The sequence below is a fragment of the Ureibacillus xyleni genome (assembly GCF_900217795.1).
GTDB lineage: Bacteria > Bacillota > Bacilli > Bacillales_A > Planococcaceae > Ureibacillus > Ureibacillus xyleni.
This window is the reverse complement of record NZ_OBMQ01000020.1, coordinates 1-52,991: the sequence shown is the minus strand read 5'-3', so window position 1 is coordinate 52,991 and position 52,991 is coordinate 1. Positions and strand designations below refer to the sequence as shown.

At 36.0% G+C, this 52,991-nt stretch carries 54 protein-coding genes and 2 rRNA genes; 4 read left to right on the top strand and 52 right to left on the bottom strand.

The annotated features are described in order from the left end of the window. Window positions 1-60: ribosomal RNA gene (locus tag CRO00_RS19290) — 16S ribosomal RNA — on the bottom strand; the annotation flags it as partial. 447 nt (window positions 61-507) lie between these two features. After that, window positions 508-2,007: a lysine--tRNA ligase gene (gene lysS, locus CRO00_RS19285; RefSeq protein ID WP_202615713.1), complete on the bottom strand. Its 1,500-nt coding sequence runs from the start codon at window positions 2,005-2,007 to the stop codon at window positions 508-510. Between the two features lie 215 nt (window positions 2,008-2,222). On the opposite strand from lysS, the gene CRO00_RS19280 reads away from it, so the two are divergent. Continuing rightward, the gene (locus CRO00_RS19280) at window positions 2,223-2,693 is read left to right on the top strand and encodes a DinB family protein (RefSeq protein WP_097075306.1); all 471 of its coding nucleotides are present in this window, start codon (window positions 2,223-2,225) and stop codon (window positions 2,691-2,693) included. A 47-nt stretch (window positions 2,694-2,740) separates the two neighbouring features. Here CRO00_RS19280 and dusB read toward each other — a convergent pair whose 3' ends face one another. From dusB to CRO00_RS19180, 20 genes are all read right to left on the bottom strand, one after another. Further along, on the bottom strand, window positions 2,741-3,748 hold the full coding sequence (dusB, locus tag CRO00_RS19275) for a tRNA dihydrouridine synthase DusB (RefSeq protein WP_097075305.1): 1,008 nt from the start codon (window positions 3,746-3,748) through the stop codon (window positions 2,741-2,743). Between the two features lie 40 nt (window positions 3,749-3,788). Next, complete coding sequence (gene folK / locus CRO00_RS19270) at window positions 3,789-4,313, bottom strand: 2-amino-4-hydroxy-6-hydroxymethyldihydropteridine diphosphokinase (RefSeq protein WP_097075304.1); 525 nt, start codon at window positions 4,311-4,313, stop codon at window positions 3,789-3,791. Continuing rightward, window positions 4,306-4,677, bottom strand: coding sequence for a dihydroneopterin aldolase (gene folB, locus CRO00_RS19265; protein WP_097075303.1), 372 nt, complete (start codon window positions 4,675-4,677; stop codon window positions 4,306-4,308). Before folB ends, folK begins: the two co-directional genes overlap by 8 nt. Before the next feature lie 12 nt (window positions 4,678-4,689). After that, window positions 4,690-5,553: a dihydropteroate synthase gene (gene folP, locus CRO00_RS19260; protein WP_097075302.1), complete on the bottom strand. Its 864-nt coding sequence runs from the start codon at window positions 5,551-5,553 to the stop codon at window positions 4,690-4,692. Between the two features lie 3 nt (window positions 5,554-5,556). Then, window positions 5,557-6,405 (bottom strand): aminotransferase class IV, encoded by an 849-nt coding sequence (locus tag CRO00_RS19255; protein WP_097075301.1) that lies wholly within the window; start codon window positions 6,403-6,405, stop codon window positions 5,557-5,559. A gap of 152 nt (window positions 6,406-6,557) precedes the next feature. Then, window positions 6,558-7,487: a cysteine synthase A gene (cysK, locus tag CRO00_RS19250; protein ID WP_097075300.1), complete on the bottom strand. Its 930-nt coding sequence runs from the start codon at window positions 7,485-7,487 to the stop codon at window positions 6,558-6,560. Between the two features lie 123 nt (window positions 7,488-7,610). Further along, complete coding sequence (locus CRO00_RS19245) at window positions 7,611-8,564, bottom strand: peptidyl-prolyl cis-trans isomerase (protein ID WP_097075299.1); 954 nt, start codon at window positions 8,562-8,564, stop codon at window positions 7,611-7,613. Then, window positions 8,545-9,429, bottom strand: a complete 885-nt coding sequence (gene hslO / locus CRO00_RS19240) for an Hsp33 family molecular chaperone HslO (protein WP_097075298.1) — start codon at window positions 9,427-9,429, stop codon at window positions 8,545-8,547. Before hslO ends, CRO00_RS19245 begins: the two co-directional genes overlap by 20 nt. Window positions 9,430-9,449: 20 nt before the next feature. Further along, complete coding sequence (locus CRO00_RS19235) at window positions 9,450-10,217, bottom strand: type III pantothenate kinase (protein ID WP_097075297.1); 768 nt, start codon at window positions 10,215-10,217, stop codon at window positions 9,450-9,452. Between the two features lie 205 nt (window positions 10,218-10,422). Further along, on the bottom strand, window positions 10,423-12,480 hold the full coding sequence (ftsH, locus tag CRO00_RS19230; protein ID WP_097075296.1) for an ATP-dependent zinc metalloprotease FtsH: 2,058 nt from the start codon (window positions 12,478-12,480) through the stop codon (window positions 10,423-10,425). 128 nt (window positions 12,481-12,608) lie between these two features. Beyond that, window positions 12,609-13,151, bottom strand: coding sequence for a hypoxanthine phosphoribosyltransferase (hpt, locus tag CRO00_RS19225; protein WP_097075295.1), 543 nt, complete (start codon window positions 13,149-13,151; stop codon window positions 12,609-12,611). A gap of 139 nt (window positions 13,152-13,290) precedes the next feature. Further along, the gene (gene tilS, locus CRO00_RS19220) at window positions 13,291-14,688 is read right to left on the bottom strand and encodes a tRNA lysidine(34) synthetase TilS (RefSeq protein WP_097075294.1); all 1,398 of its coding nucleotides are present in this window, start codon (window positions 14,686-14,688) and stop codon (window positions 13,291-13,293) included. A 26-nt stretch (window positions 14,689-14,714) separates the two neighbouring features. Further along, window positions 14,715-17,111: a SpoIIE family protein phosphatase gene (locus CRO00_RS19215; protein WP_097075293.1), complete on the bottom strand. Its 2,397-nt coding sequence runs from the start codon at window positions 17,109-17,111 to the stop codon at window positions 14,715-14,717. Between the two features lie 674 nt (window positions 17,112-17,785). Next, window positions 17,786-18,214 (bottom strand): S1 domain-containing RNA-binding protein, encoded by a 429-nt coding sequence (locus CRO00_RS19210; RefSeq protein WP_097075292.1) that lies wholly within the window; start codon window positions 18,212-18,214, stop codon window positions 17,786-17,788. 187 nt (window positions 18,215-18,401) lie between these two features. Next, the gene (locus tag CRO00_RS19205; protein WP_097075291.1) at window positions 18,402-18,812 is read right to left on the bottom strand and encodes an FtsB family cell division protein; all 411 of its coding nucleotides are present in this window, start codon (window positions 18,810-18,812) and stop codon (window positions 18,402-18,404) included. 49 nt (window positions 18,813-18,861) lie between these two features. Continuing rightward, entirely contained in the window at window positions 18,862-19,359 is a 498-nt protein-coding gene (yabQ, locus tag CRO00_RS20660; protein WP_097075290.1) for a spore cortex biosynthesis protein YabQ, read from the bottom strand. Continuing rightward, entirely contained in the window at window positions 19,356-19,655 is a 300-nt protein-coding gene (gene yabP, locus CRO00_RS19195; RefSeq protein WP_097075289.1) for a sporulation protein YabP, read from the bottom strand. Before yabP ends, yabQ begins: the two co-directional genes overlap by 4 nt. Before the next feature lie 168 nt (window positions 19,656-19,823). Next, window positions 19,824-20,114, bottom strand: coding sequence for an RNA-binding S4 domain-containing protein (locus CRO00_RS19190; protein ID WP_097075288.1), 291 nt, complete (start codon window positions 20,112-20,114; stop codon window positions 19,824-19,826). Between the two features lie 3 nt (window positions 20,115-20,117). Then, window positions 20,118-21,584 carry a bifunctional methyltransferase/pyrophosphohydrolase YabN gene (gene yabN / locus CRO00_RS19185; protein ID WP_097075287.1) on the bottom strand — a complete coding sequence of 489 codons (1,467 nt, stop codon included), beginning with the start codon at window positions 21,582-21,584 and terminating at the stop codon, window positions 20,118-20,120. Window positions 21,585-21,588: 4 nt separating this feature from the next. Further along, on the bottom strand, window positions 21,589-23,193 hold the full coding sequence (locus tag CRO00_RS19180; RefSeq protein ID WP_097075286.1) for a putative polysaccharide biosynthesis protein: 1,605 nt from the start codon (window positions 23,191-23,193) through the stop codon (window positions 21,589-21,591). A gap of 153 nt (window positions 23,194-23,346) precedes the next feature. On the opposite strand from CRO00_RS19180, the gene CRO00_RS19175 reads away from it, so the two are divergent. Then, complete coding sequence (locus CRO00_RS19175) at window positions 23,347-23,982, top strand: LysE family translocator (protein ID WP_097075285.1); 636 nt, start codon at window positions 23,347-23,349, stop codon at window positions 23,980-23,982. A gap of 149 nt (window positions 23,983-24,131) precedes the next feature. On the opposite strand, the gene spoVT is transcribed toward CRO00_RS19175, so the two are convergent. The 4 genes from spoVT to pth form a co-directional block, all read right to left on the bottom strand. Further along, window positions 24,132-24,668: a stage V sporulation protein T gene (spoVT, locus tag CRO00_RS19170; protein ID WP_097075284.1), complete on the bottom strand. Its 537-nt coding sequence runs from the start codon at window positions 24,666-24,668 to the stop codon at window positions 24,132-24,134. Between the two features lie 160 nt (window positions 24,669-24,828). After that, window positions 24,829-28,350 (bottom strand): transcription-repair coupling factor, encoded by a 3,522-nt coding sequence (gene mfd / locus CRO00_RS19165; RefSeq protein ID WP_097075283.1) that lies wholly within the window; start codon window positions 28,348-28,350, stop codon window positions 24,829-24,831. A gap of 200 nt (window positions 28,351-28,550) precedes the next feature. Further along, entirely contained in the window at window positions 28,551-28,778 is a 228-nt protein-coding gene (locus CRO00_RS19160; protein WP_097075282.1) for an anti-sigma-F factor Fin, read from the bottom strand. A 93-nt stretch (window positions 28,779-28,871) separates the two neighbouring features. Next, on the bottom strand, window positions 28,872-29,435 hold the full coding sequence (gene pth / locus CRO00_RS19155) for an aminoacyl-tRNA hydrolase (protein WP_097075281.1): 564 nt from the start codon (window positions 29,433-29,435) through the stop codon (window positions 28,872-28,874). A 198-nt stretch (window positions 29,436-29,633) separates the two neighbouring features. Here pth and CRO00_RS19150 point away from each other — a divergent pair, with 198 nt between their 5' ends. Further along, window positions 29,634-30,821, top strand: a complete 1,188-nt coding sequence (locus CRO00_RS19150; protein WP_097075280.1) for an amidohydrolase — start codon at window positions 29,634-29,636, stop codon at window positions 30,819-30,821. Between the two features lie 63 nt (window positions 30,822-30,884). On the opposite strand, the gene CRO00_RS19145 is transcribed toward CRO00_RS19150, so the two are convergent. From CRO00_RS19145 to metG, 14 genes are all read right to left on the bottom strand, one after another. Beyond that, on the bottom strand, window positions 30,885-31,514 hold the full coding sequence (locus CRO00_RS19145) for a 50S ribosomal protein L25/general stress protein Ctc (protein WP_097075279.1): 630 nt from the start codon (window positions 31,512-31,514) through the stop codon (window positions 30,885-30,887). Window positions 31,515-31,708: 194 nt separating this feature from the next. Next, window positions 31,709-32,665 carry a ribose-phosphate diphosphokinase gene (locus CRO00_RS19140; protein ID WP_097075278.1) on the bottom strand — a complete coding sequence of 319 codons (957 nt, stop codon included), beginning with the start codon at window positions 32,663-32,665 and terminating at the stop codon, window positions 31,709-31,711. Between the two features lie 32 nt (window positions 32,666-32,697). Then, complete coding sequence (glmU, locus tag CRO00_RS19135; RefSeq protein WP_097075277.1) at window positions 32,698-34,062, bottom strand: bifunctional UDP-N-acetylglucosamine diphosphorylase/glucosamine-1-phosphate N-acetyltransferase GlmU; 1,365 nt, start codon at window positions 34,060-34,062, stop codon at window positions 32,698-32,700. Window positions 34,063-34,262: 200 nt separating this feature from the next. Continuing rightward, window positions 34,263-34,553: a septation regulator SpoVG gene (gene spoVG / locus CRO00_RS19130; protein ID WP_097075276.1), complete on the bottom strand. Its 291-nt coding sequence runs from the start codon at window positions 34,551-34,553 to the stop codon at window positions 34,263-34,265. A 182-nt stretch (window positions 34,554-34,735) separates the two neighbouring features. Further along, window positions 34,736-35,110 carry a RidA family protein gene (locus CRO00_RS19125; RefSeq protein ID WP_097075275.1) on the bottom strand — a complete coding sequence of 125 codons (375 nt, stop codon included), beginning with the start codon at window positions 35,108-35,110 and terminating at the stop codon, window positions 34,736-34,738. Then, entirely contained in the window at window positions 35,111-35,938 is an 828-nt protein-coding gene (gene purR, locus CRO00_RS19120) for a pur operon repressor (protein WP_097075274.1), read from the bottom strand. Between the two features lie 90 nt (window positions 35,939-36,028). Further along, window positions 36,029-36,895: a 4-(cytidine 5'-diphospho)-2-C-methyl-D-erythritol kinase gene (gene ispE / locus CRO00_RS19115; RefSeq protein WP_097075273.1), complete on the bottom strand. Its 867-nt coding sequence runs from the start codon at window positions 36,893-36,895 to the stop codon at window positions 36,029-36,031. Window positions 36,896-37,075: 180 nt separating this feature from the next. Further along, window positions 37,076-37,270, bottom strand: a complete 195-nt coding sequence (locus CRO00_RS19110) for a small, acid-soluble spore protein, alpha/beta type (protein WP_097075272.1) — start codon at window positions 37,268-37,270, stop codon at window positions 37,076-37,078. 115 nt (window positions 37,271-37,385) lie between these two features. Further along, the gene (gene veg / locus CRO00_RS19105; RefSeq protein WP_097075271.1) at window positions 37,386-37,646 is read right to left on the bottom strand and encodes a biofilm formation stimulator Veg; all 261 of its coding nucleotides are present in this window, start codon (window positions 37,644-37,646) and stop codon (window positions 37,386-37,388) included. A 150-nt stretch (window positions 37,647-37,796) separates the two neighbouring features. Next, window positions 37,797-38,684 (bottom strand): 16S rRNA (adenine(1518)-N(6)/adenine(1519)-N(6))-dimethyltransferase RsmA, encoded by an 888-nt coding sequence (rsmA, locus tag CRO00_RS19100; protein ID WP_097075270.1) that lies wholly within the window; start codon window positions 38,682-38,684, stop codon window positions 37,797-37,799. Beyond that, the gene (gene rnmV / locus CRO00_RS19095; RefSeq protein ID WP_097075269.1) at window positions 38,677-39,243 is read right to left on the bottom strand and encodes a ribonuclease M5; all 567 of its coding nucleotides are present in this window, start codon (window positions 39,241-39,243) and stop codon (window positions 38,677-38,679) included. The genes rsmA and rnmV overlap by 8 nt, the downstream gene beginning before the upstream one ends. A 223-nt stretch (window positions 39,244-39,466) precedes the next feature. After that, a complete protein-coding gene (locus CRO00_RS19090; protein WP_097075268.1) occupies window positions 39,467-40,672 on the bottom strand; it encodes a G5 and 3D domain-containing protein in 1,206 nt (401 codons plus the stop codon). A 133-nt stretch (window positions 40,673-40,805) separates the two neighbouring features. After that, a complete protein-coding gene (locus CRO00_RS19085; RefSeq protein ID WP_097075267.1) occupies window positions 40,806-41,576 on the bottom strand; it encodes a TatD family hydrolase in 771 nt (256 codons plus the stop codon). 247 nt (window positions 41,577-41,823) lie between these two features. Next, window positions 41,824-43,788 (bottom strand): methionine--tRNA ligase, encoded by a 1,965-nt coding sequence (gene metG / locus CRO00_RS19080; protein WP_097075266.1) that lies wholly within the window; start codon window positions 43,786-43,788, stop codon window positions 41,824-41,826. 365 nt (window positions 43,789-44,153) lie between these two features. On the opposite strand from metG, the gene CRO00_RS19075 reads away from it, so the two are divergent. Beyond that, window positions 44,154-44,432: an AbrB/MazE/SpoVT family DNA-binding domain-containing protein gene (locus CRO00_RS19075; protein ID WP_097075265.1), complete on the top strand. Its 279-nt coding sequence runs from the start codon at window positions 44,154-44,156 to the stop codon at window positions 44,430-44,432. 57 nt (window positions 44,433-44,489) lie between these two features. Here CRO00_RS19075 and rsmI read toward each other — a convergent pair whose 3' ends face one another. From rsmI to rrf, 12 genes are all read right to left on the bottom strand, one after another. After that, on the bottom strand, window positions 44,490-45,365 hold the full coding sequence (rsmI, locus tag CRO00_RS19070) for a 16S rRNA (cytidine(1402)-2'-O)-methyltransferase (protein ID WP_097075264.1): 876 nt from the start codon (window positions 45,363-45,365) through the stop codon (window positions 44,490-44,492). Further along, complete coding sequence (locus tag CRO00_RS19065) at window positions 45,346-45,621, bottom strand: GIY-YIG nuclease family protein (protein WP_097075263.1); 276 nt, start codon at window positions 45,619-45,621, stop codon at window positions 45,346-45,348. The genes rsmI and CRO00_RS19065 overlap by 20 nt, the downstream gene beginning before the upstream one ends. Continuing rightward, window positions 45,605-46,354 (bottom strand): tRNA1(Val) (adenine(37)-N6)-methyltransferase, encoded by a 750-nt coding sequence (locus tag CRO00_RS19060; RefSeq protein ID WP_097075262.1) that lies wholly within the window; start codon window positions 46,352-46,354, stop codon window positions 45,605-45,607. The genes CRO00_RS19065 and CRO00_RS19060 overlap by 17 nt, the downstream gene beginning before the upstream one ends. Before the next feature lie 60 nt (window positions 46,355-46,414). Beyond that, window positions 46,415-46,780, bottom strand: coding sequence for a DNA replication initiation control protein YabA (gene yabA, locus CRO00_RS19055; RefSeq protein WP_097075261.1), 366 nt, complete (start codon window positions 46,778-46,780; stop codon window positions 46,415-46,417). A 28-nt stretch (window positions 46,781-46,808) separates the two neighbouring features. Continuing rightward, window positions 46,809-47,624: a PSP1 domain-containing protein gene (locus CRO00_RS19050; RefSeq protein WP_097075260.1), complete on the bottom strand. Its 816-nt coding sequence runs from the start codon at window positions 47,622-47,624 to the stop codon at window positions 46,809-46,811. After that, complete coding sequence (gene holB / locus CRO00_RS19045) at window positions 47,617-48,621, bottom strand: DNA polymerase III subunit delta' (RefSeq protein ID WP_097075259.1); 1,005 nt, start codon at window positions 48,619-48,621, stop codon at window positions 47,617-47,619. Before holB ends, CRO00_RS19050 begins: the two co-directional genes overlap by 8 nt. Before the next feature lie 125 nt (window positions 48,622-48,746). Continuing rightward, a complete protein-coding gene (locus CRO00_RS19040; RefSeq protein ID WP_097075258.1) occupies window positions 48,747-49,187 on the bottom strand; it encodes a YaaR family protein in 441 nt (146 codons plus the stop codon). A 17-nt stretch (window positions 49,188-49,204) separates the two neighbouring features. Continuing rightward, the gene (locus CRO00_RS19035) at window positions 49,205-49,534 is read right to left on the bottom strand and encodes a cyclic-di-AMP receptor (protein ID WP_097075257.1); all 330 of its coding nucleotides are present in this window, start codon (window positions 49,532-49,534) and stop codon (window positions 49,205-49,207) included. 124 nt (window positions 49,535-49,658) lie between these two features. Then, window positions 49,659-50,294 carry a dTMP kinase gene (tmk, locus tag CRO00_RS19030; RefSeq protein WP_097075256.1) on the bottom strand — a complete coding sequence of 212 codons (636 nt, stop codon included), beginning with the start codon at window positions 50,292-50,294 and terminating at the stop codon, window positions 49,659-49,661. Window positions 50,295-50,308: 14 nt separating this feature from the next. After that, window positions 50,309-51,736, bottom strand: coding sequence for an aminotransferase class I/II-fold pyridoxal phosphate-dependent enzyme (locus CRO00_RS19025; RefSeq protein WP_097075255.1), 1,428 nt, complete (start codon window positions 51,734-51,736; stop codon window positions 50,309-50,311). A 109-nt stretch (window positions 51,737-51,845) separates the two neighbouring features. Beyond that, window positions 51,846-52,466: an HAD-IIIA family hydrolase gene (locus CRO00_RS19020; protein WP_097075254.1), complete on the bottom strand. Its 621-nt coding sequence runs from the start codon at window positions 52,464-52,466 to the stop codon at window positions 51,846-51,848. A 258-nt stretch (window positions 52,467-52,724) separates the two neighbouring features. After that, a 5S ribosomal RNA gene (rrf, locus tag CRO00_RS19015) occupies window positions 52,725-52,840 on the bottom strand. Window positions 52,841-52,991 lie beyond the last annotated feature (151 nt).

The following is a 52,991-nucleotide window of genomic DNA, read 5'->3' as shown; positions in this document are numbered from 1 at the left end:
TTGCATGTATTAGGCACGCCGCCAGCGTTCGTCCTGAGCCAGGATCAAACTCTCCATAAAAGAATTTGATAAAGCTCAAATTTGCTGGCATCAAAATTGATGTCAAAATGTTTCTCAAATTAATGAGAAATTATATTCATTAACGTTTTGTTGTTCAGTTTTCAAGGTTCATGCAATCACTTATTCAAGCGACTTTTATATACTAACAAACTTTATATTAGTTGTCAACTCTTTATTTTACTTGTGACAACTTTTTAATAATAACACAATCTCATAGATGCGTCAACTACAATTCAAATCAACTTTGATTGTATGTATTTTTGCGACATCAGTTACTATATCACCTATTTAAAAATAACACAAGAGATTTTTTAAAATGAATATACTTTTTCAACCCACATTCTATGAGCCTATAATCCAAAGTCAATTTATAAACGAAAACAGAAGCTGACTTTTTAATAAAAATCAGCTTCCGTTTGTTCATACTTGGTTTAATTATTTATTCAATTAGTCACGGTGACGCATAGTTGGGAATAATAAGATATCACGAATTGATTGCGCATTCGTTAAAAGCATAACTAAGCGGTCAATACCAATACCTAATCCACCTGTTGGAGGCATACCATACTCTAATGCTTCAATGAAGTCATTATCCATATCGTGTGCTTCGTCATTACCTGCTGCTTTTTCAGCAAGTTGCGCTTCAAAACGTTCTCTTTGATCAATTGGGTCGTTTAATTCAGTAAACGCATTTGCATGTTCACGACGTACGATAAATAACTCAAAACGATCTGTAAAACGTTCATCATCCGGATTTTTCTTAGCAAGTGGAGAGATTTCAACTGGGTGACCATATACAAATGTTGGTTGAACTAATGTTTCTTCAATCTTTTGTTCAAAGAATTCATTAATAATGTGACCAACTTCATGAGCTTCTTTAATTTCAACTCCATGTTCTTTCGCTAAACTTCTTGCTTGTTCTACTGTCATAGGTTGCCAGAAGTCAACTCCTGTAGCTTCTTTCACAGCATCTACCATGTGAACGCGTTTCCAACCTGGAGCAAGATTAATTTGATCTTCACCATATTGAATTGTTGTTGTTCCTAATACTTCTTGTGCAACATGTGAAATAAGGTTTTCTGTTAATGCCATAATGTCACGGTAATCCGCGTAAGCCTCATATAATTCAATCATCGTAAATTCAGGGTTATGACGAGTGGAAATCCCTTCGTTACGGAATACACGGCCGATTTCATATACTTTTTCGAGTCCACCAACGATTAAACGTTTCAAATGCAATTCAATCGCAATACGCATGTATAGTTCCATATCTAATGCATTGTGGTGTGTAATAAATGGACGCGCTGCAGCACCACCAGCAATAGTATGTAACATCGGTGTTTCAACTTCTAAGTAACCATTGCTATCTAAATAGTTACGAATTGAACGGATAATTTTTGAACGCGTAATAAACGTTTCTTTGCTATCCGCATTTGTCATTAAGTCTAAGTAACGTTGTCGATAACGTTGTTCAACATCTTGTAAACCATGGAATTTCTCTGGCATTGGACGAAGAGATTTTGTTAGGAAGGTAAATACTTCTGCTTTAACTGAAAGCTCACCTACATTTGTAACAAAAAGGTTTCCACGAATTCCGACGATATCACCTAAATCGGCTTGGTTAAATAATTCGTAAGCATCATCACCAACATGGTCTTTACGTACATAAATTTGAATTTGGCCACCTAAGTCTTGAATGTGAGCAAATCCAGCTTTACCTTTTCCACGTTTTGTCATGATACGTCCAGCAATGACTACCTCTTGAGGTGTTTCTTCTAATTGTTCCTTAGTTAGCTCTCCAAATTGTTCACGTATTTGCGAGGATAAATGTGTACGTTCAAAGCGGCTACCAAATGGATCTAAACCACGTTCACGAATATTAGTCATCTTTTGGCGTCTCACCAAAAGTTGGTCGTTTAATTCTTCAATGTTTGACACGATGTTCACTCCTTAAATTTTCCGAGTATGTAGCTCTATTTTTGTCCATAATGTACCTATTGTACACAATTTTCATCATCTATTCATCTGTTTCGTTTGAATTTCAATTCTTTTGTAATAGTTTTATAATTCTGATAGTCACAAACCTGATTCAATTATGCCTAGTTCGCATTAAAATTATGCTACTATTTCTATATTGAAAGAGAAGAGAGGGGAATTAAATTATGTATCGTAAAGTAGAAGATTTTATAAACGATTGGGAACATAATAGCACTGGAACTATCTCCATTTTCGAAGCGATTACAGAGGAAAAAAAGCAACAGGCAATAGTAGAAGACCATAATACACTTGAGTGGTTAAGCTGGCATTTAACAACAGCTCCTGTATTCTTCCTTGGTCAAATTGGACTTTCACTAAATTTAAATCCAACAAACACACCAGCTACTATTGACGAGATTATATCAACTTATAAAACTATGAAAGAAAATGTTAGTAAAGATGTAGGTGAGAAAATTTCAGATGAAGAGCTAGTCAACACGATTGATATGCTAGGTCAGGCAACAGCGGTTGGTGCAGTATTACGAATGATGATTGACCACCAAACACATCACCGCGCACAAATGCAAGTATTACTACGGCAAGCAGGATTACCTGTCCCGGGAGTAATGGGGCCAACAAAAGAGGTTTCAAGATAATAAAAGTAAAAAGGCATCCACTCAAATGAAGGATGCCTTTTGTGTTTTTAAATAGCTTCTACTTGCTCTTCCAGTTGGTCAGCCACACTATTGATAAGTGCACGTAATTCGCTTGCAGTTTCCATTTGATTGATTGCATTGCGTACAATACCGTTCCCACGAATACCTTTCAAATACCATGAAGCATGTTTACGCATTTCACGAACTGCTACACTTTCTCCTTTTAATTGCATTAAACGTTCAAAGTGAAGAAGGCAGACATCCATTTTTTCACGTACGGATGGTTCAGGTTTTAGTACGCCTGTTTCTAAATATTGTACAGTGCGATAAATCATCCACGGGTTTCCTAGTGCTGCGCGTCCAATCATTACTGCGTCAACGCCAACTTCATCTATCATACGCTTAGCATCTTGTGGTGTTTCAACATCACCGTTTCCGATGAACGGAATATGGATGTGTTTCTTTACTTCTTTTAGAACATCCCAATTTGCTTTACCCTCATACATTTGAACACGCGTACGTCCATGCATCGCAATGGCAGAAGCGCCGGCACGTTCAGCTGCTTGAGCATTTTCAATAGCAAAAATATGCTCTTCATCCCAACCAATACGCATTTTTACACTAACAGGTTTATCCACTGCATCAACTACCGCAGAAACCATTTCGTAAATTTTATTGGGGTCTAAAAGCCACTTTGCTCCAGCTTCACATTTAATAATTTTATTTACTGGGCAACCCATGTTGATGTCGATAATATCTGCATTTGTATTTTTATCTACATATTTAGCAGCCTCTACTAACGTTTCTTTATCTCCACCGAATATTTGTAATGAAAGTGGGTTCTCCCGCTCATCAATATAAAGCATATCTAATGTTTTTTGGTTGCGCATGACTAAGCCCTTATCGCTTATCATTTCAGCATATACTAAACCTGCTCCAAACTCTTTAACAGTAAGACGGAATGCAGAGTTACATACACCTGCCATTGGTGCTAAGACGACACGGTTATCCATGACGATATCACCTATTTGAAACGGTTTTTCCGTTGTATTCATATGTTCTCCTCCTTCAAAAGGGTTTCTATATCGATTCCTCTTAAGGTCTAAATTGTATAAATTCTTCTACACTTTTAGTATTATTCCACTTTTTAATGCCCTCTTGATCAATATCCATTTGACATAACGAATTTTGAGCTTGAAGTAAATAGCCTTCTAAAGGTGGAATTGCAATTTCTAAAAGTGGGACTAAAACAAATGCTCTTTCAAACATTCGTGCATGGGGAACGATTAAATTCTCCGCTTCAATATTGTCTTGATTAAAGAGCAAAATGTCAAGGTCAATAATTCTGGGACCCCATCTAATTTCCCGTACTCGCCCCAATTCATTCTCTACAGATTGGCATATATCTAGCATGTCAAAAGCAGATTTGTCACTCTCAACATAGAGTACAATATTTAAAAATGAAGGTTGATCCACATATCCTACTGGTGCCGTTTCATAAATAGATGACACATTTTTTACACATACATCATCCATTTCATGAAGCATTCGTACTGCAAGCTTTAAATTATGCTCCCTGTCGCCAATATTGGTGCCAAGGGAAAGGTAAATTTTATTCATAAAACCGCCCTCTTACTATTTCTACGGCCACTTCTTTATAATGTCCTGCAATTGGCGGGTCTGGTTTTATTACTTCAACACGGCACCCAAAAACTTGTCCGTTGTAGTCTGATAAAATACGTGTAGCAATTGTTTCCGCTACCGCTTCAATTAGTTTATAGGGCTGTCCTTCAATAATTTCTTTACATATGTTATAAACACCAACATAACTTACAGTATCCTGAAGGTCATCTGTTTTTCCAGCCTTTTGAATATCTACGGCTAACGACACAGATGCTCGGAATCTTTGTCCTAGTACTGTCTCTTCTTTTAAAACACCATGATAGCCAAAAAACTGCATGTCTCTTAAATGTATATAGTCCATTGTGTTCTCCTTTTAATGTCTTGAAGGTAGCTCTTCATTTACTTTAAACTTACCCATTAGTGCGTCAATCATTTTCACTGTTCGGGCTACTTCTTTCACATCATGAACACGCACAATATGGCATCCTTTCATGACACCAAATGCACATGTCGCAGCAGTTCCTTCTACCCGCTCATCCAATGGTAAGTTCAATATCGTTCCAATCATACGTTTACGAGAAGTGGCGAGTAATACTGGATAACCTATTTCAACAAGCTCGTCTAAACGCTGCATCGTTTCAATACTTTGTTGTAGGTTTTTTACAAAGCCAATCCCTGGATCTAAAATAATATGATAATCTGGTACTCCCGCATTTTTTACTAAATTAACGCTTTCTTGTATATCTAGCATATAGTCTTCAAAATAATTTATATAGTCTTCATCTTTTCGATTGTGCATTAAGGTAATTGGTACATTTAGTTCTGAAGCTACCTTTGCAATTTCAGGGTCTGCCTTTGCTCCCCAAATATCGTTAATCATATGCGCACCAGCTTCAACTGCTGCACGAGCAACGGCTGATTTGTAAGTATCAATTGAAATGATGACAGGTACTTCTTTTAAAATCGCTTGTATAACAGGTACAACACGAGCAATTTCCTCATCATCGGATATACGTGTATAACCTGGTCGAGTAGATTCCCCGCCAATATCGATTATTTTCGCCCCATTTGCAACCATTTCTTTTGCATGCGCAACGGCCGCATCAATGGAATTAAATTTCCCGCCATCTGAAAATGAATCGGGCGTTACGTTTAGAATCCCCATTATAATCGTTTCTTTTCTATAATCTAGTTCAATATTATTAATGACTAGTGGTGTAGAGTACTTCGTTAACATCCCTTATCCTCTTTTCATTATTTGAATTATTTCATCTATATATGATTGATGTAGCCTTTGATAAATAGGTCCATCTTCTCCTAAAAATCTTGTTCTACCAACTTTTGATATCGGTACAAGTTCCTCGATAGAATTTGTAACGAAACATTCGTAGGCATTTATCAGTTCGTGTTGGAAAAAGATATCTTCTACCACCCGGATACCTAACCGCTTCGCTGCATGAATTACCCATTGTCTTGTAATGCCCGGAACAATACCCGTTGAAAGAGAAGGTGTAAAAAGTATATCATCTCTTACCCAGAAGATATTAGAAGTAATTCCTTCTGCGATATGCCCTTTTGTGTTAAGGAAAAAACCTTCCGTTGTTTCAAGGTTTTGAACTTCAAAACTCGCTAATATATTGTTACCAAAATGATGGGATTTAAAGCGAATTGGTTGTTCTGGTGAATTTCGAGTTGTCTTTAGCCAAATTGCATTCTTTTCTGTACCACGAGTTCGTTGCCTAAGAGATCTTCGAAAAATTATCACATTAGGTTTTTTATATTCAGGTGACAACATCTCATTTGCCCTACCTGCCGAAACATTTAGACGAAAAATACAATCCTCTCGTGAAGCAGCTGTCCATAATTCTTCAATGACATTCTGAATATCTTTTATTGTATAGGGCATAGGTATTCGGTAAATATTTAATGCATTGCATAAGCGGTGAAAATGTTCTTCCAGTAATAGCACTTGGCCATTGTATGTACGAAAATGTTCATAGAAACCGATTCCATGTAAATATCCATGATCAAAGGGCGAGATAAATAACTCCTTTTCATCTAAATACTTTCCATTGAACCAACAAAGCATTAGTTAACCCCTTTCTATTAGTATACTTTATAAAATAGAATATCAATTTTAATTGAATAACGCATCAAACGATACAAAGTGGCTTGAGTAAAAAAACAGATAATAAAAAAGACATCACCTATAAAGGCAATGTCGATGAATAAAATTTCGGATTAGTCTTCGAAGTTGTATAAAGCAGTAGATAAGTAGCGTTCACCATTTGAAGGAACGATTGCTAATACATTAGAACCTTTTCCAAGACGTTTTGCAGTTTCGATTGCTGCATGGATTGCTGCACCAGAAGAAATACCAACTAAAATTCCTTCTTCGCTACCTACTTTACGAGCAACTTCAAAAGCAGTTTCGTTTTCTACTGTGAATACTGAGTTGTAGATTTCTGTGTTTAATACACCTGGTACGAACCCTGCACCAATACCTTGTATTTTATGTGAACCTGGGTTACCACCAGATAATACTGGAGAATCTTTTGGCTCTACAGCGATGATTTCAATTTCAGGGTATTTTTGACGTAAAACTTCACCAGCACCTGTAATTGTACCACCAGTTCCGATACCCGCTACAAATGCATCTAATTGAACACCTTCAAATGCTTCAACGATTTCAGGACCAGTTGTTAAACGGTGAATTTCAGCGTTTGCTTGGTTTTCAAATTGTTGTGGTAAGAAGTAACCATTTTCTTCTGCTAAACTTTTAGCTTTTGCAATAGCACCTTTCATTCCTTCTGGACCAGGTGTTAGAACTAATTCCGCACCATAAGCACGAAGTAACTTGCGGCGTTCAATACTCATCGTTTCAGGCATAACTAGAATTGCACGGTAGCCTTTCGCAGCAGCAACCATTGCTAAACCAATACCTGTGTTACCTGAAGTTGGTTCAATAATAGTTCCACCTGGTTTTAATGTACCGTCTTTTTCTGCAGCTTCGATCATTGCAAGAGCAATACGGTCTTTTACAGAGCTACCTGGGTTGAAGAATTCTAATTTTACCCAAACTGTTCCTTCATTTTCAGAAGTTACGTGGTTAAGTTTCACGATAGGAGTGCGTCCAACTAATTCAGTAACTGAGTTTGCTAATTTACTCATTTTTATCATCCTCTCTTAAATACCTACTAAATTTATAGGTTTTACCTATTTAGTATATTACCAACATTTGTGTCTTGAGTCAATGGTTAAGCACAAAATATTGTGAAAACTTTAGACTTAAACTTATGAGGATTCTCCATAAAACCAACTCGCATCAAATTCTTTCCAAAATGCTTCTGGTGTAATGGAAGCGGGTAATTGTTCCATTGATAACACCCGTTGAATGTGCCCTTTCACCTCATCATAGGTAAAGGATTTTCCTTCGTTAATTTCCTCTACTTTTACGATTCCATAACGGCCGTCATTCATTACAAAGGGATCACTAATCTCATTCTCTTTTAGCTTTTGTACTGCATCTTGAATACTTTTATCCACATTCGCTTGGGCTGTTGTTATATATCCTATACCTCCACCCAAACTTGCTGAAGTTGTATCAAGGGAACGTTCCCTAGCTAAAATAGAAAATTCGGACCCATCATTAAGTTCCTTTAAGACACTGTCCGCATCATCCTTTGACTCAACAATAATAATGCTTGTTTTATATGTAGTAGGGATATTGTAAAGAGATTGATTCTCTTCATAGTATTTAACGATTTCTTCAGTATCTGTAATAATGTCTTTTGTTAAGACCTTTTCTAAAATTAATTGTGCTCGCACCTTTTGCCGTAGTTGTTCTTCTGTTAACTGTTGAATCGTTGTATCAGTGGTATCTTGAGCTGTTCGAATTAGAGCGATTTCAAGATCAATTTCTTCATCAGACACTTTAATCTTATATTCTTCTGCTGCTTTTTCCATAACTGATTCATTCACTAAGTTTTGTAGTGTTTCTTTCCCATAACGATTTTCCATTGCAGCCATCCATTGCTGCTTTGTAATTTCTTTATCATCAACGGTAGCGACTATTTCATCGCCACCGTTATCTTTTTCGTTAGGCCATACCCACAAAACAAACCAAAATAAGTTTCCCGCCAAAAGTATTGTCAGCAATGTTAGTACAGGTTTTGTTTTTAATCTTCTTTGAGTAAGAGGCGTTTTGTTGTGCGATTGATTTGATATATTATTGCGCTTTGATTTCATTGATAAAACCTTCAAGCTCTTGCTTATCATAATGATAAGTTTCTAAGCAGAAATGGCATTGTGCTTCTGCTTGTCCATCCTCATCAATCATTTCTTGGATTTCTTGTACTCCTAAACTAATTATCGCTGCACCAAAACGCTCTTTAGAACATTGACATTTAAACTCAACATCCATTGAATCTAAAATTTGAACATTTTCTTTTCCTAGTACCACTTCTAGTATTTGTTCTGGTGTTAAACCTTTTTCAATCATCTTTGAAACAGGTTCAATTGTAGAAAGATGCTGTTCAATTTGTGTAATTGTTTCTTCTCCACAACCTGGCATTAGTTGGAGAATGAATCCCCCTGCTGCTAAAACTGTATTGTCCGGATTAACTAGGACACCTAAACCTACAGAAGAAGGAACTTGTTCTGAAACTGCAAAGTAATACGTAAAGTCTTCCGCAATTTCCCCGGAAACTATTGGTGTTTGGCCAGAGAACATGTCACGCATACCCAAATCTTTAACTACTGTAATTGTTCCCTCTGCTCCTACTGCGCGGCGAACATCAAGTTTTCCTATCGAGTTTAATTCAAAGTGAACTTGTGGGTTGGTGACATAACCCCGCACTTCTCCTTTTGCATTAGCATCGATTAACATTGGACCAATTGGACCATTTCCCTCTATTTTTACAGTTAATTTATTTTCACCTTTTAACATTGCACCCATGATTACACTTGCTGTCATTGAACGACCTAACGCAGCAGTTGCTGTTGGCCATGTATTATGTCGGCGTTGTGCTTCTCCTACCGTTTCAGTAGTACGTGCAGCAAATGCACGAACATTCCCATTAAACCCTAAACCTCTAACTAAGTAATCACTCATGTTGTTTATCCTCATTTCTTTTATTGATTTCTTTTAAAAATGATATATAGCCCTTTTAACGTAAGTAGTGGATCAACTATATCTATCATCTTTGTTTCATTGGCAATTAAATTTGCCAAATCGCCAGTTGCAATAACAAAAGCATCTTCAATTGATGTTTGTTTCATTCGACTAACGATCCCTTCCACTTGTCCTACAAAACCGTAGATGACACCTGCCTGCATTGCAGAAATCGTATTTTTACCGATAATGGTTGTAGGTCGGTTAATTTCAATACGTGGTAATTTTGCTGTTTTCGAAAAAAGGGCTTCTGTTGAAATCGTTATCCCTGGGGCAATTGCTCCTCCTAAATAATCTCCCTTTTCACTTATATAGCAATACGTATTAGCAGTTCCAAAATCTACTACAATAAGTGGTTTCCCACCGTATTCATCGACAGCTGCCACTGCATTTACGATTCGATCAGCGCCAACTTCCCTTGGATTTTCATATTTAATATTTAATCCGTTTTTCACTCCTGGTCCAACAACAAGTGGTTTGACATGAAAATATTTTCGGCACATTTCCTCTAGTGCATACATAATTGGCGGCACAACTGATGAAATAATAATACCCTTTATTTCTTCAAAGGAGATTCCTACATGGTTGAATAACATTTTTAACTGCATTGCATATTCATCTTCTGTTTTTCTTCTATTTGTTTCAATACTAAAGTTATATGCAAGTTTATCGTTTCTATATATACCTATGGCAATATTGGAATTCCCAACATTGAGGACAAGGACCATTCATTCACACCCATTTCCAAATCCGTTTGTAAAAAATAATACCATAATAACGGAAACATAATACAGCAGTATGTCTATCGTTTCTAACGAGATGGTTTCATCTTATTATTCCAGAATGATGGTTGGTTTTATAAAATCTTAAGATAGAATAAATAAAAAACTGAATGAGATGCGATTAGCATACTCATTCAGCAGAAATTTAAGTCTATTTATTACGGTCTTCTTGAATTCCGTCACGATTTTCAGGTGTACGGTTTTCTCTTGGCAAATCAGATGTTGAAGGATCTGGTGTTTGACCAACGATTTGTTTATCTAAACTTGTAGTACCAGAAATCTCAACAACAACATCATTTGATTCAGAACTTTTTACAGTATCATTTGTAGATTCGATCACAATACGCTCATCATCTACTTTTGAGTAGTCTACACGGTCTGGAAGTTTACCGTGATCTCTTAGGTGCTCAATTTGTTGTGCATCTAAGGTTTCCACTTCAAGTAATGTTTCTGCAATTAAAGTTAATAAATCACGTTTTTCCGTTAAAATTTGTTTTGTACGCTCATATTGATCGACGATAATTGATTGCATTTCTTTATCAATTTCGTATGCAATTGAATCAGAATAGTTTTGTTCAGAGTTAAAGTCACGTCCAAGGAATACATTACCACCTTGGCTTGAACCAAATTGCATTGGTCCTAACTTATCACTCATCCCGTATTCTGTAACCATCGAACGCGCGATTCCAGTAGCACGTTGGAAGTCGTTATGTGCTCCAGTCGATACTTCACCAAACGTAATATCTTCTGCAACACGACCACCAAGTAACCCTGCAATTTTATCTAATAACTCTGGTTTTGTCATGAAGTAACGATCTTCTTTTGGAAGCATTACGGCATAACCACCAGCTTGCCCACGTGGTACAATTGTAACTTTGTGTACTTTTTCTGCTTGGTCTAAAGTTAGCCCTACGACAACGTGACCTGCTTCGTGGAAAGCAACGATTTTGCGTTCTTTTTCTGAAATAACACGACTTGATTTAGCTGGACCGGCAATTACTCTGTCTGTTGCTTCATCAATATCAGCCATGTCGATTTTTCTTTTATTACGACGAGTTGCTACTAGAGCTGCCTCGTTAAGTAAGTTTTCAAGATCCGCACCAGAGAAACCTGGTGTACGTTGAGCAATAGCTTTTAAATCTACATCATCACGTAATGGTTTATTACGAGCGTGTACTTTTAAGATTGCTTCACGTCCTTTAACATCGGGGCGACCAACCGTAATTTGACGGTCGAAACGTCCTGGGCGAAGTAATGCTGGGTCAAGAATGTCTGGTCGGTTTGTTGCTGCAATAATGATAATACCCTCATTTACACCGAAACCATCCATTTCAACAAGTAATTGGTTTAATGTTTGCTCACGTTCGTCGTGACCACCACCAAGACCTGCTCCACGTTGACGACCAACTGCATCAATTTCATCGATAAAGATAATACATGGTGCATTTTTCTTCGCATTCTCAAATAAATCACGAACACGACTTGCCCCGACCCCTACGAACATCTCTACGAAGTCAGAACCTGAGATTGAGAAGAATGGTACGCCTGCTTCACCAGCAACAGCTCGCGCAAGTAATGTTTTACCTGTTCCAGGAGGTCCTACTAGTAAAATACCTTTTGGAATACGAGCACCCATGTCTGTAAATTTACGATGATCTTTTAGGAAGTCGACTACCTCAACAAGCTCTTGCTTTTCTTCATCAGCACCAGCTACGTCTACAAATCGAACTTTTTTCTTTTCAGAGTCGTATAACTTCGCTTTACTTTTACCGAAGTTCATCACTTTATTACCGCCACCTTGAGATTGACTCAATAGGAAGAAGAATAAAATGATAATAATGATGAATGGGATAATCCCTGTAAAGAACTGTACCCAACCACTCGTTTCAGGTGCTTTTAAAAATTTAATGTCCGGATTACCATTAACTGCATTCGTAATCTTTTCCATTAAAGCCGGATTATCTCGAGGGATATTTACTAAGAAAGTATGGCCTTGTTCATACCCCGCTAACGCGCCTTCTACCACATATACTTGTGCATCCGGCTGAATATTTGCATATTCAACTTTTCCAGCTTCTAAGGCTTCTAAAAACTCATGATAAGTTAATTCTTCTGAAGGTGCGTTACCCCCATTAAAAGTACCGAAAATACCGATTATTACTAGAAAAATTAATAAATAAAATATGGTGTATCGAAATATTCGATTCATCCCCAGCCTCCTCACAACATAACAGAAAAACTATAAGTAAAATCTTAACATATCATGATTTAATGATACAACGAAAAGCACCGGTAAAATGTGTTGTAAACATTATTTGTCGAAATGTTTACAAAATCTTAGAATGAATATACTTCCTTCTTCAAAATACCGATGTACGGTAAATTACGATATCTTTCTGCATAATCTAATCCATAACCAACTACAAATCCATCTGGCACTTCAAAACCAACAACATCTGCTTTTAAATCAACTTTTCGACCTGATGGCTTATCTAAAAGCGTAACGATTTTAATTGTTTTTGCTTTACGATATTTGAACAAATCTACTAAATAGCTTAATGTTAAACCACTATCGATAATATCTTCAATTATAATGACGTCGCGACCTTCAACACTAGTATTTAAGTCTTTTAAAATTTTTACCTCTCCAGATGATACTGTAGCATTACCATAGCTCGAAACATCCATAAAATCGATTTCAACATATGATTCAAAACGCTTCATTAAATCTGTCATAAATGGCATAGCGCCTTTTAAAACACCAATCGCTAATGGAAACTGATCTTTATACTCTTCTGTTAATTGTGCACCAAGTTCAGCGACTCTTTCTTGGATTTGTTCTTCTGTAATCATAATTTTTTCAATGTCATTTTGAATCATAAATAGTTCCTCCTTGAGTTGTTACAACACATGACCATTATTGTCATTATAATCAATTTTAAGTTATTCTTAATAAAATTTGTTCATCTAATTCGAAGTTTAATCGTTTTAATTACATGTAATGATGTAGATTATTGGTTTATGATTTTTTACACTCGATACACAAAATAAAATCATCGGTCGGTCGCTTAGTTTTAGAAAAGAACTTATTAACTCGCACACCTAATATAGCTATTACATCATCGTTTGCATCTACTAAAATAGGCCAAGTATCTCTTTCGTGTAAGGGGATTTTCTCGTCAATAAGTATCCTCGATAAGCGTTTTTGGGCATCCATCCCTTTTATAGAAATTCGATCCCCATCTTTTCTCGGTCTAATTCGAAACGGGAGATGAAAGTCCTTTGAGTTGAAGTAATAGAAATTAGTCATTTCTTTTGGTTCAAAAGAGGCTTCTCCTATGTATAATCGAAACCTTGAGGTATGCGTCCATTCATTTAATGAAACCTCTTGCAAAAGCTTCGTTTCATCCGTGTCATTACTTTGCTTTTTAAAAACGACTTCATCATATTTACGAACTGCAATATTACCCTCTGGTAAGTAAACTAATGCACTACCATTTGTATTTTTAATTAAGTTCAAAATAGATAAAACTAATGTCTTACTTTGGGTAGTATTAACATTATTGTAAAGATAGTTTAATAGTATTAAAATCATTCTTCTTTGTAAAGCGACTGCTTCATTTTGAAATAACGGAATTTTTAGTAAGAATGAATCATTTTGCTTTTCAATTACGTGAGGAAATCTTTCTAATGCAAGACCATTTAAAAAGTCATCATCTTGTTGTAAATTTTCAGCTAAGTAAACTGCATTGCTCGATACATGTGGATTTTCTCTTTTTAATAATGGCACTACATGGTGTCTATACCGATTCCGAGTGTAATCATCCTTCTCATTACTCGCATCTTCCCTATATGAACCTTCCAACTCCATTAAGTATTTCCAAATTTCTTCCTTTGTTACTGCTAAGAAAGGTCGTATTAATATACCAGAAGAAAATATCCGTTGTGCATACATGCCTTTCAATCCATTAACAGCGCCAGATTTAGTTAACGCCATTAGCAATGATTCTAACTGATCGTCTGCATGATGAGCTGTCACTAGTTTATTTATATGATATGTTTGCATCGTTTTTTCGAAAAAGGAGTAACGTTCTCTTCGACAAATTGCTTGTGAGTTTCCACCTTCTTCTTGAAGATATTGAGGAATTGGAATCGAGGTACTAAAAGTAGGTACTCCATGCTCTTTACAAAACTTTTCTACAAAAACACGATCTTCTGCAGAAGTACTTCCTCTAAGCATATGGTCTACGTGCGCCACAAATAATTGAATTTCAAAAATATGTTGGAACTTAATAAAAAAATGTAATAAGCCCATTGAATCAATACCACCAGAACAGGCAATGAGAAGACGGTCTCCATTAGCTATAAGTTGATGTTCGATTATATAATTTTTTACTTTGGTTTCAAAAGACACCATCTTCTCACCTCGCTTTTATATCTATTCTAAGAAATTTTTGTGTTTGGTGGACTAAATACCGCCCATTTTGGTACAACGTGAGCCACATTTAGTAAAATGACCGTACAATCGTCATCAACCTCATACATATTACTAAACTGCTCCATTACATCATAAAGTATTACTTCGATTGGCATTTCTTCACGGATTCGGGATTTCAACAAACTAATAAAGTATTGCTCCTGTTCTTCCCAATCATAATTTCCTGAGAAGACACCATCCGATACCATCACTACATAATCTTCAGCTAATAGATTTACTTTTTCTGTTTCGATGGAGAACACAGGCATAAAACCAACTGGCGCCGCCGCACCATCCACTTTTAGGAGACGTTCTCCGCGCAAAATATATGTCGACATACTTCCAGCCTTCCAAGACCAAAGAGCACCTTTTTGTAAATCTACTAGAGCAAAATCAATCGTTGCATACATATCAACTTCTCGATTTAATGACATCACATAGTGGAGAGTATGCATAGCAGTTTCTGGATTCATATTGTATGTTAAACATTCTCTCATTAAACGTACCAATCGTCTGCTTTCTCTTTGGGCTTCTCTATTTTGCCCCATTCCATCTGACAGCATAACAGCAACTAGACCGGGATGGATATGGAATACTGCATGACTATCCCCTGATACCCAAGCAGAATTTTTCGCTCTGCTGTATATATCATACTCTATTTCATAGCGAACTGCAGAACGGAAACGCACTTGAATATGGGAGAAAGGCGCTTTTTGGGTAGAGATTTTCTCCACTTGGAATGGCTCTGAAAATACGTCATACAAAATTGGCAAAATGATTCTCTCACAAAGTAAATATTGATCATCATACGTATCATTTTTATTAGCCAATGAACAAATAATCACACGTTCACCCATAGTGTTATTAATTACATCAATTTGAAAACATTGAACATGTGCACGTTTAAACTCATATTCTAATTCCTCTTCAATCGTTTTAAACGATAATGTTTCCTCCTTCATATCTTCCATCAATTTGTTTAAATGATTACTTAAGTCTCTTAATTGAAGCGCAATCATTTTTTTACCATGGTAAAATTGGCCGTTCATTTTATCATTGTATAGTTGATAATCTAATTCCTCTAGTAATTTCGCAGGTTTAATACATTTCAACTTGATTCGTTCCTCTAATAACGCCTGTTCTCCTTCCCTCGAATTTGTCTTTGCAACAAACCAATGATGAATCATCTCGTCCATATGATTATTTCTTTCGCCCCAGCAGTGATCATAGCGGAAACAACTCATACATGTTGCACTCGGTTCTATTTTTCTTATTTCATTAACACTTTCTGTTGATGTAAAACGATCAAACACCAACTCCTTCATAAACAAGACGAAATTTTGAAAAGTTTCAATTTTTTCCGTTGTATGTTCAGTGAGCCACTGTTGTCTTTGTAATAGCACCTCATCACGTTTAGGGTGTATTACATCGTGCAAAAATGTAAACATCCTTTGAGGCAAAATAAAAAATACAAGACCTGCTACAAGTATTGAAACAAAGTACACGGTATCAATCGGTAACGTTGCGTCATAAAAGAAGAAAAAAATACTTGGTGCTAAACTAGCAAGAACTACCCCAAATCGTCCTAACCTGCTAAATAGTCCTGCAACTACTCCGGTCATTGCATAAACTGAAATCATTCCCGTAAAGGATAATTTAGCAACCCCTACTAATGCGCCTACGATTGTAGCGACCATCGCTGCAATTGGGACTCCACCAGCAAGTGCTGCTATACAAATTGCTAAATGTAGCATAAAAGGAAATAAACCAAAATAGGATACTACTACAGATTGTACACCTGTTAATACCATCGCTAATATAACTAGACCTGCACCTACTCGTTCATAGCTCCAACCGACCGCCCAAAAGCGATGAGGTGGTACAAAAAAGAGACGCACAAAAATCGTCATAAAAAAGGCTAGCACAACTTCATAATATATATAAAGTTGAACAATAAATGGTGGTAACCCTAAATGAGCAATCCCTTGCCAAAGAAACTGTCCGAAGAAAATTGCCGTAGCCACACCAACTGCGGTTGGTAATTTTAAAAATCGGAATCGGGTAATTAGTTCATACAAAATAATTTGTAAACATAAAATGAACACTTGTCCTAAGCTTAAGGTCAGTGCCCCGATTATTCCTCCTAATAAAACTGACCATTTTTTATTTTCATAACGTTGTTTTACAATCGCCCAAAGAGGAAGTAAAAACGGAACCGCCGCCTCGAACATTACTGCTCTTGATAGAAACAACGCTAGTAGGAAAAAAAACAAATGTATAAAAAAGCTAACCTTTTTAATAGAAAATCGTGCTGTCACCCCTTGCAAATGTGTCTTTTCCTCCAACATTTCGATATTTGCCATTTATATCATCCCCTTTACTAATTGCATTTTGAGTAATTATATAAAAGGTTTCTTGTAAAATTTGTCTAGTGGTGAAATAGTATAATAAAAATCTTTCGACGTATTTTTTGGTAAGATTACATAAAGGGAATTCGTTGTCGGAATTTATTGGGGGATCAAGAATATCTTGTGTTTCTCCGCATCTTGATATTGAATAGGACAACCTTGGCTAGTTACTTAAAATTCGAGGAACCCAAGACTTTGGTTTTTTCACACATTTGGGGCGTGGTTCTTGCTATATATACTATATTTATTATTAAACCTTTTAATATATAAACTATATCTCGTTTAAAATTGGAGGATTTTGTGTGTTAAATAATTTACGAACTTTAGCATTGTTATGTTCGATAGGCTCGATTCTAGTCGTTCTAGGGATCATATTAAAAATCTCCCCTATACTTCAACTTATACTGTTAACCGTAGGATTCGTTATTTGTTGTATTTGTATTGTGACCTTATTGAAAACAATGTTACGAGAAAAAAGTAAATAAATGCAAAAAAAGCGGGAATTTTATTAGAAAATGACCTTTAAAACCCTCCCACTTTTAGGACAAAAAAAGACTGTTTGTGATCTAACTACACAAACAGTCTTCCATCTATATTACACTTTTTCTACGCTTAAAACAGACAGCAAACTACCCTCTTCTAGCTCCACGGCCACCGCGTTTTGACTCAGTTGCACGTTTTAATGTTGCAAGACGTTCGTCACTATCTTTTAAGAATCGTGCCATTTTTTGTTCGAAATTTTCTTTCGTTTGTCGATCATTTCTGTCATTAGAACGATTATTATCGCGACGTGGACGATGTGGACGTTCAGGTCTTTCTGGTTGAGGCTTTGCTTTTCGGATTGATAAACCGATTTTACCATCCGCTTCAACATTCATCACTTTTACTTCAACGACATCGCCAACTTTAAGATGTTCGTTGATGTCTTTCACATAGTTATCTGCGACTTCACTAATGTGAACTAGACCCGTTTTGCCATCTGGCAGCTCAACGAATGCTCCAAAATTTGTGATTCCTGTTACTTTACCTTGTACTTTGCTGCCTACTTCAATTGACATAAAAAAAATGCTCCTCCTTAAAATTTAAGCGGCTTAATAGCCAGTATTAAAAATTTTTGTGTAACGTTTTAAATGCACGTTATTCTTTTATTATAGCCAACAAAAAAAGAGTGTCAACAAGACAACTCTTTTTCTATCGGACTTCAAACACTTTTCTCAAAACTATAATACCTATAAAAAAGGCCTTTTATTCGTTACCTTTTGACTCACCTTCATCCGGGATTGTGAAAATAATTTCCCCGTCTTCTGATAAGAAAAACTCTTTTCGTGCTAGCTTTGCTATATATTCATCGTCCTCTAGCTTAGCAATTTGTAAATTTAATAGCTCTTGTCTTTCTTTTACTTCTTCTAATTGAGCTAAAACTTCTTCTTTTTGCTGTTCTTTTTGGGCTAATCTCTCATTTTGGTGGATATTTGTTTTAATTAAAAAGAATAAAGTGGCAAAAGCAATAATCCCAAACACAAACATCCTTCTACGAAAACGGATTTTTTTTTGTTTTGAATAATTTGCTTTATACTCAGATGATCGGACATAGTCATTTTCAAGCGTTCGAACGTTATTTTGTTGTGTCTTAATCTGATCTTGACGCTTTGCCATATCCGCCACCTCCATTCTAATCAATAACAATCCCTATTATACTTACATTTCAACGTTTTTTGAAGAGAATCCTTCTTAATCGGGAATATATTTTTAGCAAATATTTCTTCTTAATTATAATATAGATTTTGCGAAAAGGTGTGAATAAAAACATAATTATACGAAGGAGTAGCCTAATTGTACCTATGATTACGGAATAAATAAATTTAATAATTGCTAATATAGGCCTAATTGTTAATAAGACGAACACTCGTCCAACGAAGCGGAAATACCGTTGAAAAACAGATTCATATAAAAAAATACCAAGAATTTGCGCTAACGGATCAACTAAACGCCATTCTCCACCCTTTACAATGAATAAAATATAAAACGTTAGGCCCCCTAAGAGTACCCAAACGATCAGCTCTACTCCATATCCTATTTTTCTTAAAAACGATCCCGGGCTTAAGGTGCTTAGCAGATAGCGTGTACTATCTACTATTGCACCTACAAATAAGCCACTTATGATCATAATTAAAATACTAACAACTTGTTCATTAATGGTCATCCAAATAATTTATGGAGGAAGCCTTTTGATAAACCATTATCTTCGTCGTCGTACTGTAGCGCCTTAACATTTCCTTCCAACGTTAGTAATCCTTTATCGACGTCTAAATGGACAATGCGTAGCTCCTCTCCACGGATTAGCAAATGACCTTGGGCAGTTCTTACATAGAATTCTTCTTGGTCAAATCGCTCAATTTCCTTAACAGAAGTCATGTCCATTCTTTTTCGATTTCGCACTGTCACAAGATGGTCCCCAGATGTAATTGTGTAACGATTACTTTCTTGATGTAGTGTCATATCGTTCCTCCTTCATTGTTATTGTGTTTGTTCTGTTCACTTTATGCGGGAAATGAAAGAAGCATGACAACAAATTTGTTGCCATGCCCTAGAAATTTAATATTTTTTCTTCTCACTGTGAAATCTATAGACTTGGTTTAAATTTATACTTTTATTTATATAAAAAGCTTACTCTTCATCGTCTATAAACTGTGGTTCAATTTTTTCTAATCTTTCTTCTTTAAGAATCGTAAACATTTTGCTAGCTTCTTCTTTGCGCACATTTTCTTTTAAATCTTCTACGCGGGCAGTTACAACTTTTTGACCAAAACGAATTGCCAGCTCATCTCCTACTTTTACAGTGCTACTAGCTTTTGCTACTTTACTATTTATAGTAATTCGTCCTTGATCTGCTACTTCTTTTGCTAATGTACGTCTTTTAATAAGTCGTGAAACCTTTAGAAATTTATCTAATCGCATTAATTATTTCCCCTTTTTCTCTAATGCTTTTGCTTCATTCCAGAATGAGTCGAGTTGTTCTAACGTAAAATCTGTAAATGGTTTTCCGCTTTCTATTACTTTTTGCTCGACATAATGAAATCTACGAGCAAACTTTTCATTGGCATGAACCATTGCTTCTTCAGGTGAAACTTTATAGAAACGTGCCAGATTCACGAGCGTAAATAACACATCACCAAACTCATCTAATCGAGCTTTGCTTGTACCCTTTGTTATTTCCTCTTTAAATTCCTGCCATTCTTCAGCAAACTTTTCCCATGCACCTTCTGGATCTGGCCAATCAAAACCTACTGAAGCTGCCTTTTTTTGATAGTTATAAGACGTTTGTAAAGAGGAACTTGCACGATATTCACTTTTTAACATTGAACCTGTTTGTTCCCCTTTTTCTGCGCGTTTAATGTCCTCCCAATTTGCAACAACTTCATCGGCATTTTCAACATTGACGTCACCAAAAACGTGAGGATGACGGCGAATCATTTTTTCACTAACAGATGCTAATACCTCTTCTAAATTGAAATAGCCTTGATCTTCACCGATTTGGGCATGTAAGAATACTTGCAATAATACATCCCCAAGTTCTTCTACCATTGCATAGTCATCTTCTGCATCAATTGCTGCTAAAAATTCATGAGCTTCCTCAATCAAATATTTTTTCAGACTTTCATGGGTTTGTTTTTGATCCCACGGGCAGCCATTTGGACCACGTAATGTGGCGATAATTTTTCTAAACGTAACCCAATCTCGGAGTGCATCAAAATCATCTTGCACTGGTGGAACGTAAATCGTTGTTAAGTTATTAATTTCAACGGCCTGATCAAGTTCATATAAAGGCACCGTTGTTAAGTTCTCAAAAGAAGATCCTGCCGCAGTTACAATAGTTACTGGATAGTCATCTCGGTATTTCTCCATCAAGGTTAATTTTACTTCAGATGCACTAAAAGCATCATATACTTGAGCAATCAATAGGTGCCCACGCATATTTACGTCATGAATGGAAAAGCTGGTTCCATCCAGCAGTTGAAAGCCGTCAATTGGGTCAATTTTTAGCGCTCCAAAAATTGGGTCTAAAAAACTTTGACCACCTTCAATTTTCAAATCTACTTTTCCCTCTTTCATAGCTGCAATTAGTAATTGTACAGTTTGTTCTGCAACTAATGGATGACCAGGTACTGCATACATAAGCGGTTCGTTTTGGGAGGCTTTAATTAAATTATCGCAAATTTCTTCATACACAGGTTGGAACGTATCATGCTTTTCATAGATTTTATCAAAGCTTTCAAACATCATGCCCTCCTGTTGTAATTCCTTTATAACAGGATGGTCCATTGTTCGAACGTAAATTTTTTTTGCTGATTTTAATTTTTTATACACACCTATTTGCAGCTGATCCAATTCTGCTGCTCCAAGACCTATAACAGTTAATTCATGCATAATGTCACCTACTTTTTTTATTTAACCATATTTGATAAGCGGCCATTTTTCGCCCAAATGGCAACATAAACCACTCTTTTTCTGCTAACATTTTTGTTTTTGCAACAATCGTTAAAAAAACAAATGCTCCCAAAATTATTAAACATCCACCAAAGATAACCGCTTCTAATCTACCCGATAAGAAAGTATTGGAGATTTGTAATAGTTTATCCATAACGTACACAGCTAGAGACATGATTGTGCTTGCAAGAAATAATTTTATGTAAAATTCCTTTTTTGCTAATTTTGTATGAGTAATTTTTTTCAAATAAATAATTAGCAAACCAGCACTTAAGAACAACCCCATATCACTTGCAATCGCTGCTCCAAGGACCCCTACTTTAGAAATGAGCAAATGATTTCCTATAAATTTTACTAATATAGCTACTATTAAAATGATTGCAGGAACTTTTAACCGATTCATTCCCTGCAGAATTGCTGTGAAGGTTAAAATAATTGATAAAGGTACAATTTGTAAAACGTAAATACTCAAAACATTCGTCAAAGCATTTGTTTCGAAAAGCATTTCATTTACATAAGGCATCACAAGTATTAATCCAATAGAAGCCGCTACGCCTAATAGAATTGAAACCCGATAAGTTAACTGAATAAAAGGGATTGGTCCCCTTCCATTTATTTTTTTAGATTGATATGCAACAAGTGGAACAATGGCTAACGATAATGATGAGGCAATCGTAACACCCATTTGTACAAGGGGCTGGCCTCTATCAAATATTCCTTTTGTCTCCATCGCTTGTAGTTTTCCCATACCGCTTTCCAACAACATCGAAAATACAGTGAAAGAATCAATTAATTGATAGCATAATAAAAGCAAACTACTCATACTTACACTTAAACTTAAAATGGTAACTTCTTTTAAAATTGGCCATTTAGCGAACTTCTTTTTTGCTTTTGACCTTTTTCGACTACTTTTAGTGAAATAAAGTAATAAAAGAACTCCAGCAATTTGTCCGACTACCGTTCCAAATACTGCAACATTGCCCGCAGCATAAAGAGATTTAGATGTTGTCATGATGACAATTGCCCCCGCTAAAATGACACAAACGCGTATAAATTGTTCGAACACTTGAGCATAAGCTACAGGAGCCATCTCACCTTTAGCTTGGAATGTTCCTTTCATAAGCGCAAGGATAGGCATAAACAATGTTACAAAAGCACCTGTTCTAAGAAGTGGCGCTAATTGTTCATCTCCCATTAACCATGCTAAGGAATAAGAGCCAAAAAACAGAAGACAGAAAAAAACGAGTGATAAAAACGTTAAATACATGTAAACCGTTCGCGTAATGATAGTTTTTCTTTCTAAGGCGTGCACACTTGATTCTGCGTCTGCTAACATTTTCGAAATCGCTACTGCAAAACCACCTGATGTCCACACAACAAAAAAGGAAATGAAAGGATACACTTGTTGATAGATATAAAAACCTTGATCTCCAACTAAATTTTGAAAAGGTACACGATATACAGCACTTAAAGCTTTAACCATTAGTGCGGCTAATGTGAGGAATAACGCACCTTTCATATACCCCTTCATGCCAAAGTTATTTCCCATTCCAGTTCCTCTTTCTTCCTAAAACTACAAAATAGTATACCAAAGAATTACATACGCTGCTAAAAGTCATACTAACCGTTTTAACGTGTGCAATTATGGTATTGAGTTTCGGTAATTAAAAAGACTACAATATTTTAAAGGAGGAGTGTACAAATGTTGGGAATCATAAATTTCGAGGTATTTTTAATTGCGGCCATTTTGCTGAATTTAACACCCGGTACAGATACAATGTACATTGTAAGTCGGAGTATTTCTCAAGGTAGAACTGCAGGAGTTTATTCAGCTCTTGGTATTACTGCTGGGGTAGTAGTACACACATTTCTTGCTGCATTTGGTCTTTCAGTAATTTTAATGCAATCTGCTTTGTTATTTAATTTAATCAAAATTGTAGGTGCTATCTATTTAGCTTACTTAGGTATTAAGATGCTCATTTCAAAAAATGACCCAAGCGAACAGCAATCATTACCTAAACAAAGCAATAAAAAGATATTCCTACAAGGTATGATTACAAACGTCACAAACCCTAAAGTTGCTCTATTTTTCTTAGCTTTTCTTCCGCAATTTATTCAGACAAATTCGCAAGTTTTCTCACCAATTCCTTTTATTATTTTAGGACTTACTTTTACTTTAACAGGGGGAATATGGTGTTTAATCACCGCTTATCTAACTTCAATGTCTACTAGAAAGCTAAGAGGTAACGCTAAATTCTCAACAATCTTAAATAAATTAACCGGAATTGTTTTCATTGCAATGGGTATTAAATTATTACAAACAAAACCTTCTGCTTAAAATAGCTTGAACATCTACAAATTAGTCGTGCATGCCGTCAAAAAGGTTTGCACGGCTTTTTATTTGTGTAATATGCCTTGATAGGTTTAATTCGCACTTTAAATTTTATTCATAAAAAAACGCCTCCTTTATAGAGACGCTTTCATCCGTTAGTTTTCCATTTGCTTTGCTAAGAAGTTCGCTGCAGTTTCAGCTGCTTTAGATTCAACATCTGTAATGAAGTGAACTTTCGATAATAAATAGACAGCTCCAATTGCATCGCCATTTGAAATGATTGGCGCTACACAATAAGATTTCACTTGCTCAAACTGTCCTGGAACTAATTCAATCGTTGTTTCCGTTTTCTCAGTAACGACTGAACGCTGTTTCATAAAGTCTTCCGCAAAAACGGAAAGACGACGATTCGTGTACTCTTTCTTCGATAATCCAGCAACTGCAATCATTTCGTCTCTGTCACTAATTAAAGCTGGAGTTCCAACCGTTTCATATAGTGACTCAACATACTCTTTTGCAAACTCACTAAGATCATTTATCGGGGAATATTTTTTTAAGATAACTTCCCCTTCTCTATCAGTATAAATTTCTAATGGGTCACCTTCACGAATTCGCATTGTTCTGCGAATTTCTTTAGGAATAACTACTCGACCTAAATCATCAATACGACGGACAATTCCTGTTGCTTTCATCTAGTTGCCTCTCTTTCGTCATCAATTTTCGATTCACATTGATAGTATGGATAATATTTGGTCAATGTATGCAAAAAGTGTATGCAGAGGATTAAATTATAGCTAAAAAACTAGAAATTATTATACTTACGATAGTATTTCCTTAGGTCGAATATTTTCATTACACTATTTTTTCCTTTTTTGCTTTCGCTATTATTTCCATCATCTCTTCTAGCACATCAAATGAATGATATTTTCCACACTTTTTCTCATCGATTGTAAGCGTTAGTTTGTTTCCATCCATCGAGAACCCCACAGCACGATCAAATTTCATGGAATCGGCCACAATTTTACTGCCATCCACACTTGCTGTACCTTCTTCTGTTAAGTGAATAGAAATTATTTTTTGTTTTTCCTTTATTGCTGACACTCCTGCTTCCATTGCCCAAACTTTGATTCGAGCGATACGCAATAATCTCTCTGTTTCATCTGGTAAATCCCCGAAACGGTCATGTAGTTCGTCAATAATTTCAGAATAATCATCTACACGATCCATTGATTTTATACGTTTATACATTTGAATTTTTTGATAGCCATCCGGAATATATTTATCCGGGATGTAAGCATCTGTGTGTAAAATAATTTCAATTTCTGGTTTCTCTTCTTTTTTCACACCTGTTTGACGTTCTGCAATTGCTTCTTCTAACATTTGAGAGTATAAGTCAAATCCAACAGAATCGATAAATCCGTGTTGTTGAGCGCCAAGTAAATTCCCTGCACCGCGAATTGATAAATCACGCATCGCAATTTTAAAACCAGAACCTAACTCTGTAAATTCCTTAATAGCTTGGAGTCTTTGCTCGGCCACATCCGTTAACACTTTATCACGTTGATACATGAAGTAAGCATAAGCAATACGATTTGAACGTCCCACTCGTCCGCGCAATTGATACAATTGAGACAAGCCCATGCGATCGGCATCATGGACGATTAACGTGTTCACGTTAGGCATGTCTACACCCGTTTCGATAATGGTCGTTGTCACTAACACATCATATTCGCCGTCTAAGAAGCTTAAAATAATTGATTCTAGCTGCGTTTCTGTCATTTTACCGTGCGCATAGCCAACTCGTGCTTCAGGAACAAGCATTTGGATTTCTTCTACTTTTCTTGTCATATCTTCAACACGATTGTACAAATAAAACGTTTGCCCGCCTCTAGCCATCTCTCGTTCAATAGCTTCCCGAATAAGTGCATCATTGTACTCCATTACGTAGGTTTGTACTGGGAAACGATTTTGTGGTGGCGTTTCAATAACCGATAAATCTCGAACACCTACCATTGACATGTGCAACGTTCTTGGAATTGGTGTAGCAGTTAACGTTAACACATCCACATTTGTTTTTAACTGTTTAATTTTCTCCTTATGGGTTACACCAAAGCGTTGTTCTTCATCGACAATTAATAAACCTAAATCTTTGAATACAACATCTTTTGATAAAATACGGTGCGTTCCTATAACAATATCAACCGTTCCCTCACTTAACCCTTTTAATGTTTCCGTTTGTTGTTTTTTCGATCTGAATCGACTAAGCAACCCTACACTAATTGCATATTCCTCAAAACGTTCTTGTATTGACTCATAATGCTGTTGAGCTAAGATTGTCGTTGGAACAAGAAATGCTACCTGTTTTCCATCCATGATTGCTTTAAAAGCAGCACGGATTGCTACTTCAGTTTTACCGTAACCAACATCCCCACAGACAAGTCGGTCCATTGGTCGTTCGCGTTCCATATCTCGTTTTACTTCCATAATCGAACGAAGCTGATCTTCTGTCTCTTCATAAGGGAAGGAATTTTCAAAGTTACGCTGTTCATCCGTATCCGGTGAGAAGGCATATCCTTTTTCCGCTTCACGTTTTGCATAAAGTTTAATTAAATCATCCGCAATGTCATTAACAGCTGATGAAACTTTTGCTTTCGCCTTTTTCCATTCTGCACCGCCAAGTTTATGAAGCTTTGGCTCTTTTCCTTCAGAAGCTACATACTTTTGGATTAAATCAATTTGATCAACAGAAACATACAACTTATCATCTGCACGATAGCGAATATGAAGATAATCTTTATGAGTACCATTCACTTCTAATGTTTCGATGCCTATATATTTACCAATCCCATGGTGGATATGTACTACATAGTCACCCGGTTTTATTTCCGTATAGCTTTTAATGCGTTCAGCATTAGACATTTTTTCATTTCGACGTGGTTTTCTTTTCGGTTGTTGTTTAAATAACTCGTCATCGGTCACTACAGCAATTCGTTGAAGCGGTAATTCAAACCCTGTAGATAATACACCATCTACTAAGTAAACTCCTGCACCTTGTGGGGAGCCTAGTAAACTATGAATGTCGTATTCTTCAAGCGTACTTTGCATTTTCTTTAACCGTTCTTTACCATCTGCAACAAAAAGGACCGTAAACTTTTCTTGATTCCAACGTTCAATTTCGTTTTGTAATAAAGATATTTGACCGTGGAATTGCTGCATTGGCTTACATGAAAAATTCGTTGTCTTTTTAAAAGTGATTCCAGAAAACGTTCGGGCAAATAGCGCAAAGAACAGTTTTTGTTGTTCAATCATTGATAATACTTCTTTAAAAGAGAAGGAGGATTTCACATCATGAACCATTTTTCCTTCTTCAATTAAAGAAATAAACCATTCTTCTTCTTCTTTTTCCCATGCATCCATTACTTCTTGAATACGACCTAGTTCGTCAAAAAGGACAATTCCATCTTTTGCGAAATAATCTCCTAAGTAAGTGATTTCCTCATATAATAGGGATCCATACTTTGTTACATGGTTTGGAATATTCCCTTGCTTGAGCATTTCAATATCGTACTGAATATTTTGGTATAGCGCTTCCTGAACTTCTTGTTTTTTTACCTTTTTCAGTGTTCGACTTAATGCAGTTTCTAAGCGTTCTGCTAACTCTGCTCGTTGTTTTGTTGTTAATAACAATTCACTAGCAGGTAAAATTTGTACGGCATCCAGTTTTTCAATGGAACGTTGATCATCTGCAGAAAATGTTCGTATAGAATCAACTAATGTATCAAATAATTCAATACGAATAGGTGACTCTGCATATGGTGGATAAATGTCTAGTATCCCTCCACGCAATGCAAACTCACCTGGTGTTGTGACCATTTGACTTCTTGTATAACCCATCGTTACTAACTGTAGTAACCAATCCTCTATTTCAATGTCTGAATCAACGGAAGCTTCTAAATAATATTGTTTCCACTGGTCAACAGGAGTCATAACTTTCCGCATACCTGCGATTGGAATGACAAAAATCCCAAGCTCCTTTTTTGTTAAATGGTTTAGAGTAGCAATACGACTTGCTCTCAATTCTGGTGATGCAATCGTCATATCTGCTGCAATAAACTCATCGGCAGGATAATAATGAACAACATCTTCCCCAACTAAGGAAGATAAATCATCCACTAACTTTTGAGCCTGTAAAAGGTTGGGCGATAGTACATATAGAGACTTTTTAAATTGTTTAAAAATCGTGCTAATTAAGACAGGTCTTGCACTTCCCGTTAACCCTGTAATTAGTTGTGAATCATATGCTTGTTCACTAATTTGCTGTATGAAAGTATTTATATGTTTATTTTGCGAGAATAATTGGTGTAAAACTTCCATTCTTAAAACCCCCTTCCACGAATAAACAAATATATGTAAAAATGCTCATAAAGTTACATATGAAATGAACTCATGCTTTATTAATAAACTTTATCCGCGAATATTTTGAAACAGGAAATTGGAAGAAGCCTTGATTCCTTGGAGAACCAAAGCATCTTCCTTTCCTTTTCATTGGCTAGAACTACTTTAGATTTTTGTTTTTACTGAAGCCAATTTTTTAATGCATAGTAATCAGGAAATTGTCTTAAAGAATCTTCACACTGCTCACAGATACAATGCACTGTTGTCTGACCGTGCTGATCTTTTTCAATATAATCGTCGACTTCTCCAACTTCGAATAAATGCAACTTTCGAATTGTTTCATCTGCGTCAAAAGGTAATGTACCAATCTCTGTTTCACAATGGCGGCAACGATAACGAACAGGCATTATAACCTTCCTCCTTTAAGTGTGTAAAAAAGCTTTACCTACTCAAAGTATTGACCTGTTTTTCCTAAATTATGCACAGAACAACTTCTGTCACTAGTTAGCGTTGAACTCATTCATCACTTCAAGAAACTTTTTCGTTAAAGAAGTTTCCACAGCTGCAACCGTTTTATCAATTGCTTGTTCAATAACTGGACCTTCTTCTTTTGGAAACTTCGATAACACATAATCGGGAACCTTCATACCTGCTGGAGGTCTACTAATTCCTACACGGACACGGTTAAATTCTTGGGTTCCTAAATGTTGGATTAACGATTTAATCCCATTATGGCCGCCAGCACTTCCTTTTTGTCGTAATCGAAGTTTTCCTGTTTCTAAATCTAAATCATCATAAATAACAATAATATCTTCAATATTTATATCAAAGTAATCCATAATAGGACGAACACATTCACCTGATAAGTTCATATATGTGAGTGGCTTAAGTAACATTACCTTGCCTTCTGGTCGGTGTACTGTTGCATACATTCCATTAAATTTCATTTGGTTTAATGGGGCATCCCACTTTTTTGAAAGTGCATCTATACATTCAAATCCAATATTATGACGGGTATATTCGTATTGTTTCCCTGGATTACCTAACCCAATGATCAATTTCATAGTTCTCATCCTTTTATTATCTAATCGTGCTTATTTTAACATATGGAGTGAAGGAATTGTAAAAACTATACTTTTTAAATCAATCTTGTCAGTTCAGCTTAGTATTAGCATTGACCATAAAATTTATTTTATCATTAGTAAATGGGAAACCTAAATATTACAGCTAGATAGTGAAATCAGCTAAAAGGAAGTGGAAGCTTGAAAGAAAAACTAATGTCAATGTTAGAAGCTCGTAATGATGAGATAATTGAAATTCGACGACATCTACACCAATACCCTGAAATCTCTTTTAAAGAGGAAAGAACTGCGCATTATATTATTGATTTTTATAAAAACAAAGATGTTGAAATACAAACGAATGTCGGAAACGGTTATGGTATTGTTGTCACAATTAATGGAGGAAAACCTGGCAAAAAAATTGGTCTTCGTGCTGATTTTGATGCGCTTCCAATTTCTGAGGAAACAGACGTACCATTTAAATCAAAAAAAGATGGCGTAATGCATGCTTGTGGACATGACGGTCATACTGCTTATCTACTTGTATTAGCGGATTGCTTAATTCAATTAAAAGAGGACATTCCCGGTACGATAAAAATAATTCACCAACATGCTGAAGAAGTTCCACCAGGTGGAGCAAAAAGTATTGTTGAATCGGGAGTACTTGATGACCTTGACAATGTATTTGGCATTCACCTTCTACCAATGGGCCCAGCAGGAGTCGTTGGTTACCATCCGGGTTACTCATTTACTGGGAGAGCCTATTTTAAATTGAGGGTTCAAGGTAGAGGCGGCCATGGCTCTTCACCACATCTGGCAAATGATGCGATTGTCGCAGGTGCACATTTTGTTACTGCCGCGCAAACAATTGTTAGCAGACGATTAAGTCCCTTTGATACCGGCGTGATTACAATTGGTTCATTTGATGGAAAAGGTACATTTAATATTATTAAAGATAGTGTGGAGTTAGAGGGTGATGTCCGATACATGACAGAAGAGACAAAGAGCACTATTGAAAAAGAAGTAAGAAGACTTGTAAAAGGTCTTGAGGAAGAGTTTGGAGTAACATGTGAGCTCAAGTATGAAAATGATTATCCGCCTTTATATAATAATCCTGAATTAACAAATATAGTAGCGATGATTCTTAAAGATGTAAAAGATCAGCACATTACAGAAGTAAAAGAGTTTCCAGCAATGTCTCCATCAGAAGACTTTGCTTACTATGCTGAGAAGTTCCCATCCTGTTTCTTTTACATCGCTTGTTCACCAAAAGGAGTAGAAGAGCCTTATTTCAATCATCATCCTAAATTTGATATTGATGAGGATTCGCTTCTAGTTGCAGCAAAAGCTGTGGGGTATGTAGTTTGTGGATATTATAATTTAGATTAAGATTTCCTAAAAAAACAAAGTAAAGGGGCATTCAATTTTGATGCCCCTTCTTGCTATGCTACTTTACGCTTGTGATTCAGGAGTTTCGGTCCCTTTTATATCTTGATTTCCATCGTCACCTTGTCCAGCAGTGTCGTCATTAATCACTACAGGTGGTGTAACAGTTGCTAATATATCTTCATCGGCACTGATTACATCATATGAAATATTATTTCGAATATCTGCAATAGATAATGAGTCTCCAATACCTAAATTTGATACATCAATTTCAATCGACTCAGGTATTGCTGTTGGTTTTACTTTAATTGTAATTTCGCGAACAGGTTGTGTCAGCACTCCACCTTCATGCACACCATTTGCTTCTCCCACAATGCTAATAGGAACCGCTACTTCTATATCTTCTGCCATGTTAATCGATAAAAAATCAGCATGCTTCACAGTTCCTTTCAGTGCACATCTTTGAACTTCATTAATTACAGCATTCACTTGTTTTCCTTCAATATCAATTTTAAATATGCTGGAACGCCCATATCTTTGAACTGCTTTCGCCGTCTCCTTGTAGTCTAAAATAACAGGTATTGCATCCACATTATAACCATATATAACGGCTGGCAATTTCCCCTGATTTCGAAGTTGTGTTAGTGATGAACGAGGACCTGGTTGTCTTCTTTCAGCTTGTAATATAATATCCATATTTTTATTCCCTCCAGAAATTGATGACATTGGTTAGTATAGGTTTATTTATTTGATACTAAACGATGGGAGGAGAAAAATATGCCCTACACTTGTACTCGCCCTCTTTGGTCATTCATCTCCATAGGGAAGCGGTTTCCTAAACAAATTAAAAAAAGCAAAGTCAAATTTACTTCGACTTTGCCTTAAATTTATTAATCAAATAAAGTACTTACTGATTTGTTTTCATAAACGCGAGAAATTGCCTCAGCCATTAGGTTAGCTACAGAAAGTTGTTTAATTTTCGGAGACAATTTTTCTTCTGCTAACTGAATTGTATTTGTTACAACTAATTCTTTAATAGCAGAGTTCTCAATGCGCTCAATTGCTGGACCTGATAATACTGGGTGAGAACAGCATGCATACACATCTTTAGCGCCCGCTTCCATTAATGCATTCGCACCAATTGTAATTGTGCCAGCAGTATCAATAATATCATCAATTAAAATACATACTTTTCCTTCTACATTCCCTACGATATTCATAACCTCTGCCACGTTTGGCTTTGGACGACGTTTGTCAATAATTGCAATCGGTGCTTTCAAACGTTCAGCCATTTTACGTGCACGAGTTACACCACCATGGTCAGGAGAAACAACTACAACATCTTCGCCTGCCAATTTATTATTGAAGTACTCAGATAATAAAGGTACAGCCATTAAGTGGTCGATTAAAATATCAAAGAAGCCTTGAATTTGTGGAGCGTGTAAGTCTAAAACGATTACACGTGTAGCACCAGCCGTTTCTAAGAGATTAGCTACTAGTTTCGCTGTAATTGGTTCACGAGCTTTTGCTTTACGGTCTTGACGTGCATAGCCATAGTAAGGCATAACAACGTTTACTGTACGAGCAGATGCACGTTTTACAGCATCAACCATAATTAATAATTCCATTAAGTGTTCATTTACTGGAGCAGAAGTTGATTGAACGATAAATACGTCACAACCACGGATACTTTCTTCAATACTGATTTGGATTTCACCATCGCTAAAATGTTTAACAGATGATTTACCAAGCTCAACACCCATTACTTCAGCGATTTCTTGAGCTAATGGATAGTTAGAGTTTAATGAAAAGATTTTTAATTTTGAACCTGCGTAATGATACGGCATGATGGCCTCCTAAAAGTTTTTACGAATTTATTTTATTTTAGTTTTTTAGCATAGTCTAGTTTGTTTTCTTGTCTAGCACGAGCGATAGCAAGTGAATCTTCCGGTACTTCTTTTGTAATCGTTGAGCCAGCTGCAACAAAAGACCCCGCCCCAATTTTCACTGGTGCGACTAAATTTGAGTTACATCCTACAAAAACATTATCTTCAATTACAGTTTTATATTTGTTTTTACCATCATAATTCACCGTAATTGAACCACAACCAATATTCACATTGCTTCCTACTTCAGCATCACCAATGTAGCTTAAGTGGGAAACTTTTGAATGGTCCCCTAAAGTGCTTTTCTTAACTTCTACAAAATTGCCTATTTTCACGTAATTACCTAGTTCAGCATCTGGACGTAAATGTGCAAATGGTCCAACCGATGTATCTTCTCCTACTATACTATTAGTGGCAACAGAATTTTGTACTGTTGAACGATCACCAATTTGACAATTTACAATATGACTATTTGGCCCAATGATGCAATCTTCGCCAATAATCGATTTACCTTCAATGATTGTACCCGGTTGAATTACAGTATCGCTTCCAATAATCGTGTCAGCACTTATATGAGTCGTCAGAGGGTTTACAATTGTTACCCCATTACGCATATGCATTTCGTTAATACGAGCGCGCATGATACCTTCCGCTTGTGATAAAGCTACACGATCATTAACACCTAATGTTTCCTCAAAATTTTCGCATTGGTAAGCCGAAACAATTTCACCTTGTTTTTGCAAGATTTCAATTACATCTGGTAAATAATATTCGCCTTGAGCATTTTCGTTGTTCACGAGTTTTAACGCATCAAATAAAGCTTTGTTATCAAAACAATAAGTACCTGTATTGATTTCTGTCACTAATTGCTGCTCAGTTGTCGCATCTTTTTGTTCAACAATTTGTTCAACTTGACCAGTATCATTTCTTATAATACGGCCATAACCAGTTGGATTGTCAGCAACTGCTGTTAAAATAGTGGCTTTTGCATTTTGAGTTTGATGGTGTTCAAATAATGCTTTAAATGTTTCAGTACGTATTAAAGGTGTATCACCACAAACAACAAGTGTTGTTCCTTCTAATTCACCTAAAATCGTCTCTGCTTGTTTTACTGCATGTGCCGTTCCCAGTTGTTCAGCTTGAAGAACATACTCTGACTTTTCACCAAGTTGTTCTTTTACTTTTTCAGCTCCGTGACCAACGATTGTAACAATACGATTTACATCTAAAGTTTGAATATTGTCAACAACATGTTCAACCATTGGCTTCCCGCAAACTGGATGGAGCACTTTATATAATTTGGACTTCATGCGAGTTCCTTGACCTGCAGCCAAAATGACCGCAAAAATGTTAGTCATTCTAAGTCCTCCATTTTGCTCATATTCTCTTTAGACTATATAGTAATTTTGCGGTTTTTTCAAGGTATGCAAGCTTGACAAATCAATGACATCCCCCTTTGGTAATTTTTAGTCCCTTATTCATCCTATTAAAATAAATTCATAATATGAGAATACAAAAAGAGCCTCCTCTAAAAGAGTGGCTCTTCTAATTATTAGTATTAAGCATTTGCTTCTTCAAGTTGTAAAGTATCTTCTTCACTTGATGCATGATAAGCAGCAGGTACAACCTCTTGAAGTTTATTTCGTGTTTCAGAGTTAATTGGGTGCGCTATATCGCGGAACTCTCCATCTGGTGTTCTTTTACTTGGCATTGCAACAAACAAACCATTATTTCCATCAATCACTCGAATATCATGTACGACGAATTCATCATCTAGTGTGATGGAAGCAATAGCACGCATGCGTCCATCAGTTTGAACACGTCGTAGTCTAACGTCAGTAACTTCCATTCTCTCAACTCCTCTCTTCTAGGATGCCTTTTAAAAACTATAATTCTACAAAAATTTTAAAAGTCCTTCTTTCATTATAAAATATTTAAAAAAATTAGAAAGTTTTTTATTTTTAGTTTTTAATAAATATGGAAATTTGATGGAAAAAAAGACGGACTCTAGAAGAATCCGTCTTTCTTGTTTTATTCGACTACAGCAATTACTTCAATTTCAACTTTCACATCTTTTGGTAATCTCGCTACTTCTACTGCAGAACGAGCTGGTTTATGATCCCCAAAATGACTTGCATATGTTTCATTCATAGCTGCAAAATCATTCATATCCCCTAAAAATACTGTAGTTTTTACTACTTTATCTAGAGAGCTTCCTGCTGCAGCTAACACAGCTTTTAAGTTTTCAAATACTTGGTTCGTTTGTGCAACAATATCCCCTTCAACAAGTTCTCCTGATGCTGTTAAAGGAATTTGACCTGAACTGTAGAACATGCCATTTACGACAATTCCTTGTGCATATGGTCCAATTGCAGCTGGTGCGTTTGTAGTTGATACTGGTTTCATTTAGTTTCTCTCCTTTAAATAATAATTCCCTTCGCTTAGAGCAATCGTACGGTCTTTTTCGTTTACTGCATGAAGTTTCACAAGTGAGTAATAATCATCCACGAGTGTTTCATCTGCATGTTCCGCTTCAACAAGAACCGCAATTCCCGCAAGTTCACAATCAAACTCTTCTAGTAAGTTTTTCATTCCGTTCATAGTACCTCCAACTTTCATAAAGTCATCGGTAATAAGAACACGTTGCCCACTTTTCATGCTACGCTTCGAGAGTACCATTGTCTGAATGCGACGAGAAGATCCAGAAACATAGTTAATACTAACTGTTGAACCTTCCGTTACTTTACTATCACGACGAACAACGACTACCGGCACATTTAAGTGTCTGGCAATCGAATGTGCAATCGAAATACCTTTTGTTGCAACAGTCATAATAACATCAATTTGTTGGTCAGCAAAAATGCCTGCAAATACTTTCCCAACTCTATTCATAAGTTCTGGATTTCCAAGTAAATCAGTCATAAATAAATATCCACCTGGTAGTAGGCGATCTGATTGGCTAAGTTCGGCGATTAAAATTTGTATTATTTCACGAACTTCCTCATCAGACATCTTTGGAATATACTTTACTCCTCCTGCTGCACCAGGTACTGTCATCAACAACCCGATTCCTTTTTCTTCAAATGTTTCTTTCACAATTGTTAAATCTTCACTAATGGATGATTTCGCAGATTGGTAAGTTTCAGAAAAAAAAGTGAGCGGGATTAGTTGATGTGGATGCTCAAGTAAATAATAAGTCATATCTACAAGACGCTCACTTCGCTTCCATTTCATGTAACCCACTCCTATACATCATTTAATCCTATTCAAGGTCCATATGTAAACACGAATATTTTATAGAAAAAGTAACATAAATGTACGCATTTAAGCAAGCGTATTTCTTTCACCAATTAAACGAACGGCAAAAACTTCATCACAAAATCCTCTTAATCCATTATAAATTCGACTAATTCTTGATTCATGATCAACAATTCCAAATACAGTCGGGCCGCTACCACTCATAAGAACTGCATCAGCACCAAATCGTTTCATCTGTTCTTTAATCATAACCACTTCAGGATGTAATTTAAAGGTAACAGATTCGAGAACGTTGCCAACAGATTCGCACATTAAATCATAGTCTCCTGATTCTAACGCTTGTAACATTTGTTTTGTATTTGGGTGTTCTACCTCATCTAGAGACAATCCCCCGTATACTTGGGCCGTTGAAACACCAATTTTCGGCTTAGCTAAAACAACCCAGCATGGTGGAGGGGATGCAATATTTTGTATCTTTTCTCCTCGGCCAGTTGCTAATGCAGTACCTCCATAAACACAAAACGACACATCTGAACCAACTTTAGCCCCAAGTTCCGCTAATGTATCGATGGATAAATTTAAATTCCATAATTCATTTAATCCTTTTAAAGTAGCTGCTGCATCACTACTACCTCCTGCAAGACCGGCTGCGATAGGGATTTCCTTTTCAATCGTAATAGTTACCCCTTCTTTTACACCATATGTATCCTTTAATAGCTGTGCGGCTTGGTATGCAAGGTTTCGGTTGTCACTTGGAATAAAACCGTTCGTAGATACAATGTGGATGTTCCCATCATTGCGATTTTCAAGACCAATCCGATCTGCCAAATCCACAGTTGTCATGATCATTTCTACTTCATGATAGTTATCTGGTCGTTTATATAAAACATCTAAAGTTAAATTTATTTTTGCAGGTGCTTTTACATAAAGCATTGCGTTGTCCTCCTTAAATGGATTCTACCTTTATGTTCATCAGTGTACCCGAACAAGTATTGATATTTTCTATAAATTATAATTGTATCTGCCACTTTTTTAAACATTTCAGATATTTTACCATAAAATAAAAGCCAATAGTCTCCACATTACATGGAGCTATTGGCAAAAAGTCAACATCTACTTATTTATATTATTTTGGTTTTGCTGTGCTAGACCTTGTTCGGCCATTTCAATCGCTCGCTTTACCATGTTTCCTGCATCACGTGACTTAATTCCGCCCCAGCCTTCACGTTCGACTACATCGTAAAATCCGAGTTCTTTCGCAATCTCTTCTTTCAGACGACTCGACATGATTCCTTTTCTTCTGGCCATGCAGTAATCCTCCTTATAAAATAAGTAGGTTGACTATCATAGTATGTGCGAAGAAAAATTAAAAAACACTCATAAAAATGAGTGCTTTTAAAAAATATAAAAACATAAGATAAAACTATTTGATAATTGCAACTTGTGAATCATCTAAAAAAGTAATCTCTACTGCTTCTGTTAATACATCTGTGTAGCTATATGAAACACGTTTACAAGAGTTATCTTCCTGATCAAGTTCTACCACGAATACCGCGTGATATGTTTCACTAAGTACCCCTGCACACTCAACCGTTTTCTTGCGTCCTCCGTTTGCTTTTAATAACAAACGTTTACCCAAATGACCATCAAGAGACATTTTGATGTCAGCTAACGTTTTTGGCATTTTCGCATACACCTCACTATTACCAAGTATAGCTTATGCCGTTTAATTTGTCAACAAATTATAATATTTTATCACCAGACAAATATAGTCGTCAACTTATTTTTAATAAAAAAATATCGTATATTATGAGTTATTTCGACATATTTCAAATTATTGTCCATTGCCAAAATGGGGATATAATGCATCAGCTAACTTACCGAACTCTTCAATTGATAACGTTTCACCTCTACGTGTAGGCTCAATACCGTTATTTTCAAGAGCTTCGATAATTAGTTGTTTCTTCTCTTTTCCAGATGGTAGACCAGATTGTAAGTTATTTAAAATTGTCTTTCTTCTTTGAGCAAAAGAAGCACGAGTTACTTCAAAAAGAAAGTCCTCATTTATTACATTAATTGGTGGCTGCTCATGTCGAATTAAGCGGATTACTGCTGAGTCAACATTTGGTTGTGGCATAAAAACAGTTTTTGGTACGGTCATTGCCACCTCAGCAGTTACATAATATTGAATTGCAATTGACAGTGATCCATACTCTTTTGTTCCCGGTTTAGCAGTAATGCGGTCTGCCACCTCTTTTTGCATCATAACAACAAAACCTCTAATAGGAAGTTGATCATTTAAAAGTTTCATTAAGATTGGTGTCGTAACATAGTAAGGGAGATTTGCAACAACCATGATGTCCTGTACATCTGCCATTTCTTCTTCAATCACTTTTTTAACATCTGCTTTTAAAATATCTGAGTGAACAATTTTCACATTGTCATAAGGGCTTAATGTATCTTCTAAAACAGGTAATAATCGTTGGTCAATTTCAAAGGATACTACCTTTTTTGCAGCTCGAGCCAAATGTTCAGTAAGTGCTCCGATTCCAGGACCTACTTCAATAGCCCCACTCGATTTTGTTAAATCAGCATGCCCTACAATATTTCGTAGAATATTCGGGTCGATTAGAAAATTTTGCCCTAAGCTCTTTTTAAATGAAAATCCATACTTATTTAATATTTCTTTTGTACGAATAGGCGTTGCGATATCTTTATTCATTGTGCTCCTCCTGATTAATTAACGCTACAGCTTTGCCAAATTGTTGGGCTGTGATTTGGAACATTGCAAGCCTCTTATGCAATTGTTTACCATTCGTCATACCAATATTCAATATTTCTCCTAATTGCTTACGACGATTCTTTGCCTCTGGATGACCAATAAGCCGCGCTAAAATTAAATCATCCATTGTTATCTCAGCTTCATATATTGTATTCGTATTTGGAGTATAGACATTTTTTAATGCCTCTCGAATATCATGATCTGATGCATGTTCGATTCCTAAACCTTTGCCGTTTTTAGCAATTGTTTTTTCCTTCGCTAAAAACGCATGTTTTACACCCGGTACATGCTCTTCAATAATTGCCCGTATCCGTCTACCTGGATAGTCTGGATCCGTAAATACGATAACTCCTCGCTTTTCCTGTGCATGTGCAATGCGACGAAGCGTTTCCTCGGAAATAGCTGATCCATTCGTTTCTATTGTATCTGCATTAACTGCTCGTTTTATTGCAGTTGTATCGTCTTTTCCTTCAACAACGATAAATTCCTGTATATCCAAAAATATACCCCTCTTCCAAAAACAATCTACCGCATATTTTATCACAGAAGTGTGCAAGGCGCTCTCACAGGTTATTTTTGAGTTTTCTATTACCACCTTGGTTTTGTCTAATATCTATACGTTTTTGTCTATTATTTCCGCTAATTAGTCTATTATTGCAATTTGAATTCAAAAAAAGAGCTTCCCTAAAAAGTCTAATAGGAAAGCTCTTTCACTACTATGTTTAGTTTAAAACCTTAATGCGAACTTTTTTACGTCCCCATTTGTTTGCTTCTGATTTGGTTTGTACCAGTACGTCAATTTTATTCCCTTTAATTGAACCACCAGTATCCCCAGCAATTGCGTTACCATAGCCTTCTACCCATACTTTTGTTCCTAATGGGATTACATTTGGGTCAACAGCAATAACTTTTAGATTCGAATTACTTTTTAGATTAATTCCACCTGCTGATGTTCCCGAACATCCATCACAGTATGGTGTGTAGGCAGTTGCTGTTACATAAAACTCTTTTCCTTTTGAAGCAGGTTCACTACTTCCACGAGAAACTTTAGCTGTTACAACTTTTGAACCGACTGCGACTACTTTTGTTTTTGGTTCTTTAAGAATTTCTTCCGATTTCAAGACCTTTTCGACTACTTTGCCATTTTCTTTAATCACTTCATAAGTACGAGATACTTTACCTTTCTCGCCTTGGGATACTACTTTTTCTTTCCCTTTAAGTAAAGAAGAGTCTGATTTGGTTTCGACAGCGAAATCAATAGATTCTTCCACTACATCGGTAACTTTTTCTACACGAACTATTGTGACTTTATCATCTGGAGCTATTACATCTTCCAAATCCTTTTCAACACGATCAAATTCATTAAGTTGAATTCCCTGTTGTTTTAAAAAGTTAGCGACCGTAGTCGAAGTGGACCAAACTTGTCTTTTATTTTTCCCATCGACAAGCGTTAACTGAAACGCTTTTTGAATATCGATTTTGTTAGTCTCGCCTACTTCAGTATCCAAAGCGACCGATACTTTATCGTGCTCTGTTACTTCGATATTTGCTTCTTCCAAAATGTTCTTCGCAATTCTTTCAGTTGTCCAAACTTTTGACTGATTTCCGTCAACTGAAATTTTTACTTCTCTAGCCTGTTCCCAGTTAATCGTCATTCCACTGGCGATTTCTGTTTTCAGTGAGGGTGTTACTTTATCATATTTTGATACTTCCAGATCTTTTTCTTCAAAAAGATCCTCAACAGTTTTTGCATGGGTTAATATTTCTTCTTCTACACCATTCGCATTTACAATAACCGAGGATTTGGTTCCTTGGTAAATAACAAATACTACAACTGAAACAAACACGACTAGTGAGATTACACTAACCAATGTTTGCTTACGCCTCAATGAATCTGAGAACAAGTTTTTCATGGATATTTTTGACATGAAAAAACGCCTCCTTGACACTCGTTGGATTATACGGGCCTTTCATAAACCTGTCAACCTGTTTAACTATTTACAAAATTGTCCATCCTTCAGTAACCCTTCCTTTACGCTGTATTGGAGACGTTTTGGGAATTTATTCTCTTAGCTTAAAAAATTTAACAGCATTTGAAGTGGTAGCCTGTGCAACTTCCTCTACAGTTAGCTCTTTTTGTCGAGCAATTTCTTCAGCAACAAGTGGTACATATGATGGTTCATTGCGCTTCCCACGATAAGGATGTGGGGCAAGGTAAGGTGCGTCCGTTTCAATCATTAAATACTCTAACGGAATTTCCTTTGCAACCTCTTTAGGTAACCGAGCATTTTTAAATGTCACTGGTCCACCAAGGCTAATCATAAAATTCATGGCAATACATTCACGAGCCGTTTCAACACTTCCGCTAAAGCAATGCATTACTCCACCAACTGAAGCAGCATTTTCTTCACGTAAAATTTTGACAACATCCCCCGTTGCATCACGATTATGAATCACAATTGGCAATTGCAATTTTTGCGCTAAATGAATTTGTTTACGAAACAGCTCTTGTTGTACTTCTTTCGGGGATTTATCCCAATAGTAATCCAAACCTGTTTCGCCGATTGCAACAACCTTTTTATTTGAAGCAAGTTGTTCAATCCATTGTAAATCTTCTTCAGTACAATCAATTGCATCTACAGGGTGCCAACCAATAACCGCATAAATGAATTCATATGTTTCTGCCAAATTCATTGCTCTTTCAATTGTTTTACGATCAAATCCGACTACTACCATTTTTTCTACTTTTGCTGATAGTGCTCTCTCAATTACTTGCTGTAGATCTTCTTCGTATTGGTCTGCATTTAAATGGACGTGTGTATCTATATACATTTGCTTTCAATCTCCTAATGAATATTTTATTGAAAAGTAATATTTCATAGTTAACATCTACATTACAGAAAAATTACATACTATAAATTTTCATGACATTGTTCATAGCCGTTTTTGTCGAAATTAGTATTTTCTTCCTAAGTTAATTTACTCAGCATGGATTTTAGCTATAATAAAATAGTTTTTTCGTCTTAGACATTCTAGCGTTAAAAACCTGTTGAACGGGTTGTCCAACAGGTTGAAACTTTTATTTTACTTTTGCACCATTTGCAAGTTCTTCATTTACTGTTGCTAATTTTAATATGCCATCATGAGAACCAGCTAAAATCATTCCTTGAGAAAGCTCTCCTCGAAGTTTTACAGGTTTTAAGTTTGCAACTACAATTACTTTTTGACCAATTAACTCTTCAGGTTTGTAATATTGAGCAATCCCTGATACTACTTGACGTTGTTCATATCCTAAATCAACTTGTAACTTTAACAATTTATCTGCTTTAGGTACTTGTTCACAAGCAATCACAGTAGCAACTCTTAGATCAATTTTGGCAAAATCATCAATTGAAATTTCAGGTACTTCTGGTGTTTGTACTTCGGATTTTTTCTCTTCCTCTTGAGGTGTTTGAACAGAAGAGCGCATTTGATCACGAATGTATGATACTTCTACTTCTGCATCTAAACGTGGAAAGATTGGTACACCTTTTTCTACCACTTTTATATTTTCTGGAATAATATTTCCGAATGTTTCAATTGTTTCCCACGCTAATAAACTTTCATTTAAGCCTAATTGATCTATGATTTGTTTTGGGGCCGTTGTCATAAATGGCTGTAACATTACTGCAATATGACGTAAACTTTCTGCCAAATTTGCCATTACCGACGCTAGCTTGGATTTGTTTTCCTCATCCTTTGCAAGTACCCATGGCTGCGTTTCATCGATATATTTATTCGTACGAGATACAAGTGACCATATATCCGCTAAAACCACGCTAAACTGCATTTTCTCCATATTTTGTTCAAATGCAAGTCTAATTTGTTTCGCATGAATTTTTAACGTTGCATCAAATTCTGTTTCTTCAAGATTTTGAGTTGGAATTACCCCATCAAAATACTTATTCATCATTGAAACTGTTCGATTTAATAAGTTCCCAAGGTCATTTGCTAAATCAAAGTTCGTTCTTTCAACAAAAGATTCTGGTGAAAAGACGCCATCTGCTCCAAATGGTAGTTCACGTAGAAGGAAGTATCGCGTTGCATCTAACCCGTAACGTTCTATTAACATTTCAGGATATACAACATTTCCTTTTGATTTCGACATTTTTCCGTCTTTCATCATAATGAATCCATGAGCGAATACTTTTTTCGGTAATGGTAAATCTAATGCCATTAAGAAAATTGGCCAATAAATTGTATGGAAACGAACGATATCCTTTCCAACAACATGAACATCAGCAGGCCAGTATTTATTAAACAGTTCTTCATTATCAGATCCATAGCCTAATGATGTAATATAGTTCGACAAAGCGTCCACCCAAACATATATTACATGTCTCGGATCTCCAGGCACTTTAATTCCCCAATCAAAAGAAGTTCTAGAAACTGAAAGATCTTCTAAACCTGGTTTAATGAAGTTATTAATCATTTCATTTTTACGTGACTCTGGTTCTATAAATTCGACATTTTCTTCATAGTATTGAAGAAGACGGTCAGCATATTTCTTCATATTAAAGAAGTAAGATTCTTCTTTTACTGTATGAACTGGACGTCCGCAATCAGGACAATTTCCGTCAACTAATTGGGTTTCAGTATAAAAGGATTCGCAAGGTGTACAATACCACCCTTCATATTCTCCTTTATATATGTCACCATTGTCTAAAAACTTTTGGAAGATTTTTTCAACACTTTTTATGTGACGTTCTTGAGTAGTTTGGATAAAATCGTCATAAGAAATATCCATTAATGCCCAAAGGTTTTTAGCTGCATCTGCAATTTCATTAACATATTGTTGTGGATGTTTCCCAGCTTCTTCTGCTTTTTCTTGGATTTTTTGACCGTGCTCATCCATTCCAGTTAAAAAGCGTACATCGTATCCTCTCAAACGTTTGTAACGCGCCATCGTATCTGATGCCACGGTTGTATAAGCTGTTCCAATATGGAATTTTCCACTTGGGTAATAAATAGGGGTTGTTATATAAAATGTTTTCTTTTCACTCACGCAAAACGGCCTCCAATTGTCAACTGTATAGTTTTTATTGTAACGAAGTAAGAAATTTGTTTCAATGAAAGAATATTATTACAGTATTTTGTTAGGAATTGTATTTAGGGAATTTATGTTATTAGTTTGCAACTTTTTATCTAAATGTCACTTCCAATAATAAGAATCTCTATATTTAACCAATTTTATAATAAATTTTTGAATTTTTACATCTATTTTCAAATCAATTTTACGTCATTAATGCTAAATAATTGACGTTTATGGCATTACTTGGTATCATCTTATTCAGACAAGTATTCTGTGTCGAAATTTGACGAAACGAAATTTAATTTTATATTCTACTAAAAACAGGAGGAAATATTGTCATGAAATCAACAGGTATCGTTCGTAAAGTCGATGAATTAGGTCGTGTAGTTATTCCTATTGAGCTTCGTCGTACACTAGGTATTGCAGAAAAAGATGCGTTAGAAATTTACGTTGATGACGATAAAATCATTCTTAAAAAATATATGCCAAACATGACTTGCGCTGTAACTGGTGAAGTTTCTGATGAAAACTTCCGTCTAGCTGGAGGCAAATTAATTTTAAGTCCAGAAGGCGCAGAAATTTTAATGCGTGAAATTCAACAGCATATTAAAAGATAATTAAAAATGGGAAGGTTATTTAAGTTGGTTTTAAATAACTTCCCTTTTTTAATGCTTTTACTGTTGATGATATTGTTGGTAAACCTCTCGTTTTGCGAGTCCACGAACTTTAGCAACTTCTTTAATTGCATCCTTAGAGTTTAATGTTTTTTCATCAATTAAATAATCAACATGCTCAATTATAGAGAGATTTGTCCAATACGCCTCTTCTTCGAGTTCTGCTTCCCCGTTTTGATTTCCTTCTATAATAATGCAAAACTCCCCACGGATTTCATTTTCCGTTACCCATCCATTGGCCTCTTCAATTGTACCGCGTAAAAATTCCTCAAATTTTTTTGTTAACTCACGAGCTAACGTAATTTTTCGGTTTCCTAAAACAAGCTCTAAATCTTTTAATGTTTCCTTAAGCCGATGTGGTGCTTCATAAAAAATAATTGTCTCTTCACGTTTTGCTAATTTCTCTAATTGTTGTCTTCTCTCTTTTTTATTACGATTTAAAAATCCGAAAAAGTAAAATGGTTGTGGTGTGATACCAGATGCAATAAGTGCCGTTAGAGCAGCATTGGCACCAGGTACAGGCACGACAGCAAAATCTTCATTTATTGCCTTCTCTACAATATCTGCTCCCGGATCTGATATACAAGGTAATCCTGCATCACTTACAAGAGCAACTGATTTTCCTTGTCGCAGGTAACTAAGAATTTTTTCTCCACCTTGTTCTAAGTTGTGTTCGTGATAGCTAACAAGCGGTGTTTCAATCTCAAAATAATTACATAGCTTTTTTGTGTTGCGTGTATCTTCTGCTGCAATGACGTCAACTTCTTTTAAAATTCGAAGAGCTCGTACCGTCATATCTTCTAAGTTGCCGATGGGTGTTGCCACTAAGTAAAGACAGCTCCCTACTTCATGTTGACTACTTTTTTGTGATTTCATTATTTCCTCCAATATATTTCAATTTTTCACTTCGCTTCAGTTGTTTAAACGCATATTCTACTCTCATTGCTTCCTGCTTTGTTTCATATGTTTCATAATAAATACACTTTACTGGTCGACGGGCTTTTGTATATTTTGCCCCTTTGCCAGCGTTATGAGTAGCCACCCGTTTATCTAAGTTATTTGTGTAACCTGCATAAAGAGTGTGGTCTGCACATTCAAGAACATAAAATATATGTTTATTGTTGCTCTCCATATAAAATTTCACTCACTTCTTTTGTATATTCGTTGTTTTCGTCATATACAAATAACGGAGGTAATACTTTCAAATCTGGTTTTCCGTCTTTAATTCCTTCTATTAATAATGTATTCGCTTCTTTTCCTAACTTTGGATAAACAAAGCGTAGTCGTTTTGGTTCTAGACGATATTTACGCATAGAAGTAACAATATCTAAAAGTCGCCCTGGTCGATGGACAAAAGCAGCCTTTCCACCTTGTTTTAAAAGTCGACTTGCTGATTCAATTGCTTGATCTAATGTTAAGTGTAATTCGTGACGTGCAATGGCATAATGCTCACTTAAGTTTTTGTCACTCATTTCATGGGCTAAAAAATAGGGAGGGTTACACGTGACAACATCGTATTTTTCAATTCCCAAAGTGATTGGAATTTCCTTCACGTCTCCTTGGATTATATTTATTTGTTCTTCTAGTCCATTGTAACGTACACTACGGGCCGCCATATCGAAGAGACGCTCTTGCAATTCAACTCCTATTATTTCTGCTTTTGTTCGTGCGCTTAAAAATAAAGGAATTACTCCATTACCAGAACATAAATCAACAATCTTCCCTTTATTTTTAGGGACACTGACAAATCTCGATAAAAGCACCGCATCTAATGAAAAAGAAAAAACTGACGGGCTTTGAATAATTCGCAAATCTTCTGCTAATAAGTAATCAAGTCTCTCATCATCTTTTAACCACTGTTCCATCTATTAACCTCCTTCAAAACAAAAGACTGAAAACCACTTATTGTGGCATCAGTCTTAAAGTTAACCATTTTGTTTATTTAAAAAAGATAGGCAAAACAAGCAATCTTCCCCTTTACGAGAACTTCCAAAGTGAACATGACACACGTGGAAACCTTCCTGGTAAAGACGTGCTAAATTATCGTAGCCTTCTCCAATATCTAATAAACTAACCTTCCCTTTGTTAGTAGTCTCATCTTGGGTAAGATTTTCTTCTTCCCCTATAAGTTCCTCTAAACGTCGACGTAGGTGAAGGTTTTCCGTCTGAATTGCCTGATGTTCTTCAACCATATGTGCAACATACTTTTTTAAGTCGTTATATTGTTGCTGTAGCGATTCGAGTTGTTGTTCGAATTCCATAACAGTATCTAAGAAATTTCGGTCCTTCACGAAAGATCCCACCCCACTTGCGTTTTCTCTATATCAAATTTTTCTCATATTCAAGAATTTCATCTAATGTATATTCAACAGTACGTTCTTGTTCTTGTAAGTAGACTTGAATTAACCGTTCTAATACATTGATTCCTACAACTTTACCAATTCCATCTGGCGTCATTGTATCATCCCCGATATCTGGCATTCCTTCTTTTGCTGTCTCATAATCGTCATTTTCGTATTTTAAACAACACATTAATCGACCACAAAGTCCGGAAATTTTCGTAGGATTTAATGATAAGTTTTGATCCTTTGCCATTTTGATTGAAACAGGATCAAAGTCCCCTAAGAAGGTAGAACAACAAAGCATTCGACCACAAGGACCAATTCCCCCTAGTAGTTTTGCTTCATCACGGACACCGATTTGACGTAATTCGATTCGTGTACGGAAAATCGATGCTAAATCTTTTACAAGTTCACGAAAATCGACACGTCCTTCAGCTGTGAAATAAAAAATAATTTTATTTCGATCGAATGTATATTCAACATCAACAAGCTTCATATCTAAATTGTGCTCGCTAATTTTTGCATTCGCTAATTCATAGGCTCGTTGTGATTCCTGCGAGTTTTCCTCAACCTGGATTCGATCACGTTCATCAGCAGGGCGTAATACTTGTTTTAAAGGTAAAACAACATCATTTTCTCCTACTTGTTTCATCGGAACGACAATCTTTCCATATTCGACCCCTCTTGCTGTTTCTACTATGACATACTGTCCCTTTTCAAGTAGAAATTGGCCAGGATCGAAATAATATATTTTACCCGCTTTTTTAAAACGGACTCCGACTACATTATACAAATGTATACCCCTCCTGCAGATTAAGCATCAACTGCTCCATCATAAGCGTGCGATTCATGTTACGTTGTAGATTTTGCCTTGCTTGTAATACAGCTTGCATTTGATGCGATAAACGTTCGTATGTTGTATTCAATGCATGCTCTCTCCAACTTTGTAACATGTCTGGATATGTACAACTGGCTTCCGGATTAGCTTTTATAGCTACAATATCACGATAAGCAAACAGTAGTAAATCTAACGCTTGCTCGATTTCATTCTTTTCCTTGAATGAAGATAGCCATTCTTCATATATTACTAATAATGCTTCATGGACATTTTTTCTGACTATCTCTACTAATTTTAACACTGTTTTTCTAGCATGTGCAAACTGCTCGTCACTTGCTAAAGAAATTGCCGTTTCAAGGTTATTTGTAAGCATACTAACGGTAGATGCCATTGACATTGTTATACCTTGTTCTTGCAATTGCTTTAACAAAATTTCTCTTGGGATATTGTAAAATTTTATATGCTGGCAACGAGATTGAATCGTAGGCAATATGGATTGATAGCTCTCCGTTAGTAATATTGCCGTTACATCTCCCTCAGGTTCTTCTAAAAACTTTAGTAACGTATTGGCAGAGGAAGTATTTAGACGGTCCGCATGGTGAATGACGTATATTTTCCGCCCTTCTTCAATACTCGTTTTTGTCATTGTAGAAATAAGGTCACGAATTTGGTCGATTTTAATGAATTGCCCATCTGGTTCAAGCTTTTTTACATTTGGATGATTCCCTGAAACAATTCTTTTACAATTTCGACATGTTTCACATGGAACATTTTTCGACGGGTTAAGACATAAAAGGAGTTTTATGAAGAAAGATGCAATTTGCTGTTTTCCAGTTCCTTTTGCTCCGTCAAATATATAGGCATGGGCAGTTCGATTTTTTTCATAGATTGTTTGAAGTTGTTTCATCACTACAGGCTGTAAAACCTTAAGCTCATCTACATTTCCTTCCACTTTCTTCACCTTTTTTCTTGTACAAGTATTCCTTTTTAGGACAACGTAAGCGTCTCGTAAAGCTAATAATTTCTTAATCTATCCTAGAAAAAACCCCGTGTCTAAAACTTTTAATAGACACGGGTTTACATATATAAGTTAATGAGTAAGCCTTTAATTTCACCAATTCGATCGAGCAATTCAATGGTATCCTTTTCTTCATTTAAGATTTCTTGTGCGAGTTCCACTAAATGCTCATCTATTGTTTCGACAATTTTCAGCCGACGCCCTTCGCCAAAGCGGTTCCAAGTATGAGATTGTTTCATATCTAACCCATATTCGACAGCTTCTTGTAAGAATCGTTTTATAAGCATTTTGAAACGAGTAAGTTCTCTTAAATTTCGGGATCTTGCCACTCGATCTCCTGCTGCTGATATATCGCCAAGCAATCTTGTTAATTGCTCTGTTTGCAACTTCGAGCCTTGTTTTACAAGTATTTCACCAAATCTATTTTGTGATTGGTTTGTTTGTTTTAACTCGTTATGGTTCGTTTTTAGACCAACTCGCAAATCTTGATTTATCTTCAATTACCTTTTCGCCTCCACTAAAAATGGTGGAACTGTTCAATTGGTAATACAAAAACGGTAGCTCCCCCAACTTCAACTTCTATAGGGTATGGGATGTAAGAGTCAGCATTTCCCCCTAACGGAGATACAGGTGATACCATTTGTTCACGGGAACGGCAGTTGTCTTTAATAATTTCGAGTAATCGAGGAATTTTTGTATCCTCGGTACCAACGATAAACGTTGTATTCCCCGAACGAAGGAACCCACCAGTACTTGCTAACTTTGTTGCCCGAAAATTATTTTTCGTTAAAGCGTTAGACAAACGATTACTATCTTGATCCTGAACGACAGCAACAACTAATTTCATCAGCACTCACTCCCTATATTTAATTAATTCTAGTAGCATAAATTAAATCCTACTAAAAACTCTTACTTAAATAAAATGTTGAATTGGTGTTTCTATTATAACATACATTAATAGCTCACTTCATTTACTTTTGAACTACCAGCATACGTAAAATATTCCAAACTTCTTCTACCACTTCCTCTATTGATTGATCAGCGTTTATTATTTTTATTCTGTTTGGATATCTTTTTATTACTTCATAATACCCTTTTCTCACCTGTTCATGAAATAATAAGCTTTCGTTATCAAGTCTATTCACTTCTCGTTCATTGTGTGCATGAATCCGAGCTAGTCCCACAGCTGGTTCAATATCAAAATATAACGTTATATCAGGCATCCGTTTGCCAATTGCAAATTCATTTATGGATAACACTTCATCAATGCCAATTCCCCGGGCAAATCCTTGGTACGCTAAAGATGAGTCGATAAAACGATCACATAGAACATGTTTTCCTGCCTTTAATGCAGGCTCCACCTTTTCAAAAAAGTGCTGACTTCGAGCAGCAGCATATAATAGAGCTTCTGTACGTTCATCCATAGCAGTATGGGCAGGATTTAAAATCACTTCTCGTATTTTTTCAGCAATTTCAATGCCACCAGGTTCTCTTGTTCCTAAAACATCAATATTGTGCTGTTGTAGTCGTTCAATTATTTTATTTATAACTGTTGTTTTTCCTGCACCTTCTGGACCTTCGAACGTAATAAATAAATTGTTTTTCATTTTTATTCCTCCGACTATGACTTTATTACATAAATGAGCTTTTCTTTTAGTCGGTGTTCACCTTGGAAATCTGCACCTACCGCAAGTAACTCCTCTAGTTGACTTAATTTTGCAACCGTTATTTTTTCCCCCGGCACTAACAATGGAATGCCTGGTGGATAAGGTATTAACATGCTAGCTGCAATTTTACCAAATGCTCTCATATACGGAATCCACTCTTTTTCAAGTTGATCAATTTCATCATAAGAATATTCAGGTACAGTGACACTTAACCAATCCTTCGAAGAGATATCTGTCGTTGCAAAACCTGAACCTTCTTCTTTTTTTAATACCTTTAAAGCCTCTTTTATTCGAATACGTGATTCTGCAAAAGGATATACTTGGCCCTGTTTTAACAATGGTAAAATGACCAACACTTGATATACATCTGCGAGTTCCACATATAACCCTTGCGATTCAAAAGCATTTTTCAGTTCAAACCCAGTATACCCTGGCATACGTAAAAGTAGCTTTAATGGGTCATCTACTTCTACTACTTCTAATGGATGAAGTGAGCGTAAAGCATCTATCCATTGTACTCTTTTATCCATTAAGTAAGCTCCATCATGTTCAAGATAACTATCTATGTATTCCCGAGCATCGTCTAAAGAAGCAAGTAATAAATATGATGGACTACTAGATTGTAGCATTCTTAAATAATGATTTACTTTTTGCACATCAACTAGATTTGATTTTACATGCATAAACGAAGCCATTGTCATAGCAGGTAATGTTTTATGTGCAGATTGTACTACGATGTCTGCTCCTAAGCTGATAGCAGATGGAGGAAACAACTTACTACCGATTAAATGTGCTCCATGTGCTTCATCAATTAAAACTGGAATTCTATATTCATGACATAATTTGATTTGTTGTTGGAGTTGCTTTGAAGCAAGACCATAATAGGTTGGATATGTTAAAACGACAGCTTTTACATCTTGATAAAGACGTAATGCCTCTTTTAATGAATCTGTAGGCACTCCCCCAACCGTTTTTGTTTTATCATCCCACTCAGGGGCAACGAAAATAGCTTTTGCTCCAACTAATTCTAAAGCATGAAAAATCGATTTATGAGCATTCCTTTGTACAATGATTCGGTCATTGCGTTTACATGTCGCGTAAATCATCGCTAAGTTCCCTACTGTTGAGCCATTTACTAAGAAGAAACTTTGATGAGCATCATATGTTTTGGCAAGCAATTTTTCGGCATGAAAGATTGCTTCCTCCGGGTGATGGAAATCATCTAATCCTGTAAGCTCTGTTAAATCATAGGAAAGTGCAATTTTTAGATCCTCAGGTAATGTTGATAATAGTCCGTTCTTATGCCCCGGTACATGCATGGATTGGGGCTTTTTTTCTACAAAATTTTGTAGAGCTTCAACTAAAGGTCTTTCCCTTTTCATCGACTCACTCCAATTTTTGTTCTAATAATTACTATTATAGCTTCGAGCAACATGCTAATCCAATGGAATAAAAAAAGGCATACCGAACATTTTCGATTGCCTTTGTACGTTATTTTACTATATCTAGAATTTCCTTAGGTTCTGAAACTGTATAATCTGGTTTACTATTCTTTACTACTTCAAAAGCATCGTACCCCCATTCTACCCATATAACCTTTATTCCAACTTTCTTACATGCGACAATATCTCGATCCTCATCACCTACATAAATGACATCAGATGTTTGTATTTGATGTTTATTTAAAAATTTACGAATGATTTTATCTTTGCCGAAAATTCGACTAGAACAAAGAATTTCTGAAACGTTATTTATCTGTTGCTTCTTTAAGAATGCCTCGATATTTTCCTGTGAATTTGAAGAAATAATTGCTATGTTATATCCATGACGATTTAAATTTCCAAACAAATCTTTTATCCCTTCAAAAAGTTCTACTTCATTTAGAGACTTTTTATATGTTTGGTAGAACAACGGCATAACAATCGGCAATTTATATAAAGGAAAATCATAACGTTTACTTCGCTCATTCATTGTGAGCTTTTTTAACCCATCTATTTCACTTTCATCTATTTTTTTAAATCGATGCTTCTCTGCTATCGTATTCCATGCTTCTAATATGGCTAGCTTTGAATCAACAAGCGTCCCATCAAAGTCAAAAATCACATACTTCATAATTTCTCTCTCCCTATTAAATAATATCCCCTATTTATTCGCCTAAGAACCCTCTAATAATTTGGTAGCGTTACGCTCCTTCCATACATATCCATTTAATACTATTAATAACGATAAAAAGCTTAGTTAGGTTCTAATAGATTACCTTTAACTGCGAAAATCTGTGGGCAAAAATAAATATGATTGTCTCAAAGATACGGTTTAACTTTAATTTTTTGCATCAAAAAAACACCACTAGATTTTAGTGGTGTTTATTTTGCCTAGCAACGTCCTACTCTCACAGGGGGAAGCCCCCAACTACCATCGGCGCTAAAGAGCTTAACTTCCGTGTTCGGTATGGGAACGGGTGTGACCTCTTTGCCATTATCACTAGACCACATATTTAGTTGAAAGATGCTTGTTCTCTCAAAACTGGATAAAGACATTGACATACAAACTTCAAGCTAAAATTGGTTAAGTCCTCGATCGATTAGTATTCGTCAGCTCCATGTGTCACCACACTTCCACCTCGAACCTATCTACCTC

Bases quoted from the DNA above. Each gene is read 5' to 3' on its own strand.
- CRO00_RS19280 (WP_097075306.1), top strand. From the start codon at position 2,223: ATGTATCGTAAAGTAGAAGATTTTATAAACGATTGGGAACATAATAGC.
- dusB (WP_097075305.1), bottom strand. From the start codon at position 3,748: ATGAATACAACGGAAAAACCGTTTCAAATAGGTGATATCGTCATGGAT.
- folK (WP_097075304.1), bottom strand. From the start codon at position 4,313: ATGAATAAAATTTACCTTTCCCTTGGCACCAATATTGGCGACAGGGAG.
- folB (WP_097075303.1), bottom strand. From the start codon at position 4,677: ATGGACTATATACATTTAAGAGACATGCAGTTTTTTGGCTATCATGGT.
- folP (WP_097075302.1), bottom strand. From the start codon at position 5,553: ATGTTAACGAAGTACTCTACACCACTAGTCATTAATAATATTGAACTA.
- CRO00_RS19255 (WP_097075301.1), bottom strand. From the start codon at position 6,405: ATGCTTTGTTGGTTCAATGGAAAGTATTTAGATGAAAAGGAGTTATTT.
- cysK (WP_097075300.1), bottom strand. From the start codon at position 7,487: ATGAGTAAATTAGCAAACTCAGTTACTGAATTAGTTGGACGCACTCCT.
- CRO00_RS19245 (WP_097075299.1), bottom strand. From the start codon at position 8,564: ATGAAATCAAAGCGCAATAATATATCAAATCAATCGCACAACAAAACG.
- hslO (WP_097075298.1), bottom strand. From the start codon at position 9,429: ATGAGTGATTACTTAGTTAGAGGTTTAGGGTTTAATGGGAATGTTCGT.
- CRO00_RS19235 (WP_097075297.1), bottom strand. From the start codon at position 10,217: ATGGTCCTTGTCCTCAATGTTGGGAATTCCAATATTGCCATAGGTATA.
- ftsH (WP_097075296.1), bottom strand. From the start codon at position 12,480: ATGAATCGAATATTTCGATACACCATATTTTATTTATTAATTTTTCTA.
- hpt (WP_097075295.1), bottom strand. From the start codon at position 13,151: ATGATTCAAAATGACATTGAAAAAATTATGATTACAGAAGAACAAATC.
- tilS (WP_097075294.1), bottom strand. From the start codon at position 14,688: ATGGTGTCTTTTGAAACCAAAGTAAAAAATTATATAATCGAACATCAA.
- CRO00_RS19215 (WP_097075293.1), bottom strand. From the start codon at position 17,111: ATGGCAAATATCGAAATGTTGGAGGAAAAGACACATTTGCAAGGGGTG.
- CRO00_RS19210 (WP_097075292.1), bottom strand. From the start codon at position 18,214: ATGTCAATTGAAGTAGGCAGCAAAGTACAAGGTAAAGTAACAGGAATC.
- CRO00_RS19205 (WP_097075291.1), bottom strand. From the start codon at position 18,812: ATGGCAAAGCGTCAAGATCAGATTAAGACACAACAAAATAACGTTCGA.
- yabQ (WP_097075290.1), bottom strand. From the start codon at position 19,359: ATGACCATTAATGAACAAGTTGTTAGTATTTTAATTATGATCATAAGT.
- yabP (WP_097075289.1), bottom strand. From the start codon at position 19,655: ATGACACTACATCAAGAAAGTAATCGTTACACAATTACATCTGGGGAC.
- CRO00_RS19190 (WP_097075288.1), bottom strand. From the start codon at position 20,114: ATGCGATTAGATAAATTTCTAAAGGTTTCACGACTTATTAAAAGACGT.
- yabN (WP_097075287.1), bottom strand. From the start codon at position 21,584: ATGCATGAATTAACTGTTATAGGTCTTGGAGCAGCAGAATTGGATCAG.
- CRO00_RS19180 (WP_097075286.1), bottom strand. From the start codon at position 23,193: ATGGGAAATAACTTTGGCATGAAGGGGTATATGAAAGGTGCGTTATTC.
- CRO00_RS19175 (WP_097075285.1), top strand. From the start codon at position 23,347: ATGTTGGGAATCATAAATTTCGAGGTATTTTTAATTGCGGCCATTTTG.
- spoVT (WP_097075284.1), bottom strand. From the start codon at position 24,668: ATGAAAGCAACAGGAATTGTCCGTCGTATTGATGATTTAGGTCGAGTA.
- mfd (WP_097075283.1), bottom strand. From the start codon at position 28,350: ATGGAAGTTTTACACCAATTATTCTCGCAAAATAAACATATAAATACT.
- CRO00_RS19160 (WP_097075282.1), bottom strand. From the start codon at position 28,778: ATGCCTGTTCGTTATCGTTGCCGCCATTGTGAAACAGAGATTGGTACA.
- pth (WP_097075281.1), bottom strand. From the start codon at position 29,435: ATGAAATTGATCATTGGGTTAGGTAATCCAGGGAAACAATACGAATAT.
- CRO00_RS19145 (WP_097075279.1), bottom strand. From the start codon at position 31,514: ATGGATATTATATTACAAGCTGAAAGAAGACAACCAGGTCCTCGTTCA.
- CRO00_RS19140 (WP_097075278.1), bottom strand. From the start codon at position 32,665: ATGCCGTATCATTACGCAGGTTCAAAATTAAAAATCTTTTCATTAAAC.
- glmU (WP_097075277.1), bottom strand. From the start codon at position 34,062: ATGACTAACATTTTTGCGGTCATTTTGGCTGCAGGTCAAGGAACTCGC.
- spoVG (WP_097075276.1), bottom strand. From the start codon at position 34,553: ATGGAAGTTACTGACGTTAGACTACGACGTGTTCAAACTGATGGACGC.
- CRO00_RS19125 (WP_097075275.1), bottom strand. From the start codon at position 35,110: ATGAAACCAGTATCAACTACAAACGCACCAGCTGCAATTGGACCATAT.
- purR (WP_097075274.1), bottom strand. From the start codon at position 35,938: ATGAAATGGAAGCGAAGTGAGCGTCTTGTAGATATGACTTATTATTTA.
- ispE (WP_097075273.1), bottom strand. From the start codon at position 36,895: ATGCTTTATGTAAAAGCACCTGCAAAAATAAATTTAACTTTAGATGTT.
- CRO00_RS19110 (WP_097075272.1), bottom strand. From the start codon at position 37,270: ATGGCCAGAAGAAAAGGAATCATGTCGAGTCGTCTGAAAGAAGAGATT.
- veg (WP_097075271.1), bottom strand. From the start codon at position 37,646: ATGCCAAAAACGTTAGCTGACATCAAAATGTCTCTTGATGGTCATTTG.
- rsmA (WP_097075270.1), bottom strand. From the start codon at position 38,684: ATGAATAAAGATATCGCAACGCCTATTCGTACAAAAGAAATATTAAAT.
- CRO00_RS19090 (WP_097075268.1), bottom strand. From the start codon at position 40,672: ATGTCAAAAATATCCATGAAAAACTTGTTCTCAGATTCATTGAGGCGT.
- CRO00_RS19085 (WP_097075267.1), bottom strand. From the start codon at position 41,576: ATGTATATAGATACACACGTCCATTTAAATGCAGACCAATACGAAGAA.
- CRO00_RS19075 (WP_097075265.1), top strand. From the start codon at position 44,154: ATGAAATCAACAGGTATCGTTCGTAAAGTCGATGAATTAGGTCGTGTA.
- rsmI (WP_097075264.1), bottom strand. From the start codon at position 45,365: ATGAAATCACAAAAAAGTAGTCAACATGAAGTAGGGAGCTGTCTTTAC.
- CRO00_RS19065 (WP_097075263.1), bottom strand. From the start codon at position 45,621: ATGGAGAGCAACAATAAACATATATTTTATGTTCTTGAATGTGCAGAC.
- CRO00_RS19060 (WP_097075262.1), bottom strand. From the start codon at position 46,354: ATGGAACAGTGGTTAAAAGATGATGAGAGACTTGATTACTTATTAGCA.
- CRO00_RS19035 (WP_097075257.1), bottom strand. From the start codon at position 49,534: ATGAAATTAGTTGTTGCTGTCGTTCAGGATCAAGATAGTAATCGTTTG.
- tmk (WP_097075256.1), bottom strand. From the start codon at position 50,294: ATGAAAAACAATTTATTTATTACGTTCGAAGGTCCAGAAGGTGCAGGA.
- CRO00_RS19025 (WP_097075255.1), bottom strand. From the start codon at position 51,736: ATGAAAAGGGAAAGACCTTTAGTTGAAGCTCTACAAAATTTTGTAGAA.
- CRO00_RS19020 (WP_097075254.1), bottom strand. From the start codon at position 52,466: ATGAAGTATGTGATTTTTGACTTTGATGGGACGCTTGTTGATTCAAAG.